The 56,046-nt window shown below is 76.5% G+C and carries 57 protein-coding genes, 1 tRNA gene and 1 pseudogene (1 of these 59 only partly in view); 27 read left to right on the top strand and 32 right to left on the bottom strand.

Translation table 11 applies throughout. The features are described from left to right. Window positions 1–1,195, top strand: the 3' portion of a protein-coding gene (locus tag ACI79X_RS07185) for a glycoside hydrolase family 3 C-terminal domain-containing protein (protein ID WP_457024729.1). It extends 1,052 nt beyond the left edge of the window; only the last 1,195 of its 2,247 coding nucleotides appear in the window; its start codon lies beyond the left edge, outside the window; its stop codon occupies window positions 1,193–1,195. A gap of 63 nt (window positions 1,196–1,258) precedes the next feature. Here the strand turns inward: ACI79X_RS07185 and ACI79X_RS07180 are convergent, their stop codons facing one another. The 6 genes from ACI79X_RS07180 to ACI79X_RS07155 form a co-directional block, all read right to left on the bottom strand. Beyond that, window positions 1,259–2,224 (bottom strand): nucleoside hydrolase, encoded by a 966-nt coding sequence (locus ACI79X_RS07180; protein ID WP_457024728.1) that lies wholly within the window; start codon window positions 2,222–2,224, stop codon window positions 1,259–1,261. Window positions 2,225–2,227: 3 nt separating this feature from the next. After that, window positions 2,228–3,946, bottom strand: coding sequence for an MDR family MFS transporter (locus ACI79X_RS07175; protein ID WP_457024727.1), 1,719 nt, complete (start codon window positions 3,944–3,946; stop codon window positions 2,228–2,230). Window positions 3,947–4,026: 80 nt separating this feature from the next. Continuing rightward, entirely contained in the window at window positions 4,027–4,629 is a 603-nt protein-coding gene (locus ACI79X_RS07170; protein ID WP_457024726.1) for a TetR/AcrR family transcriptional regulator, read from the bottom strand. A gap of 157 nt (window positions 4,630–4,786) precedes the next feature. Continuing rightward, the gene (locus tag ACI79X_RS07165) at window positions 4,787–5,356 is read right to left on the bottom strand and encodes a hypothetical protein (RefSeq protein ID WP_457024725.1); all 570 of its coding nucleotides are present in this window, start codon (window positions 5,354–5,356) and stop codon (window positions 4,787–4,789) included. A 29-nt stretch (window positions 5,357–5,385) separates the two neighbouring features. Next, entirely contained in the window at window positions 5,386–6,204 is an 819-nt protein-coding gene (locus tag ACI79X_RS07160; RefSeq protein WP_457024724.1) for an IclR family transcriptional regulator domain-containing protein, read from the bottom strand. A 9-nt stretch (window positions 6,205–6,213) separates the two neighbouring features. Then, window positions 6,214–7,707: an amidohydrolase family protein gene (locus ACI79X_RS07155; protein WP_457024723.1), complete on the bottom strand. Its 1,494-nt coding sequence runs from the start codon at window positions 7,705–7,707 to the stop codon at window positions 6,214–6,216. Window positions 7,708–7,919: 212 nt separating this feature from the next. On the opposite strand from ACI79X_RS07155, the gene ACI79X_RS07150 reads away from it, so the two are divergent. From ACI79X_RS07150 to ACI79X_RS07125, 6 genes are all read left to right on the top strand, one after another. Continuing rightward, window positions 7,920–9,122, top strand: a complete 1,203-nt coding sequence (locus ACI79X_RS07150; RefSeq protein WP_457024722.1) for a CaiB/BaiF CoA transferase family protein — start codon at window positions 7,920–7,922, stop codon at window positions 9,120–9,122. Continuing rightward, on the top strand, window positions 9,119–9,958 hold the full coding sequence (locus ACI79X_RS07145; RefSeq protein ID WP_457024721.1) for a citryl-CoA lyase: 840 nt from the start codon (window positions 9,119–9,121) through the stop codon (window positions 9,956–9,958). Before ACI79X_RS07150 ends, ACI79X_RS07145 begins: the two co-directional genes overlap by 4 nt. Then, window positions 9,951–10,829, top strand: a complete 879-nt coding sequence (locus ACI79X_RS07140) for a DODA-type extradiol aromatic ring-opening family dioxygenase (protein WP_457024720.1) — start codon at window positions 9,951–9,953, stop codon at window positions 10,827–10,829. The genes ACI79X_RS07145 and ACI79X_RS07140 overlap by 8 nt, the downstream gene beginning before the upstream one ends. Then, window positions 10,826–11,185: a hypothetical protein gene (locus ACI79X_RS07135; protein ID WP_457024719.1), complete on the top strand. Its 360-nt coding sequence runs from the start codon at window positions 10,826–10,828 to the stop codon at window positions 11,183–11,185. The genes ACI79X_RS07140 and ACI79X_RS07135 overlap by 4 nt, the downstream gene beginning before the upstream one ends. Before the next feature lies 1 nt (window position 11,186). Beyond that, the gene (locus ACI79X_RS07130; protein ID WP_457024718.1) at window positions 11,187–12,158 is read left to right on the top strand and encodes a quinone oxidoreductase family protein; all 972 of its coding nucleotides are present in this window, start codon (window positions 11,187–11,189) and stop codon (window positions 12,156–12,158) included. Window positions 12,159–12,331: 173 nt separating this feature from the next. Continuing rightward, window positions 12,332–13,864 carry a S8 family serine peptidase gene (locus ACI79X_RS07125; RefSeq protein WP_457024717.1) on the top strand — a complete coding sequence of 511 codons (1,533 nt, stop codon included), beginning with the start codon at window positions 12,332–12,334 and terminating at the stop codon, window positions 13,862–13,864. Window positions 13,865–13,954: 90 nt separating this feature from the next. On the opposite strand, the gene ACI79X_RS07120 is transcribed toward ACI79X_RS07125, so the two are convergent. After that, a complete protein-coding gene (locus ACI79X_RS07120) occupies window positions 13,955–14,548 on the bottom strand; it encodes a helix-turn-helix domain-containing protein (RefSeq protein WP_457024716.1) in 594 nt (197 codons plus the stop codon). Window positions 14,549–14,616: 68 nt separating this feature from the next. Here ACI79X_RS07120 and ACI79X_RS07115 point away from each other — a divergent pair, with 68 nt between their 5' ends. After that, on the top strand, window positions 14,617–16,254 hold the full coding sequence (locus ACI79X_RS07115; protein ID WP_457024715.1) for an FAD-dependent oxidoreductase: 1,638 nt from the start codon (window positions 14,617–14,619) through the stop codon (window positions 16,252–16,254). Here ACI79X_RS07115 and ACI79X_RS07110 read toward each other — a convergent pair. Continuing rightward, entirely contained in the window at window positions 16,221–16,994 is a 774-nt protein-coding gene (locus tag ACI79X_RS07110; RefSeq protein ID WP_457024714.1) for an esterase/lipase family protein, read from the bottom strand. The two genes, ACI79X_RS07115 and ACI79X_RS07110, sit on opposite strands and share 34 nt — an antisense overlap. A 212-nt stretch (window positions 16,995–17,206) precedes the next feature. On the opposite strand from ACI79X_RS07110, the gene ACI79X_RS07105 reads away from it, so the two are divergent. After that, window positions 17,207–17,515 (top strand): hypothetical protein, encoded by a 309-nt coding sequence (locus tag ACI79X_RS07105; protein WP_457024713.1) that lies wholly within the window; start codon window positions 17,207–17,209, stop codon window positions 17,513–17,515. Window positions 17,516–17,604: 89 nt separating this feature from the next. Here ACI79X_RS07105 and ACI79X_RS07100 read toward each other — a convergent pair whose 3' ends face one another. From ACI79X_RS07100 to ACI79X_RS07070, 7 genes are all read right to left on the bottom strand, one after another. Then, a complete protein-coding gene (locus ACI79X_RS07100; protein WP_457024712.1) occupies window positions 17,605–17,895 on the bottom strand; it encodes a phosphatase RsbU N-terminal domain-containing protein in 291 nt (96 codons plus the stop codon). After that, a complete protein-coding gene (locus tag ACI79X_RS07095; protein ID WP_457024711.1) occupies window positions 17,892–18,293 on the bottom strand; it encodes an STAS domain-containing protein in 402 nt (133 codons plus the stop codon). Before ACI79X_RS07095 ends, ACI79X_RS07100 begins: the two co-directional genes overlap by 4 nt. After that, entirely contained in the window at window positions 18,290–19,186 is an 897-nt protein-coding gene (locus ACI79X_RS07090) for an STAS domain-containing protein (protein WP_457024710.1), read from the bottom strand. Before ACI79X_RS07090 ends, ACI79X_RS07095 begins: the two co-directional genes overlap by 4 nt. After that, window positions 19,183–20,274: a sigma-70 family RNA polymerase sigma factor gene (locus tag ACI79X_RS07085; RefSeq protein WP_457024709.1), complete on the bottom strand. Its 1,092-nt coding sequence runs from the start codon at window positions 20,272–20,274 to the stop codon at window positions 19,183–19,185. The genes ACI79X_RS07090 and ACI79X_RS07085 overlap by 4 nt, the downstream gene beginning before the upstream one ends. A gap of 66 nt (window positions 20,275–20,340) precedes the next feature. Then, entirely contained in the window at window positions 20,341–21,363 is a 1,023-nt protein-coding gene (locus ACI79X_RS07080; protein WP_457024708.1) for an acetamidase/formamidase family protein, read from the bottom strand. Continuing rightward, the gene (locus ACI79X_RS07075) at window positions 21,360–22,802 is read right to left on the bottom strand and encodes an APC family permease (protein WP_457024707.1); all 1,443 of its coding nucleotides are present in this window, start codon (window positions 22,800–22,802) and stop codon (window positions 21,360–21,362) included. Before ACI79X_RS07075 ends, ACI79X_RS07080 begins: the two co-directional genes overlap by 4 nt. A 90-nt stretch (window positions 22,803–22,892) precedes the next feature. After that, complete coding sequence (locus ACI79X_RS07070; RefSeq protein WP_457024706.1) at window positions 22,893–23,924, bottom strand: ABC transporter substrate-binding protein; 1,032 nt, start codon at window positions 23,922–23,924, stop codon at window positions 22,893–22,895. Between the two features lie 21 nt (window positions 23,925–23,945). Between ACI79X_RS07070 and ACI79X_RS07065 the strand changes: the two genes are divergently transcribed. Beyond that, window positions 23,946–24,419, top strand: coding sequence for a MarR family winged helix-turn-helix transcriptional regulator (locus tag ACI79X_RS07065; RefSeq protein ID WP_457024705.1), 474 nt, complete (start codon window positions 23,946–23,948; stop codon window positions 24,417–24,419). Between the two features lie 28 nt (window positions 24,420–24,447). Here ACI79X_RS07065 and ACI79X_RS07060 read toward each other — a convergent pair whose 3' ends face one another. Continuing rightward, window positions 24,448–24,753, bottom strand: a complete 306-nt coding sequence (locus ACI79X_RS07060) for a hypothetical protein (protein WP_457024704.1) — start codon at window positions 24,751–24,753, stop codon at window positions 24,448–24,450. A gap of 72 nt (window positions 24,754–24,825) precedes the next feature. Beyond that, window positions 24,826–25,404 carry a hemerythrin domain-containing protein gene (locus ACI79X_RS07055; RefSeq protein WP_457024703.1) on the bottom strand — a complete coding sequence of 193 codons (579 nt, stop codon included), beginning with the start codon at window positions 25,402–25,404 and terminating at the stop codon, window positions 24,826–24,828. Window positions 25,405–25,492: 88 nt separating this feature from the next. Here ACI79X_RS07055 and ACI79X_RS07050 point away from each other — a divergent pair, with 88 nt between their 5' ends. After that, window positions 25,493–25,762: a hypothetical protein gene (locus tag ACI79X_RS07050; RefSeq protein WP_457024702.1), complete on the top strand. Its 270-nt coding sequence runs from the start codon at window positions 25,493–25,495 to the stop codon at window positions 25,760–25,762. Window positions 25,763–25,765: 3 nt separating this feature from the next. On the opposite strand, the gene ACI79X_RS07045 is transcribed toward ACI79X_RS07050, so the two are convergent. After that, entirely contained in the window at window positions 25,766–26,947 is a 1,182-nt protein-coding gene (locus ACI79X_RS07045; RefSeq protein ID WP_457024701.1) for an acyl-CoA dehydrogenase family protein, read from the bottom strand. Window positions 26,948–27,022: 75 nt separating this feature from the next. Further along, a complete protein-coding gene (locus ACI79X_RS07040; RefSeq protein WP_457024700.1) occupies window positions 27,023–27,529 on the bottom strand; it encodes a mycothiol transferase in 507 nt (168 codons plus the stop codon). A gap of 92 nt (window positions 27,530–27,621) precedes the next feature. Between ACI79X_RS07040 and ACI79X_RS07035 the strand changes: the two genes are divergently transcribed. After that, a complete protein-coding gene (locus ACI79X_RS07035; protein ID WP_457024699.1) occupies window positions 27,622–28,653 on the top strand; it encodes an ion channel in 1,032 nt (343 codons plus the stop codon). 1 nt (window position 28,654) lies between these two features. Here ACI79X_RS07035 and ACI79X_RS07030 read toward each other — a convergent pair whose 3' ends face one another. Next, entirely contained in the window at window positions 28,655–29,938 is a 1,284-nt protein-coding gene (locus tag ACI79X_RS07030; RefSeq protein ID WP_457024698.1) for a serine/threonine-protein kinase, read from the bottom strand. Window positions 29,939–29,979: 41 nt separating this feature from the next. Further along, on the bottom strand, window positions 29,980–30,111 hold the full coding sequence (locus ACI79X_RS07025) for a hypothetical protein (protein WP_457024697.1): 132 nt from the start codon (window positions 30,109–30,111) through the stop codon (window positions 29,980–29,982). Window positions 30,112–30,163: 52 nt separating this feature from the next. On the opposite strand from ACI79X_RS07025, the gene ACI79X_RS07020 reads away from it, so the two are divergent. Further along, window positions 30,164–33,292: a carboxyl transferase domain-containing protein gene (locus tag ACI79X_RS07020; RefSeq protein ID WP_457024696.1), complete on the top strand. Its 3,129-nt coding sequence runs from the start codon at window positions 30,164–30,166 to the stop codon at window positions 33,290–33,292. An 18-nt stretch (window positions 33,293–33,310) separates the two neighbouring features. Further along, on the top strand, window positions 33,311–33,508 hold the full coding sequence (locus tag ACI79X_RS07015) for a hypothetical protein (RefSeq protein ID WP_457024695.1): 198 nt from the start codon (window positions 33,311–33,313) through the stop codon (window positions 33,506–33,508). Between the two features lie 6 nt (window positions 33,509–33,514). Here ACI79X_RS07015 and ACI79X_RS07010 read toward each other — a convergent pair whose 3' ends face one another. Further along, on the bottom strand, window positions 33,515–34,012 hold the full coding sequence (locus tag ACI79X_RS07010) for a DUF2505 domain-containing protein (protein ID WP_457024694.1): 498 nt from the start codon (window positions 34,010–34,012) through the stop codon (window positions 33,515–33,517). Between the two features lie 183 nt (window positions 34,013–34,195). On the opposite strand from ACI79X_RS07010, the gene ACI79X_RS07005 reads away from it, so the two are divergent. Continuing rightward, complete coding sequence (locus ACI79X_RS07005; protein ID WP_457024693.1) at window positions 34,196–34,912, top strand: hypothetical protein; 717 nt, start codon at window positions 34,196–34,198, stop codon at window positions 34,910–34,912. A 70-nt stretch (window positions 34,913–34,982) separates the two neighbouring features. Here ACI79X_RS07005 and ACI79X_RS07000 read toward each other — a convergent pair whose 3' ends face one another. From ACI79X_RS07000 to ACI79X_RS06985, 4 genes and pseudogenes are all read right to left on the bottom strand, one after another. Further along, the gene (locus ACI79X_RS07000; protein WP_457024692.1) at window positions 34,983–36,125 is read right to left on the bottom strand and encodes a hypothetical protein; all 1,143 of its coding nucleotides are present in this window, start codon (window positions 36,123–36,125) and stop codon (window positions 34,983–34,985) included. A 153-nt stretch (window positions 36,126–36,278) separates the two neighbouring features. Further along, the gene (locus ACI79X_RS06995) at window positions 36,279–38,039 is read right to left on the bottom strand and encodes a DUF222 domain-containing protein (protein WP_457024691.1); all 1,761 of its coding nucleotides are present in this window, start codon (window positions 38,037–38,039) and stop codon (window positions 36,279–36,281) included. 238 nt (window positions 38,040–38,277) lie between these two features. After that, a pseudogene (locus tag ACI79X_RS06990) lies at window positions 38,278–38,409 on the bottom strand (TspO/MBR family protein); the annotation flags it as partial. Window positions 38,410–38,488: 79 nt separating this feature from the next. Further along, a complete protein-coding gene (locus ACI79X_RS06985) occupies window positions 38,489–39,487 on the bottom strand; it encodes a hypothetical protein (protein ID WP_457024690.1) in 999 nt (332 codons plus the stop codon). A gap of 103 nt (window positions 39,488–39,590) precedes the next feature. Between ACI79X_RS06985 and ACI79X_RS06980 the strand changes: the two genes are divergently transcribed. Further along, window positions 39,591–40,205 (top strand): TetR/AcrR family transcriptional regulator, encoded by a 615-nt coding sequence (locus ACI79X_RS06980; protein WP_457024689.1) that lies wholly within the window; start codon window positions 39,591–39,593, stop codon window positions 40,203–40,205. Here ACI79X_RS06980 and ACI79X_RS06975 read toward each other — a convergent pair. After that, window positions 40,151–41,080: an EamA family transporter gene (locus ACI79X_RS06975; protein ID WP_457024688.1), complete on the bottom strand. Its 930-nt coding sequence runs from the start codon at window positions 41,078–41,080 to the stop codon at window positions 40,151–40,153. The two genes, ACI79X_RS06980 and ACI79X_RS06975, sit on opposite strands and share 55 nt — an antisense overlap. A 72-nt stretch (window positions 41,081–41,152) precedes the next feature. Here ACI79X_RS06975 and ACI79X_RS06970 point away from each other — a divergent pair, with 72 nt between their 5' ends. Then, window positions 41,153–42,094, top strand: coding sequence for a LysR family transcriptional regulator (locus tag ACI79X_RS06970; RefSeq protein WP_457024687.1), 942 nt, complete (start codon window positions 41,153–41,155; stop codon window positions 42,092–42,094). Here ACI79X_RS06970 and ACI79X_RS06965 read toward each other — a convergent pair. Continuing rightward, the gene (locus tag ACI79X_RS06965) at window positions 42,066–42,920 is read right to left on the bottom strand and encodes an SDR family oxidoreductase (RefSeq protein WP_457024686.1); all 855 of its coding nucleotides are present in this window, start codon (window positions 42,918–42,920) and stop codon (window positions 42,066–42,068) included. The two genes, ACI79X_RS06970 and ACI79X_RS06965, sit on opposite strands and share 29 nt — an antisense overlap. Window positions 42,921–42,991: 71 nt before the next feature. Between ACI79X_RS06965 and ACI79X_RS06960 the strand changes: the two genes are divergently transcribed. Further along, window positions 42,992–43,948, top strand: a complete 957-nt coding sequence (locus ACI79X_RS06960; protein ID WP_457024685.1) for a hypothetical protein — start codon at window positions 42,992–42,994, stop codon at window positions 43,946–43,948. A 7-nt stretch (window positions 43,949–43,955) separates the two neighbouring features. Here the strand turns inward: ACI79X_RS06960 and ACI79X_RS06955 are convergent, their stop codons facing one another. Next, a complete protein-coding gene (locus tag ACI79X_RS06955; RefSeq protein WP_457024684.1) occupies window positions 43,956–45,071 on the bottom strand; it encodes an MFS transporter in 1,116 nt (371 codons plus the stop codon). 103 nt (window positions 45,072–45,174) lie between these two features. On the opposite strand from ACI79X_RS06955, the gene ACI79X_RS06950 reads away from it, so the two are divergent. The 5 genes from ACI79X_RS06950 to ACI79X_RS06930 all read left to right on the top strand — a co-directional run bounded on the left by ACI79X_RS06950 (window position 45,175) and on the right by ACI79X_RS06930 (window position 50,041). Further along, a complete protein-coding gene (locus ACI79X_RS06950) occupies window positions 45,175–46,299 on the top strand; it encodes an ROK family protein (RefSeq protein ID WP_457024683.1) in 1,125 nt (374 codons plus the stop codon). Window positions 46,300–46,319: 20 nt separating this feature from the next. Next, window positions 46,320–46,973 (top strand): class I SAM-dependent DNA methyltransferase, encoded by a 654-nt coding sequence (locus ACI79X_RS06945; protein WP_457024682.1) that lies wholly within the window; start codon window positions 46,320–46,322, stop codon window positions 46,971–46,973. 167 nt (window positions 46,974–47,140) lie between these two features. Further along, a complete protein-coding gene (locus ACI79X_RS06940) occupies window positions 47,141–47,704 on the top strand; it encodes a dihydrofolate reductase family protein (protein WP_457024681.1) in 564 nt (187 codons plus the stop codon). A 94-nt stretch (window positions 47,705–47,798) separates the two neighbouring features. Then, window positions 47,799–49,235 carry an MFS transporter gene (locus tag ACI79X_RS06935; RefSeq protein ID WP_457024680.1) on the top strand — a complete coding sequence of 479 codons (1,437 nt, stop codon included), beginning with the start codon at window positions 47,799–47,801 and terminating at the stop codon, window positions 49,233–49,235. Then, window positions 49,229–50,041 (top strand): MBL fold metallo-hydrolase, encoded by an 813-nt coding sequence (locus ACI79X_RS06930; RefSeq protein WP_457024679.1) that lies wholly within the window; start codon window positions 49,229–49,231, stop codon window positions 50,039–50,041. The genes ACI79X_RS06935 and ACI79X_RS06930 overlap by 7 nt, the downstream gene beginning before the upstream one ends. 17 nt (window positions 50,042–50,058) lie before the next feature. Here ACI79X_RS06930 and ACI79X_RS06925 read toward each other — a convergent pair. Continuing rightward, a tRNA-Ile gene (locus tag ACI79X_RS06925) sits at window positions 50,059–50,132 on the bottom strand. Between the two features lie 121 nt (window positions 50,133–50,253). On the opposite strand from ACI79X_RS06925, the gene ACI79X_RS06920 reads away from it, so the two are divergent. Continuing rightward, on the top strand, window positions 50,254–50,688 hold the full coding sequence (locus tag ACI79X_RS06920; protein ID WP_457024678.1) for a hypothetical protein: 435 nt from the start codon (window positions 50,254–50,256) through the stop codon (window positions 50,686–50,688). A 22-nt stretch (window positions 50,689–50,710) separates the two neighbouring features. Here ACI79X_RS06920 and ACI79X_RS06915 read toward each other — a convergent pair whose 3' ends face one another. Further along, window positions 50,711–51,160 (bottom strand): DUF1707 SHOCT-like domain-containing protein, encoded by a 450-nt coding sequence (locus ACI79X_RS06915; protein WP_457024677.1) that lies wholly within the window; start codon window positions 51,158–51,160, stop codon window positions 50,711–50,713. Window positions 51,161–51,599: 439 nt separating this feature from the next. On the opposite strand from ACI79X_RS06915, the gene ACI79X_RS06910 reads away from it, so the two are divergent. Next, window positions 51,600–52,823, top strand: coding sequence for a M23 family metallopeptidase (locus ACI79X_RS06910; protein ID WP_457024676.1), 1,224 nt, complete (start codon window positions 51,600–51,602; stop codon window positions 52,821–52,823). An 8-nt stretch (window positions 52,824–52,831) separates the two neighbouring features. Here ACI79X_RS06910 and ACI79X_RS06905 read toward each other — a convergent pair whose 3' ends face one another. Next, on the bottom strand, window positions 52,832–53,731 hold the full coding sequence (locus tag ACI79X_RS06905) for a maleylpyruvate isomerase N-terminal domain-containing protein (RefSeq protein ID WP_457024675.1): 900 nt from the start codon (window positions 53,729–53,731) through the stop codon (window positions 52,832–52,834). Window positions 53,732–53,829: 98 nt separating this feature from the next. On the opposite strand from ACI79X_RS06905, the gene ACI79X_RS06900 reads away from it, so the two are divergent. Both ACI79X_RS06900 and ACI79X_RS06895 read left to right on the top strand, forming a co-directional pair. Then, window positions 53,830–54,948 (top strand): GGDEF domain-containing protein, encoded by a 1,119-nt coding sequence (locus ACI79X_RS06900; RefSeq protein WP_457024674.1) that lies wholly within the window; start codon window positions 53,830–53,832, stop codon window positions 54,946–54,948. A 355-nt stretch (window positions 54,949–55,303) separates the two neighbouring features. Continuing rightward, window positions 55,304–55,804 (top strand): DUF3145 domain-containing protein, encoded by a 501-nt coding sequence (locus ACI79X_RS06895; protein WP_073419323.1) that lies wholly within the window; start codon window positions 55,304–55,306, stop codon window positions 55,802–55,804. Window positions 55,805–56,046: the final 242 nt, after the last annotated feature.

Below are 56,046 nucleotides of genomic sequence, written 5' to 3'. Positions count from 1 at the left end.
CTCGCACGTCAACGCCACCCGGGCCGACGACGCGCTGACGGCGCTGCGGGCGGCGCTCCCGCCGCTGTCGTTCGCGCCCGGCTTCTCCCTCGAGGGCTCCGGGAACGCCGCCGCACTCCGCGAGGAGGCGGTCGCCGCGGCCCGCGACGCCGAGGTCGCCGTCGTCTTCGCCGGGCTGGCCGAGCAAGACGAGTCCGAGGGCTTCGACCGCACCACCCTCGACCTGCCCGCCGTGCAGGTCGAGCTCATCCGGGCGGTGGCCGCGGCCGCCCCGCGCACCGTCGTCGTGCTGTCCTCGGGCGGCATCGTGTCCCTGGAGGGCTGGCACGACGACGTCGACGCGGTCCTGGCCGGCTTCCTGCTCGGCCAGGCGGGCGGCAGCGCGCTGGCCGACCTGCTCACGGGTGCGGTGAGCCCGTCCGGGCGGCTGGCCGAGTCGATCCCGCTGCGCCTGGAGGACACCCCCAGCTACCTGAACTTCCCCGGCGAGCAGGGGCACGTCCGCTACGGCGAGGGCGTGATGGTCGGCTACCGCCACTACACGTCCGTCGAGCGTCCGGTGCGGTACCCGTTCGGGCACGGGCTGGGCTACACGACCGTGGAGACCTCCGGCCTGCGGGTGGCCGTCACCGGCGACGACGCGGCGACCGTGTCGGTGACCGTGGGCAACACCGGCGCGCGGGCCGGCCGGCACGTGGTCCAGGTCTACGTCGCGACGACGGCCGGCCCGGTCCGCCGCCCCGCCCGGGAGCTGCGCGCCTTCACGAAGGTGCCGCTGGAGCCGGGGGAGTCGCGGACGGTGGAGCTGGACCTCGACCGCCGGGCGTTCGCCTACTGGGACGTCCGGGAGGGCGGCTGGGTCGTCGCGCCGGGCGAGTACACGGTGCAGGTCTGCGCGAACGCCGCCGAGGTCCTGGCCGAGGAGACGGTGACGCTGGCCGGCGACACCGTCGTCCCGGAACTCACGCTGGGCTCGTCGGTGGCCGAGTGGTTCGAGCACCCGGTGGTCGGGCCGCAGCTGCTCGAGGGGTTCCTCGCCTCCGTGCCGGACGGTGCCGCGGAGATGCACGCCGGGATGCTGCAGATGATCGGGTCGATGCCGATGCGCCGGTTCGCCGCCGACTTCGGCGCCGCCATCCCGCCGGCCGAGCTCGACCGCCTGATCGCCGTCGCCCGGGCCGCCCGCGCCGGCTGACCGTCCGCCGGACGCCGGTGGGGCCCGGGAACGTCTCCACCCCGGGCCCCACCGGTACGACGGCTAGGACGTGCCGCCCACCTGCGGACCGGACGAGGTCCGGGCGTGCAGCTGCACCTTGGCGAACAGGTCCTCGACCATCAGCCGGCAGTCGAGCTGGGTGTAGACACGCATCGGCCGCGCGCCGGGAGCGGTGGTGTACTGCCCGTCCGCGGAGATCGCCGGCGTCTCCCGGACGACGTGCCGGCTCGAGGACGGGTCCGGCTCGAACGCCGACTGCAGCGCGGTGAGCAGCACCTGCGGGCTGTCGCCGAGGATGTAGGTCTCACCGAGGTCCGCCCCGTAGCGCGCGGCCTGCGTGCGGAGGCCGTCCAGCGCGGCGCACAGCCGGGCACCCAGCGGCCCCTGTTCGGCCATCCGCACCTGCAGCTCGGCGAAGGTGGCCAGCGTCTGCCGGTAGGCGTCGCGTGGCACCTGCCAGATCGGGATGGCGGAGTCGCCGAACACGATCGATCCGGCCAGCACGTCGATGAGCAGGTTGTACTCGACCGGCATCGCGCCGGGTGGCGGCTCGGCCAGGCCGGCGTGCTCCGGGCCGCCGATCCAGACCAGCGTGAGCCGCTCGGCGATCCGCGGCTCGATCAGCCACGCACTGGCGACCTCGGTGAGGCCGGCACCCGCGCAGACGTAGAGCGGGCTGTCGACGTCGGTGCGCATGGCCTCGGCGACCAGCGCCTCGGCGGCCGCGGACCGGATCGGCGTCCCCCGGTCGGTCAGGCCGACGTTCGAACCGGCGAGGACGGGGACGTCGGGGCGGCCGGCCAGCGCCAGGATCTCCCGGGCGAGCTCGGCGGCGTTGTCGGCAGTGGTGTCCGAGGGGTCGAAGTGGTCACCGGGCCGCAGGTGCGAGCCGATGACCAGCCGCAGGTCGACCGATGGTGACAGCGCGTGGTGCGCCAGCTGGACGAGGCCGTCGGGGTCACCGCTGAAGTCGTTGTCGACGACGACGCGGATCCGGGGTCGGCTCATCGGTCAGATCTCCCTGCTCGGCAGTGACTGCGCGTAGCGGCGCGCCTCGGGTGGTGGCCCCGAGCGCGGGTCGTCGTCCCGGTCGTCCTCGAGCACCACCGCCTCCTCCGCGGCGGCCGGCTCCGACAGCTCCGCCAGCGCCGCCAGCTCCTCCTCGGAGGTGACCGCCTCGCCGCGGGCGACCATGCCGGCGTGCTCGGCGAGCGGGATCTCGCGCAGCACGGACGACAGCAGCAGCGCCACGGCGAGGATCGGCACGAGGTACCAGAACACCGGCGCCAGCGAGTCGGCGTAGGCGTCGACGATCGCCGTCCGCAGCGGCTCGCCTGCCGCGTCGACCGCCGACGGCACCAGGGTGTCCGGCGAGGTGATGCCCGCGGCGGCCGCCTGCGGGGCGTTCGCGCTCAGCGCGCCGGTGAGGTTCTCGGCCAGCCGGCTGGTGAACAGCGTGCCGAAGACGGCGACGCCGAGGGTGGCGCCCACCTCGCGGAAGTAGTTGTTCGTGGAGGTGGCGGTGCCGATCTGGGTGGCCGGGACGGCGTTCTGCGCGGCCAGGACGACGTTCTGCATGATCAGCCCGAGCCCGCAGCCGAGGGCGAAGAACATGGCGCCGACGACCCACAGCGACGTCCCGCCGGTCAGCGTGGTCATCCAGACCATCGTCGCGAGGATGACCGCGACGCCGGCGACGGTGAACCGCTTGTAGCGGCCGGTGCGCAGGATGACCGACGCCGAGGTCTGGATCGTGAGGATGATCCCGGCGGTCATCGGCAGCATGAGCAGGCCCGAGTTCGCCGCCGAGAGGCCGGAGCTCATCTGCAGGAACGTCGGCATGAACGCGATCGCCGAGAACATGCCCAGGCCCACGGCCATGCCCAGCGCCGTGGCGACGACGAAGGTCGGGTTGCGGAACAGGGTCAGCGGCACGATCGGCTCGACCGCGCGCCGCTCGACGAGCACGAAGGCGGCTGCGCAGACGACGGAGGACGCCGCGAGCCCCAGGGTCCACGGGTCGGTCCAGCCGTCGCTGCCGCCGAGGTCGGTGAACAGCACCAGCGACGTCGTGGTCGCCGACAGCGCGACGATCCCGGCGACGTCGAGCGGGGTGGTGCTGCGCCGGCGCGGCAGGGAGAGGGCGAACCAGCCGATGAGGAACGCGCCGACGCCGACCGGCACGTTGATCCAGAAACACCACTCCCAGCCCAGGGCCGCGCTGTCGGTGAAGAAGCCGCCGACCAGCGGGCCGGCGACGGCCGACAGGCCGAACAGCGCGCCGATCGGGCCCATGTACCGCGCGCGTTCCCGCGCCGGGACGATGTCGGCGATGATCGCCTGCGACAGGATCATCAGCCCGCCGCCGCCCAGGCCCTGCACGCCGCGCCAGAACACGAACCAGCCGAAGTCGGGCGCGAGCGCGGCGCCGACGCTCGCTGCGGTGAACAGACCGATGGCGACGAGGAACAGCGTTCGGCGGCCCCAGAGGTCGCCGAACTTGCCGTAGACGGGCATGACCAGCGTGGTGGCCAGCAGGTAGGCGGTGGTCACCCACGCCATGTGCGAGACGCCGCCGAGCTCGCCGACGATGGTCGGCATCGACGTCGAGACGATCGTCTGGTCGAGGGCGGCGACGAGCATCCCGGCGAGCAGCGCCGAGAAGATGACGTTGATGCGGCGCCGGGTCAGGACGATGGGTGGGGCGGTGCCGTCGGGCGGCGGGTTCACTCGTTCTCCACGGGTCGTGCGACGGTGCCGCGGGCGCGCGGCACCGAGGGGCGAGCGGACGGCGCCGGCCGCTCGGGGGATCAGGGGCGCGGGGCGGGCAGCCCGGCGGCGAGCACGTCCCAGGCCTCGTCGACGAGGCGGGGGAGCGGCACGGAGAAGTCCGCGGCGAGCCAGCGGTGCAGCGCGGTGCGCATGGCGGCACCGGCGACGGCGGCCAGCAGGGTGGGGTAGGCGTCGGCGCCGACCCGGGTGCCGGTGCGGGCGGCGACGGCGTCGGCCAGCGCCCGCTCGGAGGCGCCGAACGCGGCGTGCAGCCGGGCGAGCAGCACGGGGTGCTCGTCGATGACGCGCAGCCGCAGCGGCCACACGCCCTCGGGCTCCTCGGCCATGGCGGCGGCCTGCTCGGCCTGCACGGCGCGCAGCGCGGTCACCGGGTCCTCGCCGGCGGGGCGTGCGGCGAGCCGCTCGGCGGCGAGGGCGGACTCGCCGGGGTCGAGCCCGAGGACGGCGTCGTCCTTGGTGGCGAAGTAGTTGAAGAACGTGCGGGGGCTGACGCCGGCCCGCTCCGCGACGTCGTCGACCGAGACGCCGTCGAGCCCGCGCTCGGCGACGAGGTGCAGCGCCGCGGCGTGCAGCGCCGAGCGGGTGGCGAGCTTCTTGCGCTCGCGCAGGCCGGAGGTCACCCGGTCATGATCGCCCGAAACGTGCAGTCCGTGCAAGATTGCGCCGACTGCACGGCGTGTCGACCGGATCCTGGCTCACCGCCACGCGTCCAGGCTCACCGCAGACCGCGAGCCAGGACGCAGCACGATCAGGCCGCCTGATCGTGCTGCGTGTCGCTCAGTCGCGGTCGCGCTGCCGGTCGATCGCCTCGAGCACCGTCTTGCGGCCCGCGCCGAGGTCGCGCTCGGCCCTCTCGGCCCGGTCGAGCTGGGAGTCGCCGTGCATGCGGCCCACGGCCTCCCTCGCCTCGTCGGCCTTCGCGTCGAGCAGTTCGGCGGCCTTCCGCGCCTCCTTGGCCGCGTCGGTGTTGGCCACGTGCTGCTCCTCGCCGTGCCGCTTGCGGGAGTCCGTGGCGCGCTTCTCCTCGTCGGAGAGCAGCTCCCACGCGGCGTCGGGCAGGTACCGCTTCGTCCCACCCTCGCCGCGGGCGCGGTCGCCGCCGTCGGCGGTGTGCCAGTCCTGGCCGGTCCACTCCTGCAGGTGCCGCTGGGGCTCGCTGCGCTCGCCCTCGTGCCGGTAGCCGCCGCCGGCCGCCTCGTACTCGTGCGCGAGCAGCTGGCTCTTGCGGGCGCTCCACTGGCCGGGCCGCCCGCCCCGGTCGCCGGCCTTGATCTCCTCCTTGAGCCGCTCGCGCAACTCCGGGTCCGTGTAGTCCCTGGCGTAGTCCTCCGCCGACTTCCCGCTCATGGACCGGGCGTACCCGATCCGGCGGGATGTCATCCGGCGGAGCGCGACCGGTCCACCTCCACGTGCGGCCGGGACTGCCAGCGCGCCCAGTCGGCGCTCACCTCGCCGGCGGTGCGCAGCAGGGCGGGCAGGTGCTCGCCCAGCAGGTGCTCGGTGGAGGTCTCCGCCGCGTGCACCGTCACGTTCATCGCGGCGCGCACCGCACCCGTCCCGTCGCGCACGGGGACGGCGACCGACCGGACGCCCGGCGCGAGCTCCTCGTCGGCCAGCGCCCACCCGCGGGCCCGCACCTCGGTCAGCTCCTCGCGCAGCTGCTCGGGCGAGCGCCCGATGTAGGGCGGCAGGCCCGACCGGCTCGGCTGGGCGAGGACGGCGTCGAGCTCCCCGACGGGCAGCGCGGCCAGCAGCACCTTGCCCTGCGACGTCTGCACCGCCGGGAAGCGGGTGCCGATCTCCACGCGCAGGGTGATCAGCTTCGGCACCGACACCCGGGCCACGTAGACGATGTCGGACCCGTCGAGCTGCGCCATCGACGACGACTCGCCGGTCCGCGCGACCAGTGCCTCCAGGTGCGGCCGGGCGACGTCCCACAGCCCGAGCGCGCCGACGTAGGCCATGCCGAGCGCGAGCACCTTCGGCGTCAGCGAGAACGTGCCCCCGGCCGACCGGACGTAGCCCAGCTCCTCGAGCGTGAGCAGCAGCCGCCGCGCCGTCGGGCGGGCCAGCCCGGCGGCCGCGGCGACCTCGGACAGCGACATCGCCGGCCGGTCGGCGCCGAAGCAGGTGAGCACGTCGAGCCCGCGCGCCAGCGCCTCGACGAAGTCGGGCCCCTCACCGCGTCCGGCCACCGTTCCCCCTCAGTGCTCCCCGGCCAGGTGCCGCTCGAAGGCCTCCTCGCGGGCGGCGTGCGTGCTCTCCGAGCGGAAGTCGGTGTACTGGTAGGGATTGTCGAGCACCTTGCCCTCGGGCAGCTCGGGGTCCATGCCCGACTGCCACACGTCCTCGCCCATGTCGGCGCGCAGGTGCTCCACGGTCGCCTCGACCTCGCGCCGCACGGCGGCCAGGTCGACGCCGACCAGCCGGTGCTCGGACTTCACGACCCGGCCGTCGACGAGCACGGTGTGCACGTCGCCGCGCTGGGCCTGGAACGCCACGTGCCCGTGGGGGTGCAGGAGGGGGAAGGACACCGGTGAGGCGTCGTTCTTGAGGAGCACGACGTCGGCCTTCGCGCCCGGCACCAGCCGGCCCAGGTCGTCGCGGCCCAGCGCCGTCGCCCCGCCGCGGGTCGCCCACTCCACGACGTGCTGCGCGCGCAGCGCCAGGTGGGTGACCGTCTCGCCCTTGAGGTGGGCCTCGAAGTGCTCCCGGGAGCGGTCGGCGCCGAGCGTCGTGCGCATCGCGGAGAACAGGTCGCCGCTCCACCACACGCTGGTGTCCATCGACAGCGACACCGGGATGCCGTGGGCGCGCACCTGCCAGGTGGGCGGGTAGCCCTGCCCGGCGCTCTGCTCGGACTCCGTGGACACCGAGATCGACCCGCCGGTGGCGGCGATCCGGTGGTAGCTGTCGGGGGACAGCGAGGCGGCGTGCACGTAGACGGTCTCCGGCGTCGCGAAGCCGTGCTCGTGCATGAGCCGGATGCCCTCGTCGTTGGTGGCGCCCCAGACGCCGGCGTGCGTGGTCACCGGCAGGCCGAGCTCGCGGGCCACCTCGAAGGCCGCCTTCTCGGGGAAGGCCGGGTCGCCGGTGACGTCGAAGGCGAGCTGGAAGGCGAGCAGGTCACCGGCGCCGGTGCGGCGGCGCTCGAGGAAGGCCTGCACGCCCTTGTCGGCGGTCCACTCCCACGGCGCGGCCTGGATGTTGCCGTAGGCGAGCACGTACCGGCCGGGCACCGACTGCAGCGCGTCGACGGCGGCCTCGGCGTGGTCCACCGTCTGCAGCCCGTGCGACCAGTCGACGACGGTGGTCACGCCCGCGTCGAGCGCCTCGACCGCGGCCAGCCGGTTGCCCGCTGCGACGTCCTCCGGGCGGAAGCGGCGGCCGTGCTCGAGGTAGTACCAGACGAAGTACTGGGTGAGGGACCAGTCGGCGCCGTAGCCGCGCATCGCCGTCTGCCACATGTGCCGGTGGGTGTCGATCATCCCGGGCATCACGATCCCGCCGCCGGCGTCGATCTCCCGGGTGCCCTCGGGCACCTCGAGCGCCGGACCGACGGCGGCGATGCGGTCGCCGACGACGAGGACGTCGGCGTCGCGCAGCACGGTGCCGGCGTCGTCCATGGTCAGCACCGTGCCGCCACGGAGGACGACGGGGCGGCCGGCCTGCGGGGCAGGGGTCTCGGGCTGGGGCACGGAGGTCTCCTCGGGCGTCGGGCGACGGAAGCGGACGACCGTCCGTACTGCGGACGGTGGTCGGGACGGCGCCACCTTGCGCGTGACCTGCCGCACATGTCAAGCGCAGGGCCGTCCGGTTGACACAGGTCAGGGCGCTGCTCAGGATCGGCCCCACCGGCGGACGCCCGTCCGTGTCAGCGGCACCCGAGCACGAGGAGCGCGGAGCGACGATGACGGCAGGACCGGCCGGAACCGGCGCACCGCCACCCTCGGGCCCGCTCGCGGGGCTCCTCGTGGCCGACTTCTCCCGCATCCTCGCCGGGCCCTACGCCACGATGCTCATGGCCGACCTGGGCGCCGAGGTGGTCAAGGTCGAGGGCCCGGGCGGCGACGACACCCGCACCTGGCAGCCCCCGGTCCGCGAGGTCGACGGGCAGGGCGTCTCCACCTACTACCTGGGCGTCAACCGCAACAAGCGCTCGGTGGCGCTCGACCTCAAGGACGACGCCGACCTCGCCGCCGCCCGAGAGCTCGCCCGCCGCGCCGACGTCGTCGTGGAGAACTTCAAGCCCGGCGGCCTGGCCCGCTTCGGCCTCGACTACGACACCGTCGCCGCCACCAACCCGGCGGTCGTCTACGCCTCGATCAGCGGCTTCGGCAGCGGCCCGGGCGGGCGGTCGCTGCCCGGCTACGACCTCATCGTGCAGGCGATCTCCGGCCTGATGAGCCTCACCGGCGACCCGGAGGGCGACCCCTACCGGGCCGGCGTCGCCGTCTTCGACGTCATGGCCGGGCTGCACGCCACCATCGGCGTGCTGTCGGCGCTCAACGCCCGGCACGCCACCGGCCGCGGCCAGCACGTCGAGGTCAACCTGCTCGCCAGCGCCCTGTCGGGGCTGGTGAACCAGACGTCGGCGTACGTCGCCGGCGACGTCGTCCCGTTCCGGATGGGCAACAGCCACCCCAGCCTGTTCCCCTACGAACCGCTGCCCTGCGCCGACGGCGACCTCATCGTGACCGCCGGCAACGACGGCCAGTTCCGCAGGCTGTGCGAGGTGCTCGGCGTCCCGGAGCTGCCGGAGGACCCGCGGTTCCTGCACAACGAGGACCGCACCGCGAACCGCGGGGAGCTGCGGCCGCTGCTGGTCGAGCGGCTGCGCACCCGCACCAAGATGGCGTGGTTCCGCGACATCATCGCCGCGGGCGTGCCGTGCGGGCCGATCAACACGATCGACCAGGGCGTCGCGTTCGCCGAGGAGGTCGGCCTCGACCCGGTCGTCGTCGCGGGGGAGGGTGCCGCCGCCGTGCCGTCGATCCGCAACCCGATCCGCTTCTCGGCCACCGCCGCGGAGTACCGGCTGCCACCGCCCGGGCTCGACGAGCACGGCGAGGAGATCCGCCGCTGGCTGGCCGAGGGGGAGGAGACGCCGTGACCGCGCAGGACGGGTACCCGACCGCGCTGGGGGCCTCGAGCCGGGAGTCGATCACCCTGCTCGGCACCGACCTCGCCCGCGACGTCATGGGCAGCGTCGGCTTCGGGGAGCTGGCGTTCTGGCTGGCCACCCAGCGCCGGCCCGCGCCGGGGGAGACCCGGGTGTTCGAGGCGGTGCTCGCCGCGCTGGCCGACCACGGGTTCACCCCGACCGCGATCGTCACCCGGCTGACCTGGCTGTCGGCGCCGGACTCGGTGCAGGGGGCGCTCGCCGCCGGGCTGCTCGGCGGCGGCTCGCGGTTCCTCGGCGTCACCGAGGACTGCGGCCGGTTCCTGCACGAGGTGCTCGTCCGAGCCGGCGAGCTGCCGGCCGACGACGCCGGCTGGGACGCCCTCGCGCTGGAGACCGTCACCGCGCGGCGGGCCGAGGGCCGGTTCGTCCCGGGCCTCGGCCACCACGTGCACAAGGACGGCGACCCGCGCACCCCGCGGCTGTTCGAGATCGCCGCCGAGGAGGGCCTGGTCGGCCCGCACCTGGCGCTGTTCGCCGCCATCGGCCGGGTGCACCCGCAGGTCCTGGGGAGGACGCTGCCGCTCAACGGCGCCGGGGTCTGCGGGGCGGCGCTGGCCGACCTCGGCCTGCCGCTGGAGCTGCTGCGCGGCTTCGCCCTGCTCGCCCGTACCGCCGGGCTCATCGGCCAGCTCGCCGAGGAGATCCGGCACCCGGTCGCCGACGAGGTGTTCCTCTCGGTCGACCTGCACAACCGCTCCGTCGCCCCGGACCCGTACGAGCCCGGGACCCTGCCCCCGACCGCCAACGGAGGTCCCCATGGCTGAGCTGGCCGCGGTCATCGCGTCCACCCACCACCCCTTCTACTACCGGGCGAGCACCGCCACCGGCGCCGACCGGCCCCCGTTCGCCGACGAGTGGGTGGCCAAGATCGAGCGGTTCCGCGAGACGCTCACGCGCGCGGAGCCGGACGTGCTGGTGATGGTCGGCAGCGACCACTTCCACCAGCTGTGGCTGGACAACATGCCGCAGTTCCTGGTGGGCAAGGCGCCGTTCTTCGACGCGAACTTCTACAACGAGGAGCGCGAGTTCGGCCTGCCGCGGATGACGCTGCGCGGCGAGGAGGACCTGGCCGCGCACCTGCTGCGCGACGGCCTGGACCGCGACTTCGACCTGGCGTTCTCCAACGAGCTGCGGATCGACCACAGCATCACGTGCCCGATCATCACGCTGCGCCCGCAGGCCGACCTGCCGATCGTGCCGGTCTACACGAACATCTTCGCCCCGCCGCTGCCGCAGCCGAGGCGCTTCGTCCAGCTGGGCCGGGCGATCCGCGAGATGGTCGAGTCCTGGGAGTCGGACAAGCGGGTCGCCGTCATCGGCACCGGCCACCTGTCGCTCGAGCTCGGCGGGCCGCGCCAGTTCGGCGAGCACGGGCCCGACCCGGAGTTCGACCGCAAGGCGGTGGAGTGGATCGCCTCCGGGGACATCGAGGGCTGCCTGGCCGAGGTCTCGCTGGACAGCCTGCACCAGCCGGGCAACGCCACCCACGGCTTCATGGACTTCATGCTGATGATGGGCGTCGCCGGCGAGGGCCGGAAGGCCGACCACGTCGACACCCTCGACCTGTTCCACACGATGGAGGCCTACTTCACCTGGTACCCGAACGGCGTCCCCGGAGAGGTGGTGCCGGCATGAGCCGCTACCTGCTCGACAAGTTCCTCTACACCGTCGACCGGGACCCCGAGCTCGTCGAGCGCTACCGCGAGGACCCGGCCGGCACGGTGGAGTGGTGGGAGGCCGAGATGGCCAACCGGATCCTCAACTGCACCTCCGACGAGCGCTCCACCTGGCTGGAGTTCACCGAGGACGAGCGGCGGGCGCTGCGCGAGCACGACCACGTGACGCTGTTCCAGATGGGCGCCCACCCGTTCCTCACGCTCACGCTGTTCATCGCCATGTTCGAGCGCGACCACGGGCCGCTGGAGTACCAGAAGGCCTACGGCAGGGCGATGGAGCACATCACGCTGCCCTATCCCGACATCACCACCTGACGTGCGCGCCGCCGTCGTCCGCGCGCCCGGGACGCAGCCCCAGCACGCCGAGCACCCCGACCCGGCCGCGGCGCCCGGCCGCAGCCTGGTCCGGGTCACCGCGGCGCCGATCGTGCCGCTGGACCTGCTGTGCGCCTCCGGCACCTCCTACCTCGGCGCGCCCGCGGTGCCGTACGTGCCGGGGGTGCAGGGCGTGGGCGTGGTCACCGACGGCGGGCGGCTGCCGGCCGGCACCCGGGTGTGGTTCGCGACGTCGGCCGGCATGGCCCCCGGCGACGGCGGCCTCGCCGAGCGCTGCTCGGTGGCCGACGACGACCTCGTGCCGCTGACCGCCGACCTGCCCGACGCCGCCGTCGCCGCGATCGGCCTGTCCGGCGTGGCCGCGTGGATGGCGCTGACCTGGCGCGGCCGGCTGCAGCCGGGGGAGCGGGTGCTCGTCCTCGGGGCCGGCGGCGCGGTCGGGCAGGCGGCGGTCGGCGCGGCGCGGGTGCTCGGCGCGTCCCGGGTGGTGGCGCTGGCGCGGTCCGCGTCCGGGCAGGAGCGGGCCCGGGCGGCCGGGGCCGACGCCGTCGTGCCGGCCGAGGGCGACGCCGCCGCGCAGGCCGCGGCGCTCGGGAACGCCCTCGGCGGCGGGGCCGACGTCGTCGTCGACCCGGTCTTCGGCGTCGCGGCCACCGCGGCCGCGCGGGTGCTGGCCCCCGGCGGGCGGCTGGTCAACATCGGCGGGGCGTCCGGCGACGAGGCGGTGTTCTCCTCGGCGGTGCTGCGCGGGCGCTCGGCGGAGGTGCTGGGCTACACGAACAACGCGCTCACCCCGGCGCAGCGCCGCACCGCGCTCGACGCCGTCCTCACCGCCGCCGCGGCCGGGCGGGTCACCGTCGCGCACGAGACGGTGCCCCTGCCCGAGGTGACCCGGGCGTGGGAGCGCCAGGCCGCGGGCGACGCCGGCGTCCGCCTCGTCGTCGTCCCCTGAGTCCGCCGCACGGTCGGCGGGGCTGACCCACCCCTCGGGGTGACGCCGGACCGGTTCGGGGAGAGGTCGCGCGCCAGGGCGTCGCTACTGACGGCGCCACCCCGTCCGGGGTGGTCTCTCACGGACGAGAAGAGCACATCCATGACGCTCCCGTACTCCCCGAGGTCCCGGCAGTGAGCCGGGGCTGGGGACGCAGAGCCGGCCGCGGTGTCGCGGCCCTCCTGGCGACGTCCGCGGTCCTGGGTGGCGCCGTCGCCACCGCGGGTCCGGCCGCCGCCGCTCCGCTCGGCTACGACGTCACTGCCAAGGGGTCGCTGTTCCACATCGCCCAGGCCGTCGGCGCGCAGGACTCCTACCGGGCCGGCTTCACCGGCCGGGGCATCGGGGTCGCGCTGATCGACACCGGCGTCACCCGGGTGCCCGGCCTGGACACCGGCAACGTCGTCGACGGGCCGGACCTGTCCTTCGACAGCCAGGACCCCGAGCTCGCCCACCGCGACGCCTACGGGCACGGCACCCACCTGGCCTCGATCATCGCCGGCCGCGACGCGGCGGGGAGCCCCGCGTCCTACACCGACCCGGGCCGCTTCACCGGCATCGCGCCGGACTCGACCCTGCTCAACGTCAAGGTCGGCGCGAGCGACGGCGCGGTCGACGTGACGCAGGTGATCGCCGCCATCGACTGGGTCGTCGAGCACCGCAACGACAACGGGATGAACATCCGCGTCATCAACCTGTCGTACGGCACGGACTCCACCCAGGACAGCCGTGTCGACCCGCTCTCCTTCGCCGTCGAGCAGGCGTGGAAGGCCGGCATCGTCGTGGTGGTCGCCGGCGGCAACGACGGCTCGACGAACTACAACCTGGCCAACCCCGCGCGCGACCCGTACGTGCTCGCGGTCGGCGCCGCCGACACGCAGGGCACGGTCGACCCGGTCGACGACACGGTGCCCGCGTGGGCGACCCGCGGGACCAACCAGCGGCACGTGGACGTGGTGGCCCCCGGTGTCTCGGTCGTCGGCCTCCGGGTGCCCAACGGCTACGCCGACGAGCGGCACTTCGACGCCCGCCGGGGCGACCGCTTCGCCGTCGCGTCGGGCACCTCGCAGGCCGCCGCGGTCGTCAGCGGCGAGGTCGCCCTGCTGCTGCAGGAGGACCCGCGGCTGACCCCCGACCAGGTCAAGCGGCAGATCATGTCGACGGCGTCGCCGTTCAGCTCGACGACCAACCAGTACCGGGGCAACGGGCTGACCGACGTGCGGGAGGCGCAGCTCAAGCCGGTCACCAACGCGAACCAGCCCAACCAGTTCTGGAGCACCGGGACCGGGTCGATCGAGGCGGCGCGCGGCAGCTCGCACGTCGACCGCGACGGCGTCCCGCTGCAGGGCGAGGTCGACGTCTTCGGCAACGCCTGGGACGGCCGGGCGTGGGCTGCGGCCTCCGCGCGGCAGAACGCCTGGGTGGGCGGCCACTGGCGCGGCTACCTGGTCAGCGGTGACGGCTGGGACGGCACCACCTGGCGGTCGGCCGAGTGGAGCTTGCCCGCCTGGGACGGCCGGATGTGGCGCGACGCCGACTGGGCGGGCCGCATGTGGCGTGACGGCTCCTGGACCGGGATCTCCTGGTCGGGTCGCATGTGGCGCGACGCCAACTGGAGCGGGCGCATGTGGCGCACGGGCGACCTGGCCAGCGCGGCGTGGTCGTGACGCGGGCCTGACCCGCTGAGCGACGGGGGTGGGGTGCGGCCGCGGGTCGCGCCCCACCCTCCTCGCCGTCCCGGAGAGGCCTGTGTCGCGCTAGTGGCCCCTGGGGGCGGCGCGGACGTGGATGCGCTCGCCCTGCGGGCCGAACAGGGCCAGTACCTCGGCGGCCCGGTCGTCGGGGTTGCCCAGCCAGTGCGGAGTGCGGGTGTCGAACTCGGCGACCTCGCCGGGGGTCAGGGTGACGTCGGCGTCGCCGAGCAGCAGCCGCAGCCGGCCGGAGAGCACGTAGACCCACTCCCAGCCCTCGTGCGAGCGCAGCTCGCCGGGCTCCCCGCCCCAGCGCGGCGGCAGCACCATCTTGTAGGCCTGCAGCCCGCCCGGGCGCCGGGTGAGCGGCAGGAACGTGGCGCCGTGCCGGGTGAGCGGCTTGAGCCGCACGCGGGGGTCGCCGGTCTCCGGGGCGTCGACGAGCTCGTCGAGCGGCACCTGGTGGGCGCGGGCCAGCGGCAGCAGCAGCTCCAGGGTGGGCCGGCGCTGCCCCGACTCCAGCCGGGAGAGCGTGGACACCGAGATGCCGGTGTCGTCGGCGAGCTGCTGCAGGGTGGCGCCGCGCCGCCGCCGCAGCTCGCGCAGCCGCGGGCCCACGGCGTCGAGGACGGCGTCGAGGCCGGGGTCGAGGTCGGTCACGCCGCCCAGTTTGCCGTTCCAGCAACGATGTTTGTCAAGGCGGCACGGGCGGCTGCACCGTGTCGGGCATGGACGAGACGTACGACGTGGTGGTCATCGGCGGGGGAGCGGCCGGCCTGTCCGGTGCCCTCGCCCTGGGACGGGCGCGCCGCTCCGTGGCGGTGGTCGACGAGGGGACGCCGCGCAACGCGCCGGCGCACGCGATGCACAACTACCTGGGCCGCGACGGCACGCCGCCCGCCGACCTGCTCGCCGCGGGGCGCGCGGAGGTCGCCGGCTACGGGGTCACCCTGGTCCAGGACACGGCGACCGACGCCGGCGGCACGATCGGCGCGTTCACGGTGCGCACGGCCGGCGGGCGGACGCTGCGGGCCCGCCGGCTGCTGGTCACCACCGGCCTGACCGACGAGCTCCCCGATCTCCCGGGCGTGCGGGAGCTGTGGGGCACCGACGTCCTGCACTGCCCCTACTGCCACGGGTGGGAGGTGCGCGACCAGGCCATCGGCGTCGTCGCCACCGGTCCGCTGTCGCTGCACCAGGCGCAGCTGTGGCGGCAGTGGAGTGCCGACGTCGTGCTGTTCCAGCACACCGCCGGGGAGCCGCCCGCCGACGTCGCCGAGGCGCTGGCCGCCCGCGGCGTGCGGGTGGTGACCGGCGAGGTCGCGGGCCTGGACACCGACGGCGGCCGGCTGACCGGCGTCCGCCTGGCCTCCGGCGAGGTCGTGCCGCGGGCGGCCGTCGTCGTCGCGCCCCGCTTCACCGCCCGCTCGGCCGTGCTCGCCGGGCTCGGCATCGAGGCGGTGCCGTTCGCGATGGGCGAGGTGGTCATGGGCTCGCACGTGCCGGTCGACGCGCGCGGCGCGACGTCGGTGCCCGGCGTCTGGGCGGCCGGCAACGTCGCCGACCTGTCCGCGCAGGTCATCTCCTCGGCCGCCCAGGGCCTGTGGGCGGCGGGGCAGCTCAACGCCGACCTGGTCGCCGAGGACACCCGGTTCGCCGTCGAGGTGCTGCGCGCGCAGACCGACCCGGAGTTCGGCGAACAGTGGTGGGAGGACCGCTACCGCGCCACGGACCGGGCCTGGAGCGGCCGGGTCAACGACGTGCTGGCCACCGAGGCCGCCGACCTGCCGCCGGGCCGCGCGCTCGACGCCGGGGCAGGCGAGGGCGGCGACGCCGTCTGGCTGGCCCGCCGCGGCTGGGCGGTCACCGCGCTCGACCTCTCCCGCGTGGCGCTCGACCGGGCCGCCGCGGCCGCCGAGGCGGCCGGGGTGTCGCTCGAGACCCGCAAGGCCGACATCTCCTCGTGGGAGCCCGGCGACGAGCGGTGGGACCTGGTGACGGCGTCGTTCCTGCACTTCCTGCCCGCCACCCGCGACGACGTGCTGCGCCGGCTGGCCTCCGCGGTCGCGCCCGGCGGCACGCTGCTGGTGACCATGCACGACGGCAGCGACCTCTCGCACGGCGTGCAGCGGCCGGGCCTGCCCGAGTGGTACGCCACCGGCGAGCAGCTCGCCGCGGTCCTCGACGGCGACGAGTGGGACGTCGAGGTGGCCGGGACCCGGCCCCGGGCGGCGCGGGCGCACGAGCACCGCGGGAACGGGCACGGCGGGGGCGGGCACGGCCACGGCGGCCACGCGCACGTGGCCGACGCCGTGCTGCGGGCGCGGCGGCGTCAGCCGGCCGTGTCGCCGTCCTCGCGCGGGTAGAGGAACCGCAGCCGGGCCGGCGGGCGGAACGGCGCCCAGCCCTCCCGGGTCTGGGCCAGCCGGTCGGCGACCAGCCACAGCACCGCGGGGTCGTGGCCCATCCCGAGGTGGCTGGCGTGCACGCCGACGTTCTCCGCCCGCGGCCCGGCCTGCTGCCGGCAGGCCCGCCAGTCGACGACGCCGTCCCACCGCGAGTAGACGGCGGTGCTCGGCACGGGCAGCCCGCCGCCGAGCCCGCCGCGCCCGCGCGGGACGGCGTGCAGGTGGCGGTAGCGGGCGTAGGCGCGGGCGCCGGGGCTGTCGTCGCCCCCGCCGCCCGCGAGCCCGAAGGGCGAGCCGAGGCTGATCACCTGGCGGACCAGCCGCGGCACCCGCAGCGCCAGCCGCCGCGCGTAGATGCCGCCGAGGCTCTGACCGACGATGCTCACCGGCCCGCCGTGCTCGTCGGCCAGCCGCTCCACCAGCCGGGGCAGCTCGTCGGTGATCTCCTTCGTCGGGCCGCGGTTGCGGCCGAGCTCCCAGCCGACCACCGGGTAGCCGAGGCCGCGCAGCCAGCGGCGCAGGGTGACGGTGGAGACGTCGGAGGCGAGCAGCCCCGGCAGCACGAGCACCCCGTGCGGCTCGCCCCGCGGGGCGCCGCGCAGCAGCGGGTAGGCCAGCGCCAGCGCGCCGGCGCTGGCGGCGGCGCGCACCGGCTCGGTGGCGGCGAGCAGCGTGCGGCGCCGGTTCGGGTCGGTCACGGGTGCTCCTCCGACGGCGGTGGCGGGCGGACCCGGTCGGCCATACCCGCCCGGACGCTCCCGGACCGTCGGCATGACGCGGGACACGCCGCCGCGGCGGAGCCGGACGGCGCCCGGGCCCGCGTCACGCCGCGGCGCCCGGGTCGTCTCCATCCCTGCACGGCCCCCGCGGCGACGACGCCGCACCGGGCCCCACCGGGAGGAGACCCCTCGTGACCAGCATGCTCAAGCGATCCGCCGTCTGCGTGGCGGCGAGCGCCGCCCTCGTCGCCGGCGCCGCCGGCACGGCGAGTGCCCAGCCGGTCGCCGTCCAGGACGGCCTGGTCAACGTCGCCGTCGGCGACGTGACCATCCTCGAGGACGTCAACATCGGCGTCGCGGCGCAGGTGGCGGCACAGATCTGCGGCCTCAAGGTCGGGCCGGTGGCGGTCCTCGGCACCGCGGTCGACCGCAGCGGCGACACCGAGACGGTCTGCACGATCGGCGACCAGGACGTGGACCTCACGCAGAACGCCGGCTGACGGACCCGGCGCGGTTCCCCGTCCGCGCCGCCCCGAGCCCCCGGTCGGGAGCCGTGGCCCCGCTCCCGGCCGGGGGCCCCTCCGCGTGCTCAGCGGGGGCGCAGCAGCGCCCGCTGCGCCATGTCCGACGTCGCCAGCACCTCGCCGAGGAACTCCGAGGCCGCGGCGGCGACGTCGGGGAGTTCCTCCGCGGGGGTGTCGCGCAGCACCTCGAGCAGCACCTCGTGGTGCACCCGGACCACCTCCAGGATGCCCAGCCCGTGCGCCACCGCCTCCCGCCCAAGCTCCCAGCCGCGGTGCAGCGAGGCCTCGCAGCGGCGGGCGAGGTGCGCCAGGAACGCCACCCGGTAATCGCGGGCGAACCCCTCCGCGGGCGTCACACCGGACCGCCGCGCGTCGGGGCCGGCCGCGGGGAGCCGGTGACCCGGTCGAGGAAGGCGAGGCCCTCCTCCAGGTCGAGGGCGGTGTGCACCGACCCGGTGTCCATGCCGAGGGCCACCATCGCGAACGCCACCTCCGGCCTGATGCCGACCACCACGGTCACCGCCCCGCGCAGCCGGGCCACCTCGGCGATCGTGCGCAGCGTCCGGGTGGCGAAGGAGTCGAGGACGTCGAGCGCGGCGACGTCGATGACGACCCCGCGCGCCCGGTCCTGACCGATCCGCTCCACCAGGTCGTGCTGGAAGGCGGTCATCTGCGTGTCGTCCAGGGCCGTGTGGACCGAGGCGATGAGCACGGCACCCTGGCGCAGGATGGAGACGAGGCGGGGACCGGTCACGGCTCCGCCCCGTCGTCCCTGCCGGCCGTGTAGCCGAGCAGCCGCTCGGCCTCCTCGAGGCCGCCCTGCAGGTCGCCGATCGTGTCCATCTTGCTGAGGTCGACGCCGATGGTGACCAGCGTCTGCGCGATCTTCGGGGACAGCCCGGTGATGATGACACCGGCGCCCATGAGCCGGGAGGCGTCGACGGTCTGCACCAGGTGGTTGGCCACCGACTCGTCGACCTCGGGGACGCCGGTGATGTCGATGACGACGACCCGCGCGCGGTGGGTCCGGATGCCGTTGAGCAGCTGCTCGGTGAGCTGACGGGCGCGCTCGCGGTCGAGCACCCCGATGATCGGCAGGATGAGCAGTCGCTCCCGCACCGGCAGGACGGGGGTGGACAGCTCGCGGATCGAGTCCTGCTGCTGGCGGATGACCCGCTCGCGCTCCTCGACGAAGCTGACGGCGACCGTGTTGGCGATCCGGTTCGCGGCCGGCTCGTAGGCGTCGAGCACGCGGTTGAGCAGGCCGAAGTCGCGCTGGTACTTCTCGAACAGCGAGCGGGCGAGGACGTCGCGCAGCAGCAGCACGATGCCCACGACCTCGTGGGTCTCCACGCCGCGCGGGATGATCCGCTCGGACAGGTCCCGGGCGTAGCGCCGCAGCGCCTCGACGCTGCCGGTCTCGAGCACCTCGACGTAGTTGTCGTAGACCGACGTCGTCTCGGCGGCCATCTCCTGCGGCGTCATCGCGTGCAGCAGTCCCGACGCGTTGATGCGGTCGGCCCACTCGTGGCGCAGCCGCGTCCGGTGCTCGCGCAGGTGCGCGACGAGCTGGGGGAGCAGCTGTTCCTCGCCGGGCCCGCCGGCCGCCGCCGTCCCCGTCCCCGCCGCCGTCCCGATGCCGGTCATCGCTCACCACACCATCTCGTCATCGTCACCGTCGTGCCCCGCCCCACCTCGGAGGCGATGGCGAACTCGTCCATCAGCCGGCGCGCGCCGGGCAGCCCGAGGCCCAGGCCCGCGTAGGTGCTGAAGCCGTCCTGCAGCGCCCGCTCGACGTCGGGGATCCCGGGGCCGGTGTCGCGGGCGGTGACCTGCACGCCCCGGCGCGGCCCGCCGAGGACCTCCACGACCACCTCACCGGTTCCGGCGAACCGCACGATGTTGCGGGTCACCTCGGAGACGGCGGTGGCGATGAGCGTCAGGTCGGTGGGGGAGAAGCAGCCGAGCCGGGCGGCGAGCTCGCGGGCGGCCTGCCGGGCGGCGACGACGTCGGCGTCGCGGCCGATCGGGATGCGCACCTCGTCCTCGCGCTGCGGCGCCCGCTCGAGCAGCGGCCGGCTGAGCGCGGCGCAGACGTCGCACTCCAGCAGGTGCCGGGCCGCCTCCACCTCGCGCTGGCGCCGGCGGTCGCCGCCGGACAGGGCGAGCAGGACCGGGCGGCACCGGTCGGTCGGCGGCTCGGTGTGCTCGCGGGCCAGCAGGTACTCGACCCGCAGCCGGGCCCGCGCGCGGTGCAGCTGGGCGGCGACCGCGCCGGCGGTCGAGCCGGCCTCGGTGGCCAGCGAGCGGGTGTCTCGCCCGGACACCTCGTGGGCGACGAGGGCCTCGCGGTCGCGGTCGGGTAGCCGGGCCAGCGCCTCGGCGACGGCGGCCCGCTCCTCGGCGGCGAGCAGGTCGTCGTCGGGTGGGGCCGGGACGGCGAGGTCGACCACCCGGTGCTGGTTGCGCTGCTGGCGGTCCCGCTCCCGCCAGGCGGTGGCGACGACGTTGCGGGCCGTCGCGATGGCGTAGGGCTCGAGCATCCCGGGCTCGACCCGGCCGGACGCGGCGAGCACCCGGACCAGCGTCTCCTGCACCAGGTCCTCGGCGGTGGCGGCGTCGGCGACGCGGGCGGCGACGATGCGCCGGACCATCGGGATGAGCGACGCCACGGCGTCGGGGTCGCCGTCCGGCGACCTCCCGGCGGACGGCGAGCCCGACGCCGTGGCCCCCATCCGCCGGACGCTACGCCCGGCAGGCCGTCCCCGCGCCGGGATCGCGCGCGGGGACGGCCGCTGTGGTCAGCGCTGCTGCAGGTAGGCCGCGGCGGTGGCCCGCAGCCGCTCGTGCACGCCGTCGGCCGCCGTCGCGCCCGGCAGGTACCGCTTCGCCAGCTTCGCCACCATCGTGTAGTTGGTGTCGACGACGTTGCCCGCCGGCGCGAGGCCGGCCTGGCTGACGAGCTGCAGCGCGTCGAGCCGGTCCCAGCCGGTGAGCTCGGCGGCCCACGTGACCAGGTCGTGCTGGCTCACCCGGTAGGCGTCCTCCAGCGGGCGCACCGAGCCGGTGGACATGAGGAACTCGTCGGTCTCCAGCCGCGGCCACGCGGGGCCGCCGCCCTTGACGAGGTCCACCACGACGACGGTGCGCATCGCCGACTCGACCGCCGTCCCGCACACCTCGCCCTCGCCCTGCCGGCAGTGCCCGTCACCGATCGCCAGCTGCCCGCCGGGCACGTTGACGCCGAAGTAGACGGTGGTCCCGGCGCGCATCTCGGGGGTGTCCATGTTCCCGCCGTGCGCGCCCGGCGTGATGCTGGCGAACACCTCGCCGGCCGCCGGGGCGACGCCGATCGTGCCGTGCATCGGGTCGAGCGGGAGCTCCACCTCGGGCCCGCCGCGGCGCGGCCGGAACAGGCAGGTGCCGCGCTCCCGGTCGATCTCGTAGAGCCAGACCAGCTCCTCGAGCGGCTCGTGCAGCATCGCCGTCGAGTGGGTGGTGGTCAGCGCGCCGAAGTGCGGGAACGTGCTGGACACCGCCCAGTCGCGGGCCGGCGCGATGTCGACCAGGTGCACCGCGAGGGTGTCGCCGGGCTCGGCGCCCTCGACGGCGATCGGGCCGCTCACCGGGTTGAGGTAGGGGAAGTCGCACACCTGGCTCGGCAGGTCGTCGACGCCGCGCACCTTCCCGCCGTAGCAGTCCTCGGTGGTCAGCTCGACCACCGTGCCCGGCGCGACCGTCAGCAGCGGCTCGCCGCCGCCGAACGAGAAGCGCCACTGGTCGCGGGTCGGCTCCAGCGGGACGACCTCGAGGGACTGCGTCACAGCTTCTCCTCCGCGCGGATCTCGGGCTTGCGGCCCGTGGCGATCAGGACGCCCATGACCACCAGGCCGATGACCAGCCACACGAAGCCCAGCTCCTGGGCGGCCACCTGGGCGTTGTAGACGACGTAGGCCAGGATGCCGAACCCGATGACGGGCACCGCGAGGTGCAGCCACCAGTTCCGGCTCTTCAGCCGGCCGACGTAGTGCCACACCACCGAGACGTGCAGCAGCAGGAAGGCCGACAGCGCGCCGAAGTTGACCAGGGTCGACAGCAGCGTGATGCCGTCCTCGCGGGACTCCATGTACAGGCCCAGCACCAGCGAGACGGCGGCCACGAGCAGGGTGGCGTTCACCGGCACGCGGCGGGTCGGGTGCACCTGGCGCAGGAAGCCGGGCAGCTGCCGGTCGCGGGCCATGGCGAACAGCAGGCGCGAGGTGGCGGCCTGGGCGACCAGCGAGTTGGCGAAGCCCCACGCGATCGCCGTCGCCACCGCCGTCAGGGTGCCCAGCCACGCGCCGCCCGCGACCTCGGCCGCGTCGTAGAAGGCGGTGCCGGCGGCGTCGCCCTCCGCGATGAGCGTGTCCGGGTCGGGCACGAGCAGCGCCGCGACCCAGGTCTGGACGATGAACAGCGTCCCGGCCAGCGCCAGCGCGGCGATCATCGCCTTGCCGATGGAGCGGGCGGAGTCGCGGTTCTCCTCGGCGAGGGTGGAGATGCCGTCGAAGCCGAGGAAGCTCAGCACCGCGATCGACACCGCGCCGAAGACCAGCTCGAGGGAGAACGTGTCGGCGTTGTAGATGGGGGAGAAGTCGAAGCCGCGGCCCTCACCCGAGGCCAGGGCGACGACGCCGATCACGAGGAAGATCGCGAGCACGATCAGCTCGCCGACCAGCATGATCTTGTTGACGCGGGCCGTGAACTCGATGCCGAAGTAGTTGACGACGGTGTTGAGCACGACGAAGGCGATCAGCCAGATCCACACCGGCACCGACGTCACGATCGAGTTCATGGCGATCGCGGCGATGAGGTACAGCAGCGCCGGGACGAGCACGTAGTCGAGCAGGATCATCCAGCCGGCGATGAAGCCGACCGGCTGGGCGATGCCGCGGCCGGCGTAGGTGTACACCGACCCGGCCATCGGGAACGCCCGTGACATCTGCGAGTACGACGCCGCGGTGAAGGCCATGGCCAGGCCGCCGATCGCGTAGGCGAGGGCGATCATGCCGCCGGAGCCCTGGAAGACGCTGCCGAAGATGCCGAACGGCGCGATCGGGACCATGAAGACCAGGCCGTAGACCAGCAGGTCGGTGAAGCTCAGCGAGCGCTTGAGCTCCTGCCGGTAGCCGAACTGCTCGACGCCGGCCGCGCCGGCGGCGGGCACCGCTCCGGCGCCGGTCCCGGACAGGTCGGGTGAGTGGGTGGTGCGGGGGTCGCTCACGGCTCCTCCTCTCGGCCGGCTCGGGGCCGGACGCGGGGGAGGGTAGACCCCAGTTGTTTCCAACTGGAAGCACCGGTGTCTCGGGGGTGTCTAGCCGACCTCGCGGAAGACCAGCCCGTCGGCCCGCGCGAGCCGCGACGGCGCCGGCCGGGCGGGGCCCGCGCCGCCTCCGGCGAGCAGCGAGGCGGCGGTGCGGACGCCGTCGTGCACGCCGCGGGCGTAGGCGCAGACCACCGGCGCCGACGGTCCGGCGCGGGAGGCCAGCCGCTCCTGCAGGTCCAGCTGGCCCTCGTCGCCGGTGCCGTCGGCCGCGGCGAACGACGGCATGCAGGCGTAGAGCTCGCCGGTGCCGTCGCCGCCCACGGCGTACAGGCCGTTCTCCTCCAGCGCGCCCGACAGGCGCACCACCCGCCGGTCGAGCCCGGCGCGGGCGAAGGCGCGGTTGAAGGCCACCAGGTCGCGGCCGACCAGGCTGAGCAGGACGGCGTCGGCCCGGGTGCGGCGCACCAGGTCCAGGGCCGGGCCCGGGTCGGTCGGCCCGAAGGGGACCAGCCGCTCGCCGACCACCTCGGCGCCGAGGTCGGCGAGCACGGCGCGCGCGGCGCGGTGCACGGCCTGCGGCCAGACGTAGTCGGTGCCGAGCAGCACCCAGCGCCGCGCCCGCCGGGAGCGCACCAGCCAGGCGAGCGCGGCGGCGTGCTGGGCGAGCGGGGACGAGCCGATGCGCAGCACGCCGGGCCGCGACCGGCCGCCCTCGTGCGGCGGGGTGAAGACGTAGCCGGCCCGGCCGGCCAGCGCGGCGGCGACGGCCCGGGAGACGTCGCTGGTGGAGAAGCCGACGAAGACGTCGACGGCGCCGGCCGCGTGCAGCGCCGCGACGTCGGCGGCCACCTCCGCGGGGCGCCGGCCGGCGTCGACGGTGACCAGCTCGACGGCACGCCCGCGCACCCCGCCGGCGTCGTTGAGCTCGTCGGCGGCGAGGCCCGCGAGGTCGAGCGCCGAGGGAGCGGTCATGGCCAGGGGGCCGGAGAGCGGGACGGCCAGGCCGACGCGCACGACGCCGGGGGAGCGGCCGGTGACCGCTGCCTCCCAGGCGTCGATCGGGACGGTCGGTCCGGGCATCCCCTGAGTATGGTGCGGTCCATGCCGGTCGAGCAGCAGGCCACGGGGTCCGCCCTGCCGCCGGCTGCGGAGCCGTCACTGGTCGAGCTGCTCGCCGTCGTGGGCCGGCGGGTCGCCCGCGGGGTCTCGGCGGCGCTCGCCGAGGACGGCGCCACGCTCGACACCTACCGCCTGCTGCGGGCGCTCGGCGCCGGACCGGGCCGGACGATGACCGAGCTGTGCGCCGCGCTGGCGGTCCCGGCGGCCACCGCCACCCGGCTGGTCGACGGCCTCGCCGACGCCGCGCTGGCCTACCGGCTGCCCGACCCCGACGACGGCCGGCGGGTGCGCGTGCACCTCTCGGCGCGCGGGCGGACGCGGCTGGACCGGCTCGAGGCCCTGGTGTCCGCGCACGAGGCGGCGCTGGCCGCCGAGCTCGGCACGGAGCGCGTGGCCGCGCTGGTCGCCGCGCTCACCGACCTGGCCGCGCCGCCGGTACCCCCGCCCGCGAGCTGATGGCGGGCCCCTGCAGCGGGGTCCTGCGTCAGTCCGCCGGCGGCAGGACGCGGGGGACGAACACCTCGTCGATCGGGCGCGGGCCGACGTACTGGCGGCAGGTGCAGGGCACCCAGGTGTGACCCGCGAACCGGCCGCGCCGGTCGAAGGTGTCGCGGCGCAGCTCGGCGTAGCAGGTGTTGGTCTCGGTGTCGTGCTGGCTCAGCGTGTGGCCGCAGCCGCAGACCGGCTGGGGGTTGGCCGGGGGAGCCGGCGGCCGGCGCCGCCCGATCCGGCCCGCCAGGAACCCGGCGGCCAGCAACGCCGCACCGACCACCAGGCTGACTGGTTCCACCGCTGATCTCCTCCCACCGCGAGCGCCCTCCCGACGGTAACGCGGGGAGGGCCGCCCCGGTGCCGGGGGAGCTCAGGCCTGGTGCTTGCCCCGCCCGCTGACGGCGTCGCGCAGGTGGTCGACGAGCGCCGCCACCGGGCCGAGCGCGGTCCGGATGCCGCCCTCGTTGGGCACCAGCGGGTGCGGCCGGGTCGGCGCGATGGCTTTGATGCGCTCCACCTGCTCGGCCATGCGCACCAGCTCGGCGTGGTCGAAACGGGCCTTCAGCTCGACGAACATCCGGCCCTCCTCGTGCTCGACGTGCTCGCGGATCTCGGTGATGAGCGAGCGGATGCCGGCGTCGTACTCCGCGTCGGCGGGGTCGAGGCGCTCGAGGCGCTTCATCGCCTCCTCGGCCTCGGCGTGCTCGTGCTTGGAGCGCTCGGCCTCCTCGGCGTCGACCTCGGCCTGCACCCGCGGGTAGACCTGCGTCTCCTCGGCCACCGAGTGCTTGACCAGGCCGATGCTCACCTCGTCGACGAGGGCCCGCTTGCGCTCCAGGTCGCCGGGATCGGTGCTCCCCATGAGCTGCTCGAGCTCGCGGAAGATGCGGTCGAACTCGCGGTGGTCGGCGCTGAGCAGCTCCACCACGTCGCGCTGGGTCTCGGTCACCCCTGGTCCGTTCCCCCGTCGGGACGGTGGCACACGCTCACCCGAACGGCGGGTTTCGGACGGATGTGGCGCGGGGCACAGCAGGACCGTGGAGGCCTACGCCGTCGGGTTCGCGCGCCCGGACCGGTGGTCGCAGAGCAGTCAGGGGTCGGCGCGGACCCCGTGGCACGCCGTCCCCGCGCTCCGTCCCCTGAACGAGCTGGACGGCGAGGTGGAGCTCGCGCTGTGCGGCGCGATCACGCAGATCTGGGGCAGCCAGCAGTGGAGCCGCCTCGGCGCCGGCCGCACCGGCTGCGCTGAGTGCCGCCGGCTGTCCGGGCTCGCCTTCGAGGTCGCGCAGCTCAGCCGCGCCGGGTGACGGTCAGCGGCGGCGGCCGCTGATCGCCGACAGCCCGGTGATCTCCCGGCCGACGATGAGCGCCTGCACGTGGTCGGTGCCCTCGAAGGTGTAGATCGCCTCGATGTCGGCGTGGTGCCGGGCGATGTGGTGCTGCAGCAGGATGCCGTCGCCGCCGAAGAGGTCGCGGGCGTCGGCCACGATCTGCCGGGCCGTGGCGCAGCAGTGCCGCTTGGCCAGCGAGGCCATGGCCGCCGTCATCCGGCCGGCGTCGGCCAGGCACGACAGCCGCCAGCACATGAGCTGCATGTTCGTGATCTCGGCCAGCATCGTGGCGAGCTTCTCCTGCACCAGCTGGTAGCCGGCGATGGGCTGGCCGAACTGCTCGCGGCCCAGGCAGTGCGCGAGCGCGAGCTCGTAGGCGGCCATCGCCACGCCCAGCGCCCGCCAGGCGACGGTGTAGCGGGTGCGGTCGAGGATGGTGGAGACGTCCTTGAACGACCGGCAGTTCTCCAGCTTGTTCTCCACCGGCACGCGGGCGCCCTCGAGGGTGATCTCGGCCTGCCACACCGCCCGCAGCGCCGTCTTGCCGGTCATCACCGTCGCGGTGAAGCCGGGCGTGCCCTTCTCGACGACGTAGCCGCCGACCTGCCCGTCCTCGTCGCGCGCCCAGATGAGCACGTAGTCGGCGATCGACCCGTTGCCGATCCACTTCTTCTGCCCGTCGAGGACGAAGACGTCGCCGTCGCGGCGGGCGGTGGTCTCCAGGGCGACGGCGTCGCTGCCGTGCCGGGGCTCGGTCAGCCCGAACGCGCCGATCTTCTCCATGCGCGCCATCTCCGGCAGGAACCGCTCGCGCTGCTCCTCCGAGCCGAGCAGCGCGATCGACTGCATGGCCAGGAAGCTGTGCACGCCGTTGAAGGTGCCGATGCTGCCGTCGGCGCGGGCGAGCTCGGCGGCGACCAGCCCGGCCGCGACCGCGCTCATCCCCGGCGAGCCGTAGCCCTGCACGGTGCCGCCGGCGATGCCGAGCCGGGCGAAGCCGGGGACCAGCTCGAAGGGGAACTCCGCGCGCTCCCAGTAGTCGTTGATGCGCGGGGTGACCTCCGTGGCGCACCAGTCCGCGACGCGGTCGCGGATCGCGAGCTCCTCGGGCGCCAGCAGCTCGTCGAGGGCGTAGAAGTCGGTGCGCGCGGTCTCGGCCACTCCCCGACGCTACGCGCGGGCCGGGGATGCCGCCGGTCGTGCGATCCCGCCGGTCGGGCCGTGGTCAGGCCGCGGTCAGGCGCCCAGCAGGCCGCGCACGTAGGCCGCCTGCCCCACGTGCTGCAGGTCGTCGGACAGCACGCTGACCAGCCGGACGCCGAGGGTCACCGGCGGGTCCCAGCGCTCGTCGACGACGCGGTCCAGGTCGTCGTCGGTCAGCCCGCCGAGGAACTCCGCGCTGCGGGCGGCGACGGCGTCGGCGTACTCGAGCAGCAGGTCCGCGGAGGGCACCCGCAGCGACTCCACCTCCAGGCTGCTCATCCCGTAGCCGGTGGCCGTGTCGTCGGCGGGCCGGCCGAAGCGGGTGGCGAACCCCTGCGCCGTGTAGACCTGCTCGCTGCCGGCGACCTCGGCGAGGTGGTCGTCCTGCACGCGGAGCAGGTGCCAGGCCAGCCAGCCGATCGGGTTGGCGTCGGGGCCGACGCGGGCGGCGAGCTGCTCGGGGGTCAGGCCGTCGACGGCGGCGCGCAGCGTCTCGCCGATCTGCGAGTAGGCGTGGGTGAGGAGGTCGCGGGTGCGCATGGCGACCCGCTACCCGTCCCGCTCGCGGGGGACGCCTGGCGCCGCGGCGGAACGGTAGGTTGCGGTGTCCGCCGCGCCGTCGAGGAGCCCCGTTGCCGTTCTTCCTGCACCGGCTGCTGCGCTTCGCCCGCATCCGGCTGCCGGGCTGGCGCCTGCCGCTGGCCGTGGCGCTCGCCGTCTTCCTCACCAGCTGGGGGCTGATGGCGCTGGCCGAGCCGGCGGGCAGCGAGCTCGTCGCCCCGGCGAACTACTGGTGGTACTTCGTCGTCACCGCGGCCACCGTCGGCTACGGCGACTTCTTCCCGGAGACCCTCGCCGGCCACGCCGTCGGCGCGTACGTGATCGTCGGCGGGATCGTCACGCTGACGCTGCTGTTCACCGAGCTGGCCACCGCCCTGCAGAACGCGCGGGGCAAGCGTCTGAGAGGGGTGGTGGCCCTGGACCTCCGGGACCACGTCGTCGTCCTGGGCTACACCGCGGGCCGGACCGAGCGGATCGTCGCCGAGCTGACCGTCGAGCCCGGCACCCAGGTCGTGCTGTGCGCCCACGACGACGTGCCGGGCAACCCGATGCCCGAGCAGCCGGCGGTCTCCTTCGTCCGCGGCGACCTCACCCGCGCCGACGTCATGGAGCGCGCCTGCGTCGCCCGCGCCCGCACCGCGGTCATCGACGGCCGCGACGACAACGAGACGCTGGCGATCGCCGTCGCCGTCGACCACGCCAACCCGGGCGTGCACATGGTCGCCGCGGTGCGCGACCTCAGCCGCCGCGACACCCTGCGCTACGTCAACGCCGGCGTGCAGGTGGTGCAGTGGCACATGCCGTTCCTGCTGTCGGAGGAGGCGGCCGACCCGGGGCTGACCCAGGTCTACAACGAGCTGATGACCGCGGGCGGGCACGGCAACACCTACTCGGTGGCGGTGCCGGCCGGGTGCCGGCACCGCAGCTTCGGCGACGTCCAGACCGCGTTCGGCCGGGAGCACGGCGCCACCGTGCTCGCGCTCCGCACGGGCGAGGGCCTGCTGGTCAGCCCGTCCTGGGACACCCCGCTGCCGGAGGGCGCGACGCTGTACTACGTGGCGGAGCGCCGGCTGGACCCGGCGCGGCTGCTGCAGCGCGCCTGAGTCACCAGACGCCGAAGGCCGCCGCCAGCAGCGCCACGGCCCCGCCCAGGGCAGCGAGCACCGCGAGGACGGCGAGCAGCACCGGGACGACCACCCAGCGGCGCTTGAACCGGCGGCGGCGCGCGGCCGCCCGCGGCGGGGCGGGCGCCGGAGACCGCGGGGGACGCGGGGCGGGCGACGGCGGGGCAGGAGACGGCGGAGCGGGCGACGGCGGGGCGGGCGCCGGCGCGGGAGGCGGCGCGGCCGCCGCGCGGGCCTGCTTCTCCGCCCGGCGCTCGCGGCGCCGGTCGGCGAGGTGGCGGGCCTGGTCGCGGGCGTCGCGGGCGACGGTGCCGATGACCGAGGCGAGCGCCCGCAGGTCATCGACGTCGAAGCGCTCCACCTGGCCGCCGAGCTCGGGCCCGTCGCCGCGCGGGGGGCCGTCGGCGGCCGGCGGCGCCCACGCCTGCTGCGGGCCTGCCTCCTCGACGATGCGCTTCAGCGCGGTGCGGGTGCGGGCGACGTCCCACCGCTGGGCGGGGTCGCGGGTGAGCAGGCCCTCGAGCACCGGGGCCAGCGGCCCGGCCAGCCGCGGCGGCTCGGGCTCCTCGTGGACGACGGCGAACAGCGTCGCCATCGGCTCGGGCCGGTCGAAGGCCAGCCGTCCCTCGACGGCGGTGTAGAGCGTGGCGCCGAGCGACCACAGGTCGACGGCCGGGCCCGGCTCCTCGCCGCGCGCCCGCTCCGGCGACATGTAGGCCGGGGAGCCGAGGATCGCGCCCGAGGTGGTGATCGAGGGGTTGCCGGTGGCCGTGGCGATGCCGAAATCGGTGAGGTGGGCGGAGCAGTCGCCGCCCACGAGCACGTTGGCGGGCTTCACGTCGCGGTGCACGATCCCGGCGGCGTGCGCGGCCTCGAGCGCCTCGAGGACGTCGAGCCCGATCCGCGCGACCGTGGGCCAGGGCAGCGGGCCCGAGCGCTGCACGACCTCCTGCAGGCTGCGGGAGTCGACGTGCTCCATGACCAGCCAGGGCCGGCCGTCCTCCTCGACGACGTCGTACAGGGTGGTCACGTTGGGGTGCAGCAGCCGCGCCGCGGTGCGGGCCTCGCGGAGGGTGCGCGAGCGCAGCGCCTCGCGTTCCTCGTCGGTGAGGTGCGTGGGGAACACGACCTCCTTGAGCGCGACCGGCCGGCGCAGCACCTCGTCGGTGGCCCGCCAGACCACGCCCATGCCGCCACGGCCGATCACCTCGGTGACCGAGTAGCGCCCGGCCACCAGCCGTCCGGTACCCGCCTCTGCGGACATGCGCGGGACAGTACGCCCGGCGAGGTGCTCGCGTCCCCGGCTCAGGCCGGGTTCGCGGGCTCCTCGGGGTCGCTCTTCGCCTCGAGGTCCGCGGCGACCTCCGGCGTCTCCATCTCCAGCGCGATGTCGCGCGGCTGCGGGGTCTCGGGGTCGGGCTGCGACGGCGTCGTCATGCCAGCAGCCTGCCCCGGATCGCCCGCGCCCGCTCCCTAGACTCCCGCGACCGTGAGCGTCTCGCGGCTGCTGGTCGCCAACCGCGGGGAGGTGGCCGTCCGCGTGCTGCGGACCGCCGCGGCCCTCGGCCTGTCCACCGTCGCCGTCGCCCCGGAGGACGACGCCGGCGGCCTGCACCTGCGCCGGGCCGACGACGCCGTCCGGCTGCCGGGCACCGGGCCCGCCGCCTACCTCGACGTCGCCGCGGTGGCCGGCGCGGCCGTGCGCAGCGGCGCCGACGCGCTGCACCCGGGCTGGGGCTTCCTCTCCGAGGACCCGGCGCTCGCCCGGGCCTGCGCGGAGGCGGGCGTGCTGTTCGTCGGCCCGTCCGTGGAGGCGCTGGCGCTCTTCGGCGACAAGACGGCGGCGCGCGCCCGGGCGGCGGAGCTCGGCGTGCCGGTGCCCGCGGCCACCGGCCCGGACCCCTCGGCGGAGGAGGCGGCCGCGTTCCTCGCCGGCGGGCCGGTGATGGTCAAGGCGGTGTCCGGCGGCGGCGGGCGGGGGATGCGGCCGGTGTCCGACCCGGCCGACCTGCCGGCCGCGATGGAGCGGTGCCGCTCGGAGGCGCGGGCGGCGTCGGGCGACGGCGCCGTCTACCTGGAGCGGCTGCTCCCCGGCGCCCGGCACGTGGAGGTGCAGGTGGCCGGCGACGGGGCGGCGGTCGTGGTCCTCGGCGACCGCGACTGCTCGCTGCAGCGGCGCCGCCAGAAGCTGGTGGAGGTGGCGCCGGCGCCCGCGCTGGAGGAGGGCCTGCGGAACCGGCTGGCCGGGTGGGCGGCGGGGCTGTGCGGGTCGGCCGGCCTGCGCGGGCTGGCCACCGTGGAGTTCCTCGTCCGCGGCGACGCGGTGGCGTTCCTCGAGGTGAACCCGCGGCTGCAGGTGGAGCACACGGTCACCGAGGAGGTGACCGGCCTGGACCTGGTGGAGCTGGGCATCCGTCTGGCGGAGGGCGCGTCGCTGGCCGCGCTGGGGCTGTCCGCGCCGCCGCCGGTCCGCGGCGCCGCCGTCCAGGTGCGGGTCAACGCGGAGACGCTGCGGCGGGACGGGACCGTGCTGCCGGGTGCCGGCGTGCTCGGCCGGTTCGTGCCGCCGACCGGCCGTGGCGTGCGGGTGGACACGGGCGTGGTCGCCGGCGACGAGGTGTCCCCGCGCTACGACTCGCTGCTGGCCAAGGTGGTCGTGCACGACCGCGACCTGCCGCGGGCGCTGGCCGGGTGCCGCCGCGCGCTCGCGGAGCTCGACGTCTCCGGGGTGCCGACCGGCCGCGACCTGCTGACCGCGCTGCTCGGGCTCCCCGGGGTGGCGGCCGGCCGGGCGACCACCGACCTCGTCGACGCGCGGCTGCCCGACCTGGTCACCGACGAGGTGCCCGGGGCCGCGACCGCCGTCGACGGCGTGCTGCCGGTGACCGCGCCGCTGTCGGGTGCGGTGGTGGAGGTGGCCGCCGCGGACGGGGACGCCGTCGCCGCCGGGGCCACGCTGCTGGTGCTCGAGGCGATGAAGATGGAGCACGTGGTGGCCGCGCCGGGCGCAGGGGTCGTCACCGGGCTCGCGGTCCGGGTGGGCGACGTCGTGACCGCCGGGACGGTGCTCGCCGGCGTCGTGCCCGGCGAGGTGGACGCCGCCGACGGTCCGGACGACGCCGACCCCGCCGCGGTCCGGCCGGAGCTCGCCGAGCTGCACGGGCGGCGGACCGCCACCCTCGACGACGCCCGGGCCGACGCCGTCGCGCGGCGGCACGCGGCGGGCCGGATGACCGCGCGGGAGACCGTCGCGGCGCTGGTCGACGAGGGCACGTTCGTCGAGTACGGGCAGCTGGGCCTCGCCGCGCAGCGGGCCCGCCGGTCTCTGGAAGAGCTCGTCGCCCGCACGCCGGCGGACGGGATGGTGACCGGGCTCGGCGAGGTCGACGGCGTCCCGTGCGCGGTGCTCGCCTACGACTACACGGTGCTGGCCGGCACCCAGGGCCACGTCAACCACCGCAAGACCGACCGGCTCCTGGAGCTCGCCGCCGAGCGGGGGCTGCCCGTGGTGCTGGTGGCCGAGGGCGGCGGCGGGCGCCCCGGGGACACCGACGGCGCCGGCGTCTCCTGGCTCGACGTCCCGACGTTCACCACGATGGCCCGGCTGGCCGGGCGGGTGCCGACGGTCGCCGTCGTCTCGGGGTTCTGCTTCGCCGGCAACGCGGCGCTGGTGGGCTGTTGCGACGTCGTCGTCGCGACCGAGGGCAGCAGCATCGGCATGGGCGGCCCGGCGATGATCGAGGCCGGCGGGCTGGGCGTGGTGGCGCCGGAGGACGTCGGGCCGACGGCGGTCCACGCGGCCACCGGCGTGGTCGACGTCGTGGTCCCCGACGACGCCGCCGCGGTGGCCGCCGCCCGGGAGGCGCTCGGCCTGCTCGCCGGGCGCCGGCGGCCGGGGGAGGCCGCCGACCAGCGGCCGCTGCGGACGGCGCTGCCGGTCAACCGGGTGCGCAGCTACGACGTGCGTCCGGTGGTGGGCACGCTGGCCGACGCCGGCAGCGTGCTGGAGCTGCGGCCGGCGTTCGGGCGGGGCGTGGTCACGGCGCTGGCCCGGCTCGGCGGCCGCCCGGTCGGCTTCCTCGCCAACGACCCTCGGCACCTCGGCGGGGCGATCGACGGGGAGTCGGCGGACAAGGCGGCGGCGTTCCTGCGGCTGTGCGGGTCGGCGCGGCTGCCGGTGGTGTCGCTGGTGGACACCCCGGGGTTCATGGTCGGGCCGGAGTCGGAGCGGACCGGCACGGTGCGCCGGTTCGGCGGGCTGTACGTCGCCGGGGCGCAGCTGCCCGTGCCGCTGCTGGCCGTGGTGCTGCGCAAGGCGTACGGGCTGGGCGCGATGGCGATGCTCGGCGGCGACCTGCGGGCCCCGCTGCTCACGCTGGCCTGGCCCACCGGGGAGTTCGGGCCGATGAGCCTGGAGGGCGCGGTGCGGCTCGGCGCGCGGCGGGAGCTGGAGGCGCTGGCCCCGCCCGAGCGGGAGGCGCGGTTCGCCGAGCTGGTGGCGGAGTCGTACGCGCAGGGGAAGGCGCTGAACGTCGCGTCGGTGTTCGAGGTGGACGACGTCGTCGACCCCGCGGACACCCGGGCGGTGCTGCTGCGCGCGCTCGCCGCGCTCGCCTGAGGGTCCTACGGTCCCGGCATGCCCCGATTCCGCCTGACCACCGGTGACGGTTCCGTGCTGCAGGAGTGGGACGCCGCCGACGCGGCGACCGCGGAGTCCGAGGCGGTGGACACCGTGGCGCGGCACCGGGCGGGTGACCCGCCCGGTGCCGCCGAGTACGTGCTCGCCGACGACGCCGGGAACGACGTCGCACGCTGGGGGTCCGAGGCGCCCTGACCGGGATCAGGCCAGGCGGCGCTCGAGGACCTCGTGCTCGCGGCGCAGCACCACCTGGCTGACCAGGTCGCGGACGGCGGCCTCGGCCTGCTTGCCGATGAACGGGGCGTCGACCTTGGCGTCGCCGGTGACGGTGGCGCGGGTGCCGCCGTCCGGCGTCGGGACCAGCCGCCGGTCACACGCGACCCGGGCCTCGCGCCCCATGATCTCCGCGCGCAGGTCGAGGGAGCCGCGCCAGCCGCCGTCGCCGTCGGGGGTCCAGGTGGTCACCTGGGAGACCGGGACGGTCTTGCCGACGAAGCGGGCGAAGACCGGCGGGATGCCCGTCGTCGGTGCCGACAGGCGCGTCGTGGTGCGGGTGTCGCTGCCGTCGGTGGCGCTCGACACCTCCTGCACCTGCGCCTCCAGGGCCTGCGCGACCTCGCGCAGGAACGTCTCGTCGGTGAGGACGGCGAGCACGCGGTCGGGGGCGGCGGCGTAGGTGGTGGTGGCGTCGATGGGCACGCCCCATCCTCTGCTGCGCCGTCGCGGCGCGCTCCCCGGGGTGCCGGCGGGGCGGGCGGGGACGGTGGGACGGCAGGCGCCCGACGCGATGCGGACCTCCCCGTTCTCGCTTCCCGCCGCGCCTAGCGTCCCGCGCACCGCGCCGGACACCGGGGACCGGCGCCCCTCTCGAGGAGACGACACGTGCGCCGCAGCACCGCCGCCGCCGGGGCTCTCGCCGCCGGCCTGACCATCCTGTTCACCGGTCCCGCCGCCCAGGCCGCGGACACCGTCATCGGGGTCCCCAGCGACTTCGTACCGGCCCTGAGCGACACCCGTGCCACGGGCCACTACGCCGTCGTGGGAGATGGCCTCCGGATCTGGACCGAGGGCACCACGTCGACCGACAAGGTCGCCGAGTACGTCGAGACCGACACTCCGCTCGCCCGGGTCGGCGAGCCGAGCCTGGACTTCCGGAACACCTCCGGCGGGGGCGTCCCGGGCTTCCAGCTCGTCGTCGACTTCGACGCGGACGGGACCAGCGACGGCATCCTCGTCGGCGAGCCGGGCGTCTACGGCAACGACTGGTGGCTGAACAACGCTGCTCAGCAGTTCGTCAAGGACAGGGCGCCGTCCCACGCCGGCGGTTCCGGCAGCGCCAACCACGGCACGCTCGACCAGTGGCGTGCGGCGTTCCCCACCGCTCAGGTGGATGCCTTCGGCTTCTCCCTCGGGTCGGGCGTCAAGGGCGACGGTGTCCTGGCGGCGATCGACTTCGCCGGGGCGCGGTACACCTTCGAGCACGTCAAGCTGACCAACAAGCAGCAGTGCAAGGACGGTGGCTGGGCGACCAGCACCGACCCGGCCTTCCGGAACCAGGGCCAGTGCGTCGCGTCGTTCGCCAAGGCCGCCGAGCGCTGATCCGCTCCGCAGCACGACGGAGGCCCGTCACCCGGTCCGGGTGGCGGGCCTCCGTCGTGCCGGTGTCCGGTCAGGGCGCCGGGGCGGCCTCCTCGGTCGCCGGGTCGGTGGCCGGGGCGCAGGGGTTGGTGGCCGTGGTGTCGGTCGGCGCTGCGTCCGGCGTGACCTCCGCGGGGACGGGCTCCGCGGGCGGCGCCGCGGGGTCGGTCGCCGCCGCGTCGGCGGGCACCTCGCAGTCCGGGTCCGCGGGGGCCGGCTCGGCGGGGTCGGGCTCGACCGGGGCGGGCTCGACCGGAGTGGGCTCCGTGGGCGCGGGCTCCACCGGGGCGGGCTCGGCGGGCGCGGGCTCCACCGGGGCGGGCTCGGCGGGCGCGGGCTCCACCGGGGCGGGCTCGGCGGGCGCGGGCTCCACCGGGGCGGGCTCGGCGGGTGCCGGCTCGACCGGCGCGGGCTCGACCGGCGCGGGCTCGACCGGCGCGGGCTCGACCGGCGCGGGCTCGACCGGAGTGGGCTCCGTGGGCGCGGGCTCGACAGGGGCCGGCTCGGTCGGAGTCGGCTCACTGGGGATGGGCTCGGCCGGGGTCGGCTCCGCGGGTGTGGGCTGAACGGGCGGCACGTCGACAGGCGGCACGTCGGCGGGCGGGGTCTCGGCTGGCGGCTCGTCGGCGGGAGGGGTCTCCGTGGGCGGGGCCTCGGCCGGCGGCACGTCGGCGGGCGGGGCCTCCCCTGGCGGCGTCTCCACCGGCGGCGTCTCCACCGGCGGGGGCGCCACGGGCGGCACCTCGGCCACGGGCGGCGGGGCCGGCGTGTCCTCCGCCGGCACGTCGAGCGGTGCCGGGCCGGACCCGTCGAGGTACTGCTGCAGCAGCGCGTCGAGGTACGCCTCGGACTCGGGGTCGAGGTCGGGGAAGGGGTCCGCGGGGACCGGCGTCGCGGGAGCGGCCGGCGGCGGGGGAGGCGGGGGTGCCCAGCCGTCCTCGAACCCGGGCGCCACGACCCCGATGCTGGGCAGCGCGAGCGGGCCGCCGTCGGGCTCCGCCTCGCTCATCCGTGCCGCGGTGTCGCCCGCCGGCTCGATGCCCGGCCCGCCGGCCTCGGCGACCGGCGGCCCCGAGACCGCGGCCAGCGCCGCGGCGACCCCGAGCGCGCAGGCGCTCGCGCCGACCGCCGGGATGAACCGGGCGGACCGGATGCCTCGTCTCGACCTGTCCACTGCTCTTCCCCCTGAGCCGTAGGACTGTGCGGGCCCATCGTGACCCGGCCGGTCTCGGACGTCTACGCGAGCGCCCACGCCCGGACGCTCCGTTCACCCGTCAGGCGTGCGGGGGACACCCGGACGCGCGGGTCATCACCGCGCGTGCTCGCATCAGAAGGGCGGGAGGTCGAGGTCGGTGCCGAACCGCGGTGGCGGACTCGCCCGGGTCCCGCCGTCCGGTGAGGTGACCAGCAGCGCGCCGTCCTCCCCGATGTCGAAGCGCCACCCGGGAGCCTGGTGCTCGAGCCGGTGGTGGTGCTCGCACAGGCAGCAGAGGTTGCGGGCGGTGGTGGGCCCGTCGGGCCAGCGGCGGCAGTGGTCCAGGTCGCAGGCTCGCGCGCGGGCGCGGCAGCCGGGGAACCGGCAGCGCCGGTCGCGGAGCCGGACGAATCGGTCGAGCCCGGCACCCGGGTCGTGACCGTCCGTGCCGGCGGGCGGCCCCAGCGCGGCGCCGCGGCGGAGACCCGCGGCGTCGGTCAGGGCGACGAGGCTGCCGCGGAGCATGTCGGTGACCGCGATCCGCGGCCGCTGGGCCAGCGCGGTGCCGGCGGGGGTGCGGACGTCGAGGAGCGCACCGAGGTCGAGCAGCCCGCGGAGCTCGCCGCCGGTCCAGGTGTCCCGCAGCACCGCCTGGCGGGCGCCCGCCGAGGCCTGCCGCACCGCCTCCGCGTGCCGCGCCGCGGCCTCCGCCACCGGTCCCGACGAGGTGGTGGGCCCGTCGTCCGTCCCGTCGGGATCGGTGGGCTCGGGATCGGTGGGCTCGGGATCGGTGGGCTCGGCGCCCGTCGGCTCGCCGTCCTCCGCGGGCAGGTCGTTGACCTCCGCGGCCGGGCGGGGGAGGAGGCCCAGGGTGTACGCGAGCTCGCGCACCATCTCGGCCGGGACGACGGCGCCCTCCACGAGCCCCGGCTCGCTGCCGCCGAGCATCGTCTCCAGCGCGACCACGAGGGTCAGCGCGACGGCGACCGGCGGCCGGCCGTCCTCGCCGGGCCGCAGCACGAGGTCGGCGAGGGCGTCGGCCATGCGCTGCTGCCGCGTGCGCTCGTCGCCCTCGACCCGGTTCTGCTCGGCGTAGGCCTCGAGGGCGCGGTGGATGGCGGCGCAGGTGGGGAGCGGGAGGTCGATGACGAGCGTGGCCGAGCCGTCGCGGCGGTCGTGCATCCGCACCCCGCGCCCGCGCACCGCGGCGACCAGCCGCCGCCCGGCGGCCTCGGCGTCCTTCCGCAGGACGATGCGGCGCGCGCAGTCGCCCAGCTGCGGTGGCGTCTTGCTGCCCAACAGGCGCAGCACGTGCGCCTCGATGTCGGCGCGCAGCGCGTCGTCGCGCACCGGCCCGACGACGGTGACCATCTGCCGCGCGTGCGCCGGGCTGATGTCCCCGCGGGCGAGCTGCGCGAGGGTGGCGGGCAGCCGCTCGACCAGCGTCACCGCCTCCTCGAGCATCGCGCCGGCGGCCTGGCCGGACGTGCGCAGGGCGACGGCGACCTCGTCGACGGCCCACTCGCTCACCCCGGCGAGGACCGGGGGCCGGGCGGCGCGGCTCGCCGCGGACATCGCGCCCCGCTCACCGGGCTGCCGGTCGAACCGCCCCGCTGGGCGGCACCGCGCGAGGTCGGCGAGCGAGACGGCGAGGACCGCCGCCTCGCGGGCACCCCGCCGCGCCGCGGCCCTCGCCCGCGACAGCGTCTCCGACCCCAGGACGAGCAGGCGGTCGAGCTCGTCGGCGCCGGGCACCCTCCGGTGGTGCCGCCCTCCCGCGACCTCCCACCGCCGCTCGGTCCGCTCCTCGGGATACGCCAGGTCGAGGACCGCGGGACGGGAACCGAGGGCGGCGCTCAGCGCCTGCTCGACCCGGCCACTCGCCTCGAACACGTGTTCGACCATACCGGCCTGGCGAGGCGCTGACCAGCGGGGACGCTCCCCGTGGACAGCCGGTCAGGTGCGGTTGCGGCGGGCGATCTCCGCGCTCAGCGCCGCCGCGAACGCGGCCAGCGGCGGCCGGTGCGCCCGGAAGAACACACACGACCAGCCGGCGTCCAGCACGAGGTCGGCGGCGCACGCCCGCCGGAAGCCGCGTCCCGAGCGGCCGGCCCGGGGTGCCCGCCACGGCCAGCAGCGCGTGGAGCGCCGTCCACGCGACCCCGAAGACCGGCCCGGGCGGCTGCCGGCGCGGCCTGTCGAGCCGTCGGCACCAGTCGGAGGAGACGTCGGCGCCCGCCGTGCCCACCAGCGCGGTGAGCACGACGGGCACGGAGGCGGAGACCGCCGGCGAGGCGCGCGCGACCCGAGCACGGCCGCCCGGGGCGCCGTCGACAGGGCGGTCAGACGAGCGCGGGCTCCCGCGGGGCGGGCCCGGCCGGCGCGGTGAGCACCCGCCGGGCCCGGGCGGCGCCCACACCGAGCAGGGCCAGGCCCGCGGCGCACCAGACGGCGAGGGCGAGCAGCGGCTGCCCGCTGCCTGCGCCGTCGAACCACGAGGTGGCGCGCAGCAGCGTGCCGGTCGCGCCCGGCGGCATCCACTGCCCGACGTCGCCCCAGGCACCCGGGAGCAGGTCCGGTGCGCCGGTCAGGCCGGAGAGCGGGTTGCCGAGCAGGACGGTCGTCGCCGCGCCCATCGCCAGGCCGGGCGTGCCGAGCAGGTCGTGCAGGCCGAGCAGCACGAGCGCCGTCGCCGCGATGCCCAGGGCCACCACGCCGGTCGTCGTCCACCACCCGGCCTCGACCGAGCCGAGCCAGCTGCCCAGGACCGTCGCGGTCACCATGCCGCCGGCCAGCGCGGCGGCGAGCGCCGTCGCCCCCCGCCGCGCGCGGCCGCGCACCAGTCGCGAGGCCAGCGCGGCGGTGGCGATCCCGCCGATGGCCAGCGGGAGCGCGGCCGCGGCCAGGCCGGCACTGCGCGGGTCCGCCTCGGGTGCCGGGACGACGTCCTCCACCGGAACCGCCGTGCCGGTGGCCGCGCCGAGGCCCGCGGCCACCTGGCGCAGGGAGGTCGCGACGGTGGGGGAGGCCGCGGAGGCGACGAGCAGGCGCGGGCCGGAGGGCTCGACGACGACCGCGCCGTACACCTCGCGGCCGGAGATCGCCGCGCGGGCGGCGGCCTGGCCGTCGACGGGCCGGACGTCGAAGGCGCCGGGCGCGGCGGAGTCGAGCGCTGTCTCCACCTGGGCCACGGCGGGGGCGGGCCCGGCGACGGCGAGCGGCAGGTCGTGGGGCGCCGAGCGGACGGCGAACCAGGCGAAGGCCGTGAGGACCACGGCGAGCAGGGCGGCGACCACCACCGGCACGGCCAGGCCGGCCCGGGCGGGAGGAGCTGCGGACATGGGGACCACTCCAGTAAAACGAAGGACCGTTCGCTTACCCGGACGAGTGTGGACCGCCCCTGCGCCGTCGTCAAGAACGATCGTTCGCTTTACAGTGGGCGGCGTGCCCCGCGTCCCCGAGTCCCACCTCGCCGCCCGCCGCGACCAGATCATCGACGCGGCCACCGCCCGGTTCGCCGCGAACGGCTTCCAGGCCACCGGCATGGCCGACGTCATCGCCGCCTCCGGGCTGTCGGCCGGCGCGGTCTACCGGTACTTCCGCAGCAAGGACGAGCTGATCGCGGCGATCGTCGAGCGGGTGCTGGGCGCCGCGGCGGCGCGGTTCGAGAAGCTGCTCGAGGAGGACGCCGCGCCGGACCCGGCCGAGGCGGTGGCGGCCGCCGTCGAGATGGTCGCCGAGCTCACCACGCGCGGGCCCGTCGACCTGAGCCGCGTCGCCGTCCAGGCGTGGGGCGAGGCGCTGCGCAACCCGGGTGTGCACGCCGTCGTCGACCCGGCCTACCGCACCATGCGCGGCTACTTCGTCGAGATCGCGCGGCGGGGGCAGGCGGCCGGCCGGTTCCCGGCCGACGCCGACCCGCTGCACCTGGGCGCCACGATGATGTCGTCGGTCTTCGGGTTCGTCCTGCAGCGGCTGCTGCTCGGCGACGTCGACCCGGCCGCCTACGCCGCGGCGCTGCGGGTGACCTGGGCCGGCGCGCCCTCCGCCACCGGGTAGGCCCGCGGCGGGCGGCTGCCGTACAGCACCCCCGCGACGACCAGCGCGCCGCAGGCGACCTCCACCAGCGGCAGCCGCTCGCCGAGGAACAGCCACGACGACGCCGTGCCGACCACCGGCACGAGCATCGAGAACGGCGCCACGGTGCCCGACGGGTGCCGGCTCATCAGCGCCGTCCAGATGCCCGAGCCCAGCAGGGTCGCGATGACGACGGTGAACAGCAGCCCGGCCAGCGCGAGCAGCCCGCGCTGGGTGCCGAGCGTGGTGAGCGAGGCGCCGATCCGGGCCGGGCCCTCGGTGGCCAGCGACAGCGCCAGCATCGGCAGCGGCGGCACGACGGTCATCCAGAGCATCAGGCGGAACGGCCGCGCCGGGCGCGCCTGCCGGTTGCAGAGGTTGCCCAGCGCCCAGCCCAGCCCGCCGCAGAGGGTGAGCAGCACCGGCAGCAGGGTCGCGCCGCCGTCGAGCCCGGCCCGGTGGACGGCGATACCCGCCAGCCCCGCGACGGCGAGCGCCACCCCGGCGGCCTGCCGCCCGGTCAGCCGCTCGCGCAGCAGCAGCCCGGCGAGCACCACGGTGAACGGCGCCGACGACTGCAGCACCAGCGAGGCGAGCCCGGTCGGCATCCCGGTGTCCATCGCGACGTAGAGGAAGACGAACTGCAGGACGCCGAAGCCGAGGCCGTAGCCGACCACCCACCGCCACGGGACGCCCGGACGGGGCACGAGCAGCAGCGTCGGGACGGCGACCAGCGCGAACCGCAGCGCCACGAGGAAGAACGGCGGGAACTGCTCGAGCGAGAGGTGGATCGCCGGGAAGTTCAGCCCCCAGACGACGGCGACGACGAGGGCGAGGAGGCGGTCGCGGACGGGCACGCCGTCGAGCCTGCGCGCGCAGATGCGTCAGCACCAGCGAAAGGTGCTGCACCGACGATGTAGCGTTGCTGCATGGACGTGCGGGCCCTCGAGACCCTGCGGACGGTGCGCACGCAGGGCGGGGTCGCGGCCGCGGCCGCCGTCCTGCACCTCACGCCGTCGGCGGTCTCCCAGCAGCTCGCCGCGCTGTCCCGGGAGGCCGGCGTCCCGCTCACCGAGCGCGTCGGGCGCGGGCTGCGGCTCACCGCGGCCGGGGATGCGCTGGCCGACGCCGCCGTCGACGTGGCGGTCGCCGTCGAGCGGGCGCGCGCCGCCCTCGCGGCGTTCACCGGGGCCGCCGAGGGGACGGTGCGCGTCTCGGCGTTCCAGAGCGGCGCCCGGCTGCTGCTCCCGCCGCTGCTCACCCGCGTGCGGGCGCTCGGCGGGGTGCGGGTCGAGTGCTCCGACGAGGACGTCGCCCAGGACGCCTTCCCCGCGCTCACCGACCGGGTCGACGTCGTCGTCGCGCACCGGCCCGACGGCGGCGCGGAGTGGGCGGGCGACGGCAGCCGGCTGCGGGTGGTTCCCCTGCTGCGCGAGCCGCTCGACGTCGCCGTGCCGCGGGACCACCCCCTCGCCGGCCGGGACCGGGTGCGGGCCGGCGACCTCGTCGGCGAGGAGTGGATCGCCGTCCGCGAGGGCTTCCCGGTGGCCACCGTGCTGGCCGCCGTCGCCGCCGGGTCGGGCGCCGCACCGCGGATCGCCCACCGGATCAACGACTTCTCCGTCGCCGAGGCGATGGTCGCCGCCGGGCACGGCATCTCCCTGCTGCCCCGCTTCACCGGCGGCAGCCACCCCGGCGTGCGGCTGCTGCCGCTCGCGGGCGTACGGGCCGGGCGCCGGGTCGAGGCGCTGCTGCGGCCCGACACCGCCGAGCGGCTGGTGGTGCGGCGGGTGCTCGACGAGCTGGTCGCCGTCGCCGCCCAGGTCACCGGCGACCCGGCGGTCAGGGCCGCCAGCGGTGCAGCCCGGTGACCCGCCGGACGGCGGCGGCGGTGACCCGGTGGGGGAGCTTCCCGAGGACGGTGGCGAGCTTCGCGTCCGGGCCGACCGTCACCCGGAACCCCGGGCGGCGGGCCTGCAGGACCCCGGCGACGGCGCGGGCGACCTCGCGGGGGTCGCGCGAGCGGGGCAGGTGCTCGGTCTCGACGAAGTGCTCGACCGCCTGCAGAAGGCCGGTGTAGGCGCTGTCGGGCGGGATCACGCGGGGCGTCGTCTGCCAGATGGCGGTGTCGTAGTTGCCCGGCTCGACCAGGACCACCCGGACGCCGAAGGGCTCCACCTCGTAGGCGAGCGACTCCGCCCAGCCCTCCAGGGCCCACTTCGACGCGCAGTACAGCGACAGGCCGGGGTTGCCGTAGCGCGCCGAGTCGCTGGAGACGAGCACCAGCCGGCCGGCCCGCTGCGCGCGCATGACGGGCAGCACCTCGCGGGTCAGCCGCAGCGCCCCGAGCAGGTTGGTGTCGAGGACGCGCTGCCACTCGGCCTCGTCGGTGTCCTCGAAGGCGCCGCCGGACGCGGTGCCGGCGTTGTTGACCAGCGCGTCGAGCCGGCCGCCGGTGAGCTCGAGGGTCTCCTTCACCGCGCGGCTCACCGATCCGGCGTCGGTGACGTCGAGCTGGACGACGTCGAGCGGGTCGAGGCCGATCTCGCGGGTGCGGGCGTCGAGCGCGGCGCGCCTGCCGGGGTCGCGCATCGAGGCGATGACGTGCCGGCCGCGCGCGGCCAACTCGACGGCGGTCTCCAGGCCCAGGCCGGAGGAGCAGCCGGTGATCAGGACGGTGGGTCGCTGGTTGCGCACGGCAACGTCATCGGCAGTCCGGGGGCCCGTGGCGACCGGCTCCCCGGACCGGGGGCTGCCACACTCCCGGCGTGCTCGCCCCGCCAACCCCCGCCCCGGCGTCGCGCCGCCGCCCGTCGGACGCGCTCCGGCACGTGGCCCTGGCGGCGGTCCTCGGGGCCGGGACGGCGCTCGCCGGGACGCCGCTGGTGGTCGGCGCGCTGTTCGGCGGCTGGCCGGTGCTGCTGCCGGTCCTCGGCGTGCTCGTGGCGGCGGTGTCGGCACTGGCCGTGGCGCTCGACCGGGCTGCCGGCCCGCGGGCCGAGGGGTCGGCCGGGCGGGGCGTCGCGGTGGGCGTCCTCGGCACACTCGGCGTGGTCGTGCTGGCCGTCGTCGCGATCGCCGCCGACCTCGACGCCGTCCTGCCCGTGCCCCTGCGCTACGCCGCGGCCGGGCTGCCGTACGCGGTGGTGGCCGCGCTGCAGTGGCGCGGGCCGGTGCGGGTGGTGACCGCGGGGCTGGTCGCCGTCGCGGTCGCCGCCGTCGCGGTGCCCGCCGTGGTGGACGCCTCCCGCCGGCACGCGGAGGAGCGGGTGCGCGCGGAGGTCGGGACGACGGCGCACCCGTGGGTCACCGACGTCGACGGCCTCCGGCAGGGGACGCCGCAGGCCACCGGCAGCGACCTCGTCCGGACCCCGTACCGCCCGGCCGACGGCGCCCTCGAGCCCGAGCTGTGGCTCTCCCGCGGCGACGGCCCAGCGCCCGGCACCGGGGCGCCGGTCGCCGACCCGTGCGCCGCTCGCGAGGTCCTCACGCCGGCGGGCTACCAGCCGGTCGGCTCCTGCACCCCGGCCGGGGAGGACCGGTGGCTGCGCACCGCCGGGACGTGGCGGGAGCTGCTCACCCGCGACGGCCCGACGTGGATCGGCGTGACGACGACCTCCGGCGCGCCGTTGGCGCTGCTCGAGGAGGCGCTGGAGCGGGCCCGCCCGATGACCGACGACGAGTACGACGCGTGGCTCGACGAGGTGCTGCCCCCTCCGCGGTGACCCGCGGTCAGCGCCGCGCCGACGCGAGGGCGAGGACGAGACCGGCCGCGGCGAGAGCCGCGCCGGTGAGCGCCACCGCGCCCGGGTCGGCCACGAGCAGGCCGCCGAGCGCCCCGCCGCCGGCGATGCCGACGTTCGTCGTCGCGTTGGTGAGGCCGGGGGCGGCGTCGCCGGCGTCGGGGGCGGCGTTGCGGGCCGCCGTCTGGGTGAGGGTGGGCAGCGCCCCGTAGGCGACGCCCCAGACCACCGTCGCGACGACGGTGACGGCGGCCGACGAGCCGAGCACGCCGATGACGGCGAGGGCGAGCGCGACGACCGCGACGGTGGCGGCCAGCGCGCGCCGGGGGAACCGGTCGGCGAGCGCGCCGGCCAGCGCGAGCCCCACGGCCCCCGCGGCGCCGTAGCCGAACAGCACCAGGCTGACCCCGCCCTCGCCGATCCCGGCCGCGCGCACGATCGGCGAGACGTAGGTGAACGCGGTGTAGTGCCCGAGCATGACGACGACCGTCAGGGCGGCGGCCAGCTGCACCGGGGGGCGGCGCAGCACGTCGCGCAGCGGCGCGGGCGACGTCGCGGCCGGCGGCGGGGCGGCCGGCAGCAGGGTCGCCGCCACCACGGCCAGCGCCAGGAGCAGGGCGGCGACGCCGGCGAACGCCCAGCGCCAGCCGACCGCCGTCCCCAGCGCGGTGCCGGCCGGGACGCCCGCGGTGAAGGCGACGGTCACGCCCGCGAACACCAGCGCGGTGGCCCGCCCGGCGCGCGCCGCGGGGACCAGCGCGACGGCGGCGCCGACCGCCACGGAGAAGAAGCCGGCGTGCGCCAGCCCGGCGAGCACGCGCGCGACGACGGCGACCCCGTAGTCGCTGGTGGTGGCGAAGACGGCGTTGCCGACCGCGTAGGTGACCAGCAGGCCGGTGAGCGCCCGGCGCCGCGACCACCGGGCCAGCAGCGCGGTCAGCGGCAGCGACGCCGCGGCGACCACCACCGCATAGGCGGAGACGAGCAGGCCCACCCGGTCCTCGCCGGTGCCCAGGTCGCGGGCGATCATCGGGAGCAGCCCGACCGGCAGCATCTCGGCCGTGACGGCGGCGAAGACGGCCAGCGTCAGCACCCCGAGCGCCACCGGGACGCGGGCTCCTCCGTCCGGGCGAGCGGGCGCGGACGTCGCGGGGGCGGAAGTCACCTCCCCATTAGACTCCGCAACAGAGCAAAATGGGAGGTGGACGGTGAGTGCGTTGCCCGAGCGGGCGGTCGCGATGCTCGCCGCCGTCCACGCCCGGCCCGGCCTCACCCGCGCCGAGGCCAGCCGGGTGCTCGGCATCGGCACCGGCGGGGCGGCCGAGGTCGTCGGCCGCCTGGTGGCCGGGCGGCTGCTCGCCGAGGGCCCGGTGGTCCCCGCCGGCGGGCGCGGCCGGCCCACCCGGCGGCTCACCGCCCACCCGGAGGGGCCGCTGGTGCTGGCGGCCGTCGTCACCCACGAGTCGTGGCGGGTCGACGCCGTCGAGCTCGGCGGCGCGTCGGTGGCCGGTCGGTCCGGGCGGCACAGCGGCGAACCGGCCGACGCCGTCCTCGCGCGGCTGCGCCGGTCGGTGGGGGAGCTGCGGGCGGAGTTCGGCGACCGGGTGCGCGGGCTCGGGCTGGCCGGCCCCGGCATCGTCCTGGACGAGCGGGAGCTGGACGCCACCGTCCTCGGCTGGACCGGCGTCGACCTGTGGTCGGTGTGGCCCGACGCCGGGGTGCTCGTGGCCGACAACGACGCGACCCTCGCCGCGCTGGCCGAGTCCCGCCGCGGAGCCGCCGTCGGCGCACGGCTGGCGCTGCACCTGCGGGTCGACGCGGGCCTGGGCGGCGCCGTCGTCGAGGCGGGCCGGCTGCTGGGCGGCGCCCGCGGCGCGGCCGGGGAGTTCGGCCACCTGCCGATGGGGGACCCGGCGGTCCGCTGCGCCTGCGGCGCCCGCGGGTGCTGGGGCACGGCGGTCGACGGCGGCGCGCTGGCCCGGCTGCTGGGCGCACCCGAGCCGCGCGACCCGGTGACCTACGCCCGGCAGGTGCTCGCCCGGGACGACGCCGCGGCGCGGGCCGCGGTGGCCACCGTCGCCGCGGCGCTGGGCCGCGGGATCGCCGGGCTGGTCAACGCCCTCGACCCCGACGTCGTCACCCTCGGCGGCCTCGGCGCCGAGCTGCTGGCCGCCGCGCCCGGCGAGCTGGACGCGGCCTGCCGGGCCGGGCTCATGCGCTTCCGCGGCGGGACGCCGCCGCCCGTGGTGGCCGCGCGGCTCGGAGAGGACGGGCCGCTCACCGGCGCGGCCGAGCGGGTGTGGGACCGGTGGTGGGCCGAGCTCCGTCGGTGAGGGCGCCTACGGTCCCGGCCGTGCAACGCAGCATCGAGCCGCCCGCCGACCTCGACGACGTCCGCGCCTCCTACGACCGGGTGGCAGCGAGCTACGTCGCGATGGGGGCCGGCGAGCTCGGCGCCTCCCCGTGGCTGCGCGCCGTGCTGGGCGCGTTCGCCGAGACCGTGCGGGGGCGCGGCCCCGTCCTCGACGTCGGCTGCGGGCCCGGCTCCGTCACCGCACACCTGGCCGGGCTGGGCGTGGACGTCGCGGGCGTGGACCTGTCGCCGGGGATGGTGGCGCAGGCGCGGCGGCTGCACCCCGGCCTGCGGTTCGACGTCGCCTCGGCCACCGATCTCGGTCTGGCCGACGCGTCGCTGGGCGGCGTCCTCGGCTGGTGGTCGCTGTTCAACCTGCCGCGCGACGTGCTGCCCGCCGTCCTCCGGGCCTTCGCCGAGGCACTCGTGCCGGGCGGGCAGGTGCTCGTCGGCACGCACGTGGGGGAGGGCGACCTGGTGCGCACCCGGGCCTACGGCGGGGTGCCGGTGACCTGGACGACGCACCTGTGGCTGCCCGGGCAGGTGACCGCGATGCTCGCCGACGCCGGCCTCGAGCCGGTGGCGGAGCTGCGGCTGCCGGCCGACGCGTCGGGGCACCCGCAGGTGGCGGTCACCGCCCGCCGGCCCGGCTGACCCCGCCGCGGCCGGTCACTCCTCCCCGCCGCTCCTCTGGGCCACGGTGCCTCCCTGTCGGTGCCGCCGTCCGGGTCCGGGCGGCGGGACGGTCGCACCGCCCGCGCCGATCCGGCCGGAACGCCGCTTCTGCCACGATCGGCGCACGTCGTCAGGGAGGACCGTTCATGCGCCGCGTCACCTACTCGATGGGCATGTCGCTCGACGGCTACGTCGCCGGGCCCGACGGCGACTTCGCCTGGCCGGGGTTCAGCGACGAGATCTTCCGGTTCTCCATCGAGGAGATCCAGGACGTCGGCGTCCACCTGATGGGGCGGCGGCTCTACGAGACGATGCTGTACTGGGAGGACGCCGCGCAGGACCCCGGTCTCGACGACGCGCAGCGCGAGTGGACCCGCCTCTGGAACCCGCTGCCCAAGGTCGTCTTCTCCCGGACGCTGACCTCCGTCCGGGGCGCCGCCCGCCTCGCCACCGGCAGCCTGGCGGAGGAGATCGAGCGGCTGCGGTCGGAGCCGGGCGACGGCGACATCGCCATCGGCGGCGCCACGCTCGCGGCGCAGGTGGCCGACCTGGGGCTGATCGACGACTACCGCATCCGCGTCTTCCCCGTGCTGGTCGGCGGTGGCCTGCCGTTCTTCGACCACCACGCCCGGCGCGTGGACCTCGAGCTCGTCGACACGCGCACCTTCGAGTCGGGCGTCGTCTACCTCCGCCACCGCGTCGTCCGCTGACCGGACCGATGAGTCGGCGCCGCTCCCGCGGTCTGTACCCGTAGACCGCACCGGAGCCGCCCGCGGACCCCGGTGCCGACCACAGGAGGACACCGTGAGCGACCGCGCACCCGCACTGGACCTGCGCTCGGGACCCGAGCGGGTGTTCGCGCACCTGCTGGTCAACAACCTGCTGGTGTCGGTGGTGAACTACACCGTCTGGTTCGCGGTCACCTTCTGGGTGTTCCTCGAGACCGGCTCGGTGTTCGCCACCGGGATGATCGCCGGCATCTTCCTGGTGGCCACCGCGGGCACCGGGATCTGGTTCGGCAGCCTCGTCGACCACCACCGCAAGCACGCCGTCCTGCAGGCCTCGGCCGCGGCGTCGACCGTGCTCTACGCGCTGGCGCTCGCCGTCCACCTGCTGACGCCGGCGGAGTCCTTCACGACGGCGGGCAGCCTGCCGCTGTGGTGCTTCGTCGTCCTGCTGATGCTCGGCGTCATCGCCGGCAACCCGCGGATGATCGCGCTGCCGACGCTGGTGACGCTGCTCGTCCCCGAGGACCGGCGCGACCGGGCCAACGGGCTGGCCGGGTCGGCGTCCGGGCTGTCCATGCTGGTCACCTCGGTGATCAGCGGCCTGCTCGTGGCCTTCGGCGGCATGGTCGCCGTCCTCGCGCTCACCCTCACCGTCCTGGTGCTCTCGATCGGCCACCTCGCCCTCGTGCGGGTCCCGGAGGACCGGCCGGCGGCCTCCGCCGCCGGTGGGGACGGCGCCGGCGCCGGGGTGGACCTGCGCGGCACGCTCCGCCTGGTCCGCGGCGTGCCGGGCCTGCTGCCGCTGATCCTGTTCAGCTGCTTCAACAACTTCCTCGGCGGCGCCTTCATGGCGCTGATGGACCCCTACGGCCTGTCGCTGATGTCGGTGCAGGCGTGGGGTCTGCTGTGGGGCGGGCTGTCGGCGCTGATGATCGTCGGCGGGCTGCTGGTGGCCCGCACCGGCCTGGGCAGCCGACCGATCCGGGTGCTGCTGCTGGTCAACGCGGCCATGTGGGCCGTCACGATGCTGTTCCCGCTGGTCTCCTCGGTGCTCACGCTGACCGTCGCGATGGCCGTCTTCATGACCGTCATGCCCTTCGCCGAGGCGGCCGAGCAGACGGTGCTGCAGCGGGTGGTGCCCTTCGAGCGGCAGGGCCGGGTGTTCGGCTTCGCCCAGAGCGTCGAGCAGGCGGCCTCGCCGCTGACCGCCTTCCTCATGGCGCCGTTCACCCAGTTCGTCGTCATCCCGTTCATGACCGACGGCGCCGGCGCGCGGGCGATCGGCGACTGGTTCGGCACCGGCGCCGACCGCGGCATCGCCCTCGTCTTCGTCGTCACCGGGCTCATCGGTCTCGTCGTGGTCCTGGCCGCGCTGGCCAGCCCCGCCTACCGCCGGCTGAGCGCGGCGTACGCCGCCGCCCGTGAGGACGCACCCTCGGACGAGCCGCCTCCGGACCGCACGGACGACGCCGTCGTCCTCGACCGCCTCGTCGCGCAGGCCGCGCCGTGCTGACCCGGGTGGCCGACGGCGTCCTGGTCCACCGGAGCGAGCTGCTGCGGAACAACACCGTGGTGGTGGAGGGCCCGTCGGGCGTCCTGGTGGTCGATGCCGGGATCACCGACGCCGAGATGGCCTGCCTCGCCGCCGACCTGTCCGCGGCCGGACAGCGCGTCGTGGCCGGCTTCTCGACCCATCCGGACTGGGACCACGTGCTGTGGCACCCGTCGCTCGGCGAGGCGCCCCGCTACGGGACGGCCCGGTGCGCGGAGGTGCTGCGGGCGGTGCGCGCGGAGGCGGGGTGGGAGGCCCGCGAGGCCGAGGGGCTGCCGGAGGAGATCGCCGGCGAGGTGTCGCTGGACCTGTTCGGCCTCGTCACCGGGCTGCCCGCCGGAGCCGCGGAGGTGCCGTGGGACGGGCCCCGTGTACGGGTCGTCGAGCACCCCGCCCACTCCCCGGGGCACGCGGCGCTGCTGGTCGAGGAGGGCGGGGTCCTCGTGGCCGGCGACATGCTCTCCGACGTGTTCGTCCCGATGCTCGACCAGCCGGGCGACCTCGACCCGGTCGAGGGCTACCTCGCCGGGCTGGACGTGCTCGACGCGCTGGCCGGCGAGGTCGACGTCGTCGTCCCCGGGCACGGGTCCGTCGGCGGGGCCGGCCAGGCGCGCGCCCGCCTCGACCTGGACCGGGCCTACGTGCACGCGTTGCGCGACGGCCGCGATCCCGACGACCCGCGGCTCCTCTCACCCGAGCCGGGCTGGGAGTGGGTGAGCGCCATCCACGAGGGGCAGGCCCGCAGCGTCGCCGCGAGCCGCGCGTGAGCTGTCATCTCCCTGCGTGGGGCGGGTGGGGCTCGAACCCACGACCCAGGGATTATGAGTCCCATGCTCTGACCGGCTGAGCTACCGCCCCCGACGTGTGCCGCCCAGCCTGCCAGACGCCCGCGCGCCTCTCAGTGGACCCACAGCGCCGCCCCGGCTGCGGTCCAGCGACGTCCGCGAGCGTCGGTGCCCCCCGGACCACGAGGAGCACCGTGAACGACCAGCAGAATCCCGATGGCCACCGCTGGGAGCCGCCGGCCTGGCACCCCGAGCACCCCTCCGGCGCGCGGTCGGCCACCGCCGAGCTGCCGACGCCGGCGACCGCCGCACCCGCGGCGCCCCCGCCGACCGCCAGGCGCCCCCGCCGGGCGCTGCCGCCGCGCCTGCGCAAGCGCGCCGCGGTCGGTGCGGCCGCCGCCGCGCTGCTCGCGGTCGGCGGCGCCGGCGGGTACGCCGTCGGCTCGGCCACCGCGGGGGACGCCGGCACGGCGGTGGTGCAGCCGGGCACCGGCCAGGACGGCACCCCGGGCACGCTGCCCGGCGGCGGTCAGGGCCTCCCGGGCGGCGGCGGCCTCCCCGGCGCCCCGCCCGGCCCCGGCGGCACCGACGACGGCACAACCGACGACGGGACGAGCGGCACCATCTGAGCCCCGCGGCCCGGCCGGGCGGTCAGTCCCGGCCGGGCCCGTCCCACCCGCGGTCGCCGAAGCCGGGGCCACCCCAGTCGGGGCCGTCGGCCAGGCCCTGCACCACGAGCGATCCCAGCGTCACCAGGAGGACGAGCGCCACCACCGCGGCGATCGCCACCCGCACCGCCGCGGGGCCGCCGGACCGCGCGCCGGCCACCGTCGCCCGCAGCTGCTCCCACGCCATGACGCCGAGCGGGCGCCACCCCGGCGGTCCGCCGCGCACGGGCACGGCCGCGGGCAGGTCCGCCGTCAGCGGCGCGAGGTCGCGCAGGTGCACCGCCGCGAACGCGGCCGCCATCCGGTCGCTGCCCTCGTCCGGCGTCAGCAGTCCCCGCGCCACCGCGTCCTGCAGCAGGTGCACCGTGGCCGCCCGGTCGCTGTCGGCCGCGCGCATCGGCGGTGCCTGCTGCGGCGTGCCCGTCCCGTCCATGTCGCTCCTGCCTCTCGAGGGGTACCGGCGCGCCAGGGTGCCCGCGGCACCTGTGACGGACCTGTGAGCCGCGACACCGCCGCGACGGGCCACGGGACGCTCCGTGGCGCAGCGTGCGGCGTCCCACACGTCCCGTCAGACCCGCAGGTCACACGCTTGAGAGCGCAAGTACCCGCGCCGGGTCCTTGACCGTTTCGTTACCTGACCTGCCGAACCCGTAGTACGTTCGCCCGCGGTCCTGCCGGGCCCTCCCGCTCCTCGATCCCCGAGGACACCGGCCGGACCCCGCCTGACCGCCGGCCTCCGCGCCGGGGGACCGGGACCTCTCCGAGGCCCCGGCTCGGTCGCGTCCACGCACGGGGAGCGTGGACGAGCCGCGCCCCTCCCGGGGGCCGTGGTGACCCGGGGAGGCGGTCGCGAGAAACGGAGACCCGCCGTCTTGGCGTCCCTGCACCACCGGACCGTCCGCACCCCCCGCCTGCGCCGCGCCGTGCTCGCCGCCGGTGCCGCCGCGGGCCTGCTGCTCACCGCACCGTCCGTCGCGCACGCCGACCCCGACGACGACGTCGCCGCCGCGGAGGCCGCGGAGCGGGACCTCGCCGCCGAGGTGGCCCGGATCCAGGGCGAGGTCACCGCGGCCGAGGAGCAGCTGCAGCGGATGACCGTCGAGGCCGAGGCCGCCGCGGACGCCGCGCTCGTCGCCCAGGCCGAGCTGCAGGCCGCCCAGCAGCAGGCCGCCGTCGCCGCCGCCGAGCTCCAGGCCGCGCGGGACGCCGTCGCCTTCGCGCAGGACGAGGTCGTCGAGCTCGGCCGCGAGGCGTACATGGGCAGCGGGGGACCGGACCTCGGCGGGACCGCCTCGGTGCTGCTGGACAGCGAGGGCCCCCGTGAGGTGCTCGAGCGGGCCGCCACCCTCGACCTCCTCGGCGCCCAGCGCTCGGAGACCCTCGAGGAGTTCGAGCTGCTCGAGACCCAGGAGGCGGAGGCCGAGGCCGCCGCCCGCGCCGCCGTGGCCGAGCGCGACGCCGCCTCCCGCGCCGCGGCCGAGGCCCAGGCCGCCGCCGACGCCCGCCTCGCCGGCGCGCAGGCCGAGCTCGACGCCCGCGCCGCCGAGAAGGCCCGCCTCGACGAGCAGCTGCGCGCTGCCGAGGTCGAACTGCTGCGCCTGCGCGGCGTCCGCGACGCCGAGGCCGCCTACGCCGCCCAGCAGGCCGCCGCGCAGCAGGCCGCCGTCGACGTGCAGTCCGCGCCGACGGCCGCCGGCGGCGGGATCGCCCCGACGACCGGCCGGGTCACCTCCTGCTACGGCGCCCGTTGGGGGACCATGCACTACGGCGTCGACATCGCCGCGCCGATCGGCACCCCCATCTACGCGCCCGAGCCCGGCGTCGTCCTGCAGGCCGGTCCCGCGAGCGGCTTCGGCCTCGCCGTCTACGTCCAGCACGACGACGGCTCGATCACCCTCTACGGGCACGTGAACAGCTTCAGCGTGTCGGCCGGGCAGGTCGTCCGGGCCGGCGAGCAGATCGCCGAGGTCGGCAACCGCGGCCAGTCCACCGGCCCGCACCTGCACTTCGAGGTGCACCAGGGCGGCCTCTACGCCAGCCGGGTGAACCCGGTGCCGTGGCTGGCCGCGCACGGGGTCCGGCTCGGCAGCTGCTGAGCGGGGCCTCAGCCGCGGCGGCCGCGCCGCCGGCCGAGCAGGTCGCCCGTGCCGCCGACGGTGCGGGCGGCCAGGGCGAGGATCGGCCCGCCCGGGATGCCCGGCGCCGACTCCACGACCGGCGCCAGTCGCATGAGCCCGGGCAGGTCGCGCACGCGGAGCCGGCGGCGCACCAGGGCCGCCGCCGGGTTGGTGCGCCCGGAGGCCGCCTCGAGGAGCACGTCGGCGGCGGCCTCGACGACGGCGCCCGCCGGCCGCCCGCCGTCGACCCGGCGCACCGTCCACCCGGGCGGGTCGGCGGCGAAGGACCACCCGCCGTCCGGCGTCAGCAGCGAGGCGCCGCCGCGGATGCGCGAGGACGCCGCGAGCGCCCCGGTCACCTCGGCGAGCGCGGCCAGCCCGGCCTGCAGCACGGACGGCGGGACCGGGGGAGCGCCGAGCGCCGCGAGGTCCAGGCCGTGGACGGCGAGCTCGTAGGCCTGCCCGAGCACCACCGACAGCAGCGGCAGCCGGCCCACCGTGGACACCGCCGGCGCGAGGTCGAGCTCCGGCGGCGCGTCGGCCAGGTACCGCACGGTGGCCTCGCGGTTGCGGCGCAGCGCGGCGAGGACCTCGTCGCGGGACGCGTCGTGGTGGGCGGCCGTCACCCGGGCGTTGGTGGCGTCGACGTCGGGCGGCGTCCCGGTCCCGCCGGCGCGCGCCGAGGCGGTCAGGTCGGCCAGCGCCTCGTGGTCGGGCCAGGCGCCCAGGTGCACGCACACCTCGTGCGCCCGCCACCCGGGCAGCCGGCTGGGCCGCGCGGGGTCCACCGCCTCCGCCTGCGCCAGGAAGGCGTCCCACGCCTCCAGCACCAGCGGCCCGACCACCTCCCGGCCGGCGCCGGCCAGTCCGCGCTCCGCACCCGTCACGACCGGCCCCTACCCGGCCCGTGCGGCCGGCACCCCGGACGGGGGAGAGCCGCCCGCCCCGGCTCCAGAACGGAACGGTTCCGGCCGTAGATCCCGTCGTGACGGTCGTGGCGGACGGACGGCGGGCGCGCACGGGGGCGCCCGCCGTGCCGCCGCGCCGCACCCCCGGCTGGCTCGCCGCCGGCCTCTACCGGCCGCTGGCCGAGGACGACGAGCGCGCTCGCTTCTGGGTGCGGCACGTGCAGACCGGCGTGCTGCTCAGCGAGATCGCCGGCTGGGCGTGCCTGGTCTACACGCTCACCACCCCGACGCCCGGGCACCGGCACCCCGTGCTGCTCGCGCTGGCCGGCGGCGTCGTCCTCCTGACCCCGCTCGTGCTGCTCCTGCCGCTGGACCGCGTCGTCCGCGACCTGCGCGGCCCGCTGCTGTTCTACGCGTGGAACGTGGCGGTGACGGCGATCGTCACCACCGCGGCCGCCTTCGACGGCGGCGCCGACAGCCCGCTGCCGGTGCTGTTCTTCCTCGTCCTCGTGTTCATGGCGGTGGCCTACCCGCCGGCCGGCGTGGTCCTCACCGGCGCGCTGATGACCGCCGCGTACGTCTCGCTCGTCGACGGGCCGCTCGGGCCGCAGACTCTCCTCGTCACCACCGTCCTCGGCACCGTCACGCTCATCTGCACGCTGTCGTCGGCCAACCAGTGGGCCGCCCAGGACCGGCAGGTGCTGCTGCTGCGCACCCAGGAGGCACTGGCCACCACCGACCCGCTCACGGGCGTCCCCAACCGCCGGGTCTTCCTCGACCGGCTCGGGCGCGCTGTCACCGGCCGGGACGGCCGGACCGTGGTCTGCATCGTCGACCTCGACGGCTTCAAGGGCGTCAACGACCGCGACGGGCACGCGGCCGGCGACGTCGTGCTGCGCCGGGTGGCCGCTGCCCTGGGCGCCGCGGTCCGCGAGACCGACACGGTGGCCCGGCTCGGCGGCGACGAGTTCGCCGTCCTGGCCGGCTCCCCGGGGCCCGCCGACGACGCCGCCCTCGCCGACCGGCTGCGCGCCGCCGTCGCCGGGGCGGGCGCCGGATGCGGGGTGACAGCCAGCGTCGGGCTGGCGCTCGTCGGCCCCGGCGACGACGTCGCGGGCGTGCTGCACCGCGCCGACGGGGCGATGTACCGGGCCAAGGCGGCCGGCGGCGACAGGGTGGGCGATCTCGCAGGGTGACCGCCGCGCCCGCACGTCGGACACGGAGAGTCACCGGAACTCCGTCGTCCCTGTGGGGCGACACCCCGCGCGGCAACGGGGCGTGACGAGCCGACCGGTGTAGCGTCAGGGTGGTCCGGGTCCGGGTTGGACACCTCCGACTGGTCCGTGCTATGGCGCTGACCAGCACTTCCGTGGCCCGAGCGGCGTGCGGGACCTCTCCTGCACCAGCCGCCCCATCCGCACTGGCGCGACCGGCACTCCATCGTGCACACTGTCCCCAGTACCCCTGGTCCGCCCGTGCCGACCACAGCCTGTCACCGAACCGATCGTCCGTTGGGGAAGACGAGACCGATCGAGTCGATGGAGGTGCCTCGTGCGGCAACGGTCTACCCAGGGTGTGGTCTTCGTGCACGCCTGCCCGAAGGCGCTCTGCCAGCACGTCGAGTGGGCGCTCGAGCGCGTCATCGGCGCGCCGGTCTCCCTGTCGTGGGCCGACCAGCCCGCGGCGCACGGGTCCTACCGTGCCGAGGTCGCCTGGACCGGTGCCCCCGGGACGGGCGCGAAGCTGGTCGCCGCCCTGCGCGCGTGGCCGATGCTGCGCTTCGAGGTGACCGAGGAGGCCAGCTCCGGCAACGACGGCGAGCGGATGTCCTACGTGCCCGGGCACGGGGTCTACCGCGCGCCGACGAGCGCCAACGGCGACCTCGTGGTGACCGAGCAGCAGCTGCGCACCCTCGCGGCCACCGCGACGTCGGTGGAGGCCTTCCGCCACGGCGTCGACCAGCTCCTCGGCGCGGCCTGGGACGCCGACCTCGAGGTCTACCGCTACGCCGGCGACGGCAGCCAGACCACCTGGCTGCACCAGGTCGTCTGAGCGGGCCCCCGGGAGAACGCGCAGGTCACGATCCGGGCACGACGACGTGAGCGCCCCCGGCACCCCGTCGTAGGCTCGTCGCAGGTCGTCCGGACGCCGTCGGGGAAGCGGCGTCCGGACGACCTCGACGGGGGGGGGGGGGGGGCGCGCGCCCCCCGGCGGGGGGGGCCGCGGCGCGGGGGGGTGGGGGGTGGGGGTGGGGCCGCCCGCGCCCGCCCGCCCCGCGCCCGCGGCCGGCGCGG

The sequence above is a fragment of the Geodermatophilus sp. SYSU D01119 genome, from assembly GCF_054049975.1.
The sequence above is the reverse complement of the archived record's forward strand: the minus strand, read 5'-3'. Positions and strand labels throughout refer to the sequence as shown.

Coding starts and splice junctions, on each gene's coding strand:
- ACI79X_RS07180 (WP_457024728.1), bottom strand. CDS start 2,224: ATGAGCCGACCCCGGATCCGCGTCGTCGTCGACAACGACTTCAGCGGT.
- ACI79X_RS07165 (WP_457024725.1), bottom strand. CDS start 5,356: ATGAGCGGGAAGTCGGCGGAGGACTACGCCAGGGACTACACGGACCCG.
- ACI79X_RS07150 (WP_457024722.1), top strand. CDS start 7,920: ATGACGGCAGGACCGGCCGGAACCGGCGCACCGCCACCCTCGGGCCCG.
- ACI79X_RS07140 (WP_457024720.1), top strand. CDS start 9,951: ATGGCTGAGCTGGCCGCGGTCATCGCGTCCACCCACCACCCCTTCTAC.
- ACI79X_RS07135 (WP_457024719.1), top strand. CDS start 10,826: ATGAGCCGCTACCTGCTCGACAAGTTCCTCTACACCGTCGACCGGGAC.
- ACI79X_RS07115 (WP_457024715.1), top strand. CDS start 14,617: ATGGACGAGACGTACGACGTGGTGGTCATCGGCGGGGGAGCGGCCGGC.
- ACI79X_RS07090 (WP_457024710.1), bottom strand. CDS start 19,186: ATGACCGGCATCGGGACGGCGGCGGGGACGGGGACGGCGGCGGCCGGC.
- ACI79X_RS07085 (WP_457024709.1), bottom strand. CDS start 20,274: ATGGGGGCCACGGCGTCGGGCTCGCCGTCCGCCGGGAGGTCGCCGGAC.
- ACI79X_RS07070 (WP_457024706.1), bottom strand. CDS start 23,924: ATGCCCGGACCGACCGTCCCGATCGACGCCTGGGAGGCAGCGGTCACC.
- ACI79X_RS07065 (WP_457024705.1), top strand. CDS start 23,946: ATGCCGGTCGAGCAGCAGGCCACGGGGTCCGCCCTGCCGCCGGCTGCG.
- ACI79X_RS07040 (WP_457024700.1), bottom strand. CDS start 27,529: ATGCGCACCCGCGACCTCCTCACCCACGCCTACTCGCAGATCGGCGAG.
- ACI79X_RS07030 (WP_457024698.1), bottom strand. CDS start 29,938: ATGTCCGCAGAGGCGGGTACCGGACGGCTGGTGGCCGGGCGCTACTCG.
- ACI79X_RS07025 (WP_457024697.1), bottom strand. CDS start 30,111: ATGACGACGCCGTCGCAGCCCGACCCCGAGACCCCGCAGCCGCGCGAC.
- ACI79X_RS07015 (WP_457024695.1), top strand. CDS start 33,311: ATGCCCCGATTCCGCCTGACCACCGGTGACGGTTCCGTGCTGCAGGAG.
- ACI79X_RS06985 (WP_457024690.1), bottom strand. CDS start 39,487: ATGTCCGCAGCTCCTCCCGCCCGGGCCGGCCTGGCCGTGCCGGTGGTG.
- ACI79X_RS06970 (WP_457024687.1), top strand. CDS start 41,153: ATGGACGTGCGGGCCCTCGAGACCCTGCGGACGGTGCGCACGCAGGGC.
- ACI79X_RS06940 (WP_457024681.1), top strand. CDS start 47,141: ATGCGCCGCGTCACCTACTCGATGGGCATGTCGCTCGACGGCTACGTC.
- ACI79X_RS06915 (WP_457024677.1), bottom strand. CDS start 51,160: ATGGACGGGACGGGCACGCCGCAGCAGGCACCGCCGATGCGCGCGGCC.